This window comes from Acetobacterium wieringae, from assembly GCF_023700225.1.
In the GTDB taxonomy this organism is placed as follows: domain Bacteria; phylum Bacillota; class Clostridia; order Eubacteriales; family Eubacteriaceae; genus Acetobacterium; species Acetobacterium wieringae.
The window spans coordinates 1,555,230-1,608,955 of record NZ_CP097897.1; the positions used below are offsets into that span (position 1 = coordinate 1,555,230).

General features: G+C 43.0%; 80 protein-coding genes and 1 tRNA gene (2 of these 81 cut by a window edge). 70 read left to right on the plus strand and 11 right to left on the minus strand.

What is annotated here, in order from left to right; all coding sequences use genetic code 11:
• The 6 genes from CHL1_RS07475 to CHL1_RS07500 all read right to left on the minus strand — a co-directional run.
• Positions 1-1,399: the 5' portion of a recombinase family protein gene (locus tag CHL1_RS07475; protein WP_250935717.1), read on the minus strand. Its footprint begins 509 nt before the window's first position; 1,399 of the gene's 1,908 nt are visible here — the first part of the coding sequence; its start codon is at positions 1,397-1,399; the stop codon falls past the left edge of the window.
• A gap of 14 nt (positions 1,400-1,413) precedes the next feature.
• Positions 1,414-1,848 carry an ImmA/IrrE family metallo-endopeptidase gene (locus CHL1_RS07480; RefSeq protein ID WP_250936243.1) on the minus strand — a complete coding sequence of 145 codons (435 nt, stop codon included), beginning with the start codon at positions 1,846-1,848 and terminating at the stop codon, positions 1,414-1,416.
• 188 nt (positions 1,849-2,036) lie between these two features.
• Positions 2,037-2,585, minus strand: coding sequence for a hypothetical protein (locus CHL1_RS07485; RefSeq protein ID WP_250935718.1), 549 nt, complete (start codon positions 2,583-2,585; stop codon positions 2,037-2,039).
• Between the two features lie 163 nt (positions 2,586-2,748).
• A complete protein-coding gene (locus tag CHL1_RS07490; RefSeq protein ID WP_250935720.1) occupies positions 2,749-3,825 on the minus strand; it encodes a type I restriction endonuclease in 1,077 nt (358 codons plus the stop codon).
• Positions 3,826-3,871: 46 nt separating this feature from the next.
• Complete coding sequence (locus tag CHL1_RS07495) at positions 3,872-4,582, minus strand: hypothetical protein (RefSeq protein WP_250935722.1); 711 nt, start codon at positions 4,580-4,582, stop codon at positions 3,872-3,874.
• A gap of 85 nt (positions 4,583-4,667) precedes the next feature.
• Positions 4,668-5,063: a helix-turn-helix domain-containing protein gene (locus CHL1_RS07500; RefSeq protein ID WP_250935724.1), complete on the minus strand. Its 396-nt coding sequence runs from the start codon at positions 5,061-5,063 to the stop codon at positions 4,668-4,670.
• Between the two features lie 146 nt (positions 5,064-5,209).
• On the opposite strand from CHL1_RS07500, the gene CHL1_RS07505 reads away from it, so the two are divergent.
• The 43 genes from CHL1_RS07505 (at position 5,210) to CHL1_RS07710 (ending at position 32,603) form a co-directional block, all read left to right on the plus strand.
• On the plus strand, positions 5,210-5,455 hold the full coding sequence (locus CHL1_RS07505; protein ID WP_250935726.1) for a helix-turn-helix transcriptional regulator: 246 nt from the start codon (positions 5,210-5,212) through the stop codon (positions 5,453-5,455).
• 15 nt (positions 5,456-5,470) lie between these two features.
• Entirely contained in the window at positions 5,471-6,007 is a 537-nt protein-coding gene (locus tag CHL1_RS07510; protein WP_250935727.1) for a hypothetical protein, read from the plus strand.
• Positions 6,004-6,795, plus strand: coding sequence for a phage antirepressor KilAC domain-containing protein (locus CHL1_RS07515; RefSeq protein ID WP_250935729.1), 792 nt, complete (start codon positions 6,004-6,006; stop codon positions 6,793-6,795). The genes CHL1_RS07510 and CHL1_RS07515 overlap by 4 nt, the downstream gene beginning before the upstream one ends.
• Positions 6,796-6,806: 11 nt before the next feature.
• Positions 6,807-7,172 (plus strand): hypothetical protein, encoded by a 366-nt coding sequence (locus tag CHL1_RS07520; RefSeq protein WP_250935731.1) that lies wholly within the window; start codon positions 6,807-6,809, stop codon positions 7,170-7,172.
• A gap of 281 nt (positions 7,173-7,453) precedes the next feature.
• Positions 7,454-8,023, plus strand: coding sequence for a helix-turn-helix domain-containing protein (locus tag CHL1_RS07525; protein ID WP_250935732.1), 570 nt, complete (start codon positions 7,454-7,456; stop codon positions 8,021-8,023).
• Entirely contained in the window at positions 7,992-8,180 is a 189-nt protein-coding gene (locus CHL1_RS07530; protein WP_250935734.1) for a hypothetical protein, read from the plus strand. Before CHL1_RS07525 ends, CHL1_RS07530 begins: the two co-directional genes overlap by 32 nt.
• 152 nt (positions 8,181-8,332) lie before the next feature.
• On the plus strand, positions 8,333-8,563 hold the full coding sequence (locus CHL1_RS07535) for a hypothetical protein (protein ID WP_250935735.1): 231 nt from the start codon (positions 8,333-8,335) through the stop codon (positions 8,561-8,563).
• A 157-nt stretch (positions 8,564-8,720) separates the two neighbouring features.
• Positions 8,721-9,065: a hypothetical protein gene (locus CHL1_RS07540; protein ID WP_250935745.1), complete on the plus strand. Its 345-nt coding sequence runs from the start codon at positions 8,721-8,723 to the stop codon at positions 9,063-9,065.
• Entirely contained in the window at positions 9,052-9,207 is a 156-nt protein-coding gene (locus tag CHL1_RS07545; RefSeq protein WP_250935747.1) for a hypothetical protein, read from the plus strand. The genes CHL1_RS07540 and CHL1_RS07545 overlap by 14 nt, the downstream gene beginning before the upstream one ends.
• 11 nt (positions 9,208-9,218) lie before the next feature.
• Positions 9,219-9,377, plus strand: a complete 159-nt coding sequence (locus CHL1_RS07550; RefSeq protein WP_250935749.1) for a hypothetical protein — start codon at positions 9,219-9,221, stop codon at positions 9,375-9,377.
• Between the two features lie 9 nt (positions 9,378-9,386).
• Positions 9,387-11,360 carry a hypothetical protein gene (locus tag CHL1_RS07555; protein ID WP_250935750.1) on the plus strand — a complete coding sequence of 658 codons (1,974 nt, stop codon included), beginning with the start codon at positions 9,387-9,389 and terminating at the stop codon, positions 11,358-11,360.
• Positions 11,342-12,139 (plus strand): hypothetical protein, encoded by a 798-nt coding sequence (locus CHL1_RS07560; protein ID WP_250935752.1) that lies wholly within the window; start codon positions 11,342-11,344, stop codon positions 12,137-12,139. The genes CHL1_RS07555 and CHL1_RS07560 overlap by 19 nt, the downstream gene beginning before the upstream one ends.
• A 3-nt stretch (positions 12,140-12,142) precedes the next feature.
• Positions 12,143-12,847 carry an MBL fold metallo-hydrolase gene (locus tag CHL1_RS07565; protein ID WP_250935754.1) on the plus strand — a complete coding sequence of 235 codons (705 nt, stop codon included), beginning with the start codon at positions 12,143-12,145 and terminating at the stop codon, positions 12,845-12,847.
• A 16-nt stretch (positions 12,848-12,863) separates the two neighbouring features.
• Positions 12,864-13,607: a hypothetical protein gene (locus CHL1_RS07570; protein ID WP_250935756.1), complete on the plus strand. Its 744-nt coding sequence runs from the start codon at positions 12,864-12,866 to the stop codon at positions 13,605-13,607.
• Positions 13,600-14,031, plus strand: a complete 432-nt coding sequence (locus CHL1_RS07575) for a single-stranded DNA-binding protein (RefSeq protein ID WP_250935757.1) — start codon at positions 13,600-13,602, stop codon at positions 14,029-14,031. The genes CHL1_RS07570 and CHL1_RS07575 overlap by 8 nt, the downstream gene beginning before the upstream one ends.
• Positions 14,032-14,123: 92 nt before the next feature.
• Positions 14,124-14,951, plus strand: a complete 828-nt coding sequence (locus tag CHL1_RS07580) for a replisome organizer (RefSeq protein ID WP_250935759.1) — start codon at positions 14,124-14,126, stop codon at positions 14,949-14,951.
• On the plus strand, positions 14,948-15,775 hold the full coding sequence (locus tag CHL1_RS07585; protein ID WP_250935761.1) for an ATP-binding protein: 828 nt from the start codon (positions 14,948-14,950) through the stop codon (positions 15,773-15,775). The genes CHL1_RS07580 and CHL1_RS07585 overlap by 4 nt, the downstream gene beginning before the upstream one ends.
• 9 nt (positions 15,776-15,784) lie before the next feature.
• The gene (locus tag CHL1_RS07590) at positions 15,785-16,312 is read left to right on the plus strand and encodes a hypothetical protein (protein WP_250935762.1); all 528 of its coding nucleotides are present in this window, start codon (positions 15,785-15,787) and stop codon (positions 16,310-16,312) included.
• The gene (locus CHL1_RS07595; RefSeq protein ID WP_250935764.1) at positions 16,279-17,139 is read left to right on the plus strand and encodes a DNA adenine methylase; all 861 of its coding nucleotides are present in this window, start codon (positions 16,279-16,281) and stop codon (positions 17,137-17,139) included. The genes CHL1_RS07590 and CHL1_RS07595 overlap by 34 nt, the downstream gene beginning before the upstream one ends.
• 1 nt (position 17,140) lies before the next feature.
• Positions 17,141-17,320 carry a hypothetical protein gene (locus CHL1_RS07600; protein ID WP_250935766.1) on the plus strand — a complete coding sequence of 60 codons (180 nt, stop codon included), beginning with the start codon at positions 17,141-17,143 and terminating at the stop codon, positions 17,318-17,320.
• Entirely contained in the window at positions 17,317-17,778 is a 462-nt protein-coding gene (locus CHL1_RS07605) for a YopX family protein (protein WP_250935768.1), read from the plus strand. The genes CHL1_RS07600 and CHL1_RS07605 overlap by 4 nt, the downstream gene beginning before the upstream one ends.
• Positions 17,775-17,975, plus strand: coding sequence for a hypothetical protein (locus CHL1_RS07610; RefSeq protein WP_250935770.1), 201 nt, complete (start codon positions 17,775-17,777; stop codon positions 17,973-17,975). The genes CHL1_RS07605 and CHL1_RS07610 overlap by 4 nt, the downstream gene beginning before the upstream one ends.
• Positions 17,976-18,265: 290 nt before the next feature.
• A complete protein-coding gene (locus CHL1_RS07615) occupies positions 18,266-18,667 on the plus strand; it encodes a RusA family crossover junction endodeoxyribonuclease (protein ID WP_250935771.1) in 402 nt (133 codons plus the stop codon).
• Between the two features lie 184 nt (positions 18,668-18,851).
• Positions 18,852-19,355 (plus strand): helix-turn-helix domain-containing protein, encoded by a 504-nt coding sequence (locus tag CHL1_RS07620; RefSeq protein WP_250935773.1) that lies wholly within the window; start codon positions 18,852-18,854, stop codon positions 19,353-19,355.
• Positions 19,356-19,434: 79 nt separating this feature from the next.
• On the plus strand, positions 19,435-20,289 hold the full coding sequence (locus tag CHL1_RS07625) for a hypothetical protein (protein ID WP_250935775.1): 855 nt from the start codon (positions 19,435-19,437) through the stop codon (positions 20,287-20,289).
• A gap of 9 nt (positions 20,290-20,298) precedes the next feature.
• Complete coding sequence (locus tag CHL1_RS07630) at positions 20,299-21,843, plus strand: DNA cytosine methyltransferase (protein ID WP_250935777.1); 1,545 nt, start codon at positions 20,299-20,301, stop codon at positions 21,841-21,843.
• A gap of 146 nt (positions 21,844-21,989) precedes the next feature.
• Positions 21,990-22,121, plus strand: coding sequence for a hypothetical protein (locus CHL1_RS18325; protein WP_276520481.1), 132 nt, complete (start codon positions 21,990-21,992; stop codon positions 22,119-22,121).
• Positions 22,118-22,264, plus strand: a complete 147-nt coding sequence (locus tag CHL1_RS07635) for a hypothetical protein (protein ID WP_250935779.1) — start codon at positions 22,118-22,120, stop codon at positions 22,262-22,264. The genes CHL1_RS18325 and CHL1_RS07635 overlap by 4 nt, the downstream gene beginning before the upstream one ends.
• A 146-nt stretch (positions 22,265-22,410) precedes the next feature.
• Complete coding sequence (locus CHL1_RS07640; RefSeq protein WP_250935781.1) at positions 22,411-22,770, plus strand: hypothetical protein; 360 nt, start codon at positions 22,411-22,413, stop codon at positions 22,768-22,770.
• Positions 22,771-22,929, plus strand: coding sequence for a hypothetical protein (locus tag CHL1_RS07645; RefSeq protein WP_250935783.1), 159 nt, complete (start codon positions 22,771-22,773; stop codon positions 22,927-22,929).
• 67 nt (positions 22,930-22,996) lie between these two features.
• Positions 22,997-23,428 carry a DUF1492 domain-containing protein gene (locus CHL1_RS07650; RefSeq protein WP_250935784.1) on the plus strand — a complete coding sequence of 144 codons (432 nt, stop codon included), beginning with the start codon at positions 22,997-22,999 and terminating at the stop codon, positions 23,426-23,428.
• A 167-nt stretch (positions 23,429-23,595) separates the two neighbouring features.
• Positions 23,596-23,817: a hypothetical protein gene (locus CHL1_RS07655; RefSeq protein WP_250935786.1), complete on the plus strand. Its 222-nt coding sequence runs from the start codon at positions 23,596-23,598 to the stop codon at positions 23,815-23,817.
• Between the two features lie 5 nt (positions 23,818-23,822).
• Positions 23,823-23,909, plus strand: a tRNA-Ser gene (locus CHL1_RS07660).
• A gap of 100 nt (positions 23,910-24,009) precedes the next feature.
• Entirely contained in the window at positions 24,010-24,576 is a 567-nt protein-coding gene (locus CHL1_RS07665; RefSeq protein ID WP_250935788.1) for a hypothetical protein, read from the plus strand.
• 66 nt (positions 24,577-24,642) lie between these two features.
• On the plus strand, positions 24,643-24,780 hold the full coding sequence (locus CHL1_RS07670) for a hypothetical protein (RefSeq protein ID WP_250935790.1): 138 nt from the start codon (positions 24,643-24,645) through the stop codon (positions 24,778-24,780).
• Positions 24,781-24,941: 161 nt separating this feature from the next.
• The gene (locus CHL1_RS07675) at positions 24,942-25,211 is read left to right on the plus strand and encodes a hypothetical protein (RefSeq protein ID WP_250935791.1); all 270 of its coding nucleotides are present in this window, start codon (positions 24,942-24,944) and stop codon (positions 25,209-25,211) included.
• Between the two features lie 38 nt (positions 25,212-25,249).
• Positions 25,250-26,128 (plus strand): terminase small subunit, encoded by an 879-nt coding sequence (locus CHL1_RS07680; RefSeq protein ID WP_250935793.1) that lies wholly within the window; start codon positions 25,250-25,252, stop codon positions 26,126-26,128.
• Positions 26,112-27,398 carry a PBSX family phage terminase large subunit gene (locus CHL1_RS07685; RefSeq protein WP_250935795.1) on the plus strand — a complete coding sequence of 429 codons (1,287 nt, stop codon included), beginning with the start codon at positions 26,112-26,114 and terminating at the stop codon, positions 27,396-27,398. Before CHL1_RS07680 ends, CHL1_RS07685 begins: the two co-directional genes overlap by 17 nt.
• Positions 27,399-27,405: 7 nt before the next feature.
• Complete coding sequence (locus CHL1_RS07690; RefSeq protein ID WP_250935797.1) at positions 27,406-29,475, plus strand: phage portal protein; 2,070 nt, start codon at positions 27,406-27,408, stop codon at positions 29,473-29,475.
• Positions 29,476-29,523: 48 nt separating this feature from the next.
• Positions 29,524-30,618, plus strand: a complete 1,095-nt coding sequence (locus CHL1_RS07695) for an HK97 family phage prohead protease (protein ID WP_250935807.1) — start codon at positions 29,524-29,526, stop codon at positions 30,616-30,618.
• Between the two features lie 2 nt (positions 30,619-30,620).
• Complete coding sequence (locus CHL1_RS07700; RefSeq protein ID WP_250935809.1) at positions 30,621-31,754, plus strand: phage major capsid protein; 1,134 nt, start codon at positions 30,621-30,623, stop codon at positions 31,752-31,754.
• 14 nt (positions 31,755-31,768) lie between these two features.
• Positions 31,769-32,176 (plus strand): hypothetical protein, encoded by a 408-nt coding sequence (locus tag CHL1_RS07705; RefSeq protein ID WP_250935811.1) that lies wholly within the window; start codon positions 31,769-31,771, stop codon positions 32,174-32,176.
• A gap of 115 nt (positions 32,177-32,291) precedes the next feature.
• A complete protein-coding gene (locus CHL1_RS07710) occupies positions 32,292-32,603 on the plus strand; it encodes a Rho termination factor N-terminal domain-containing protein (protein ID WP_250935821.1) in 312 nt (103 codons plus the stop codon).
• Between the two features lie 125 nt (positions 32,604-32,728).
• Here CHL1_RS07710 and CHL1_RS07715 read toward each other — a convergent pair whose 3' ends face one another.
• A complete protein-coding gene (locus CHL1_RS07715) occupies positions 32,729-32,923 on the minus strand; it encodes a hypothetical protein (RefSeq protein WP_250935823.1) in 195 nt (64 codons plus the stop codon).
• A gap of 131 nt (positions 32,924-33,054) precedes the next feature.
• Here CHL1_RS07715 and CHL1_RS07720 point away from each other — a divergent pair, with 131 nt between their 5' ends.
• The 25 genes from CHL1_RS07720 (at position 33,055) to CHL1_RS07840 (ending at position 50,490) form a co-directional block, all read left to right on the plus strand.
• Entirely contained in the window at positions 33,055-33,672 is a 618-nt protein-coding gene (locus CHL1_RS07720; RefSeq protein WP_250935825.1) for a hypothetical protein, read from the plus strand.
• A 1-nt stretch (position 33,673) separates the two neighbouring features.
• Positions 33,674-34,189, plus strand: coding sequence for a hypothetical protein (locus CHL1_RS07725; protein ID WP_250935827.1), 516 nt, complete (start codon positions 33,674-33,676; stop codon positions 34,187-34,189).
• A complete protein-coding gene (locus CHL1_RS07730; RefSeq protein WP_250935829.1) occupies positions 34,186-34,530 on the plus strand; it encodes a hypothetical protein in 345 nt (114 codons plus the stop codon). Before CHL1_RS07725 ends, CHL1_RS07730 begins: the two co-directional genes overlap by 4 nt.
• The gene (locus CHL1_RS07735) at positions 34,527-35,000 is read left to right on the plus strand and encodes a phage neck terminator protein (RefSeq protein WP_250935831.1); all 474 of its coding nucleotides are present in this window, start codon (positions 34,527-34,529) and stop codon (positions 34,998-35,000) included. Before CHL1_RS07730 ends, CHL1_RS07735 begins: the two co-directional genes overlap by 4 nt.
• Positions 35,001-35,028: 28 nt before the next feature.
• Positions 35,029-35,313, plus strand: a complete 285-nt coding sequence (locus CHL1_RS07740; protein ID WP_070370063.1) for a transposase — start codon at positions 35,029-35,031, stop codon at positions 35,311-35,313.
• A gap of 20 nt (positions 35,314-35,333) precedes the next feature.
• Positions 35,334-36,224, plus strand: a complete 891-nt coding sequence (locus tag CHL1_RS07745) for an IS3 family transposase (RefSeq protein ID WP_242871573.1) — start codon at positions 35,334-35,336, stop codon at positions 36,222-36,224.
• A 161-nt stretch (positions 36,225-36,385) separates the two neighbouring features.
• Entirely contained in the window at positions 36,386-37,378 is a 993-nt protein-coding gene (locus CHL1_RS07750; protein WP_250935833.1) for a DUF3383 family protein, read from the plus strand.
• Positions 37,379-37,393: 15 nt separating this feature from the next.
• Positions 37,394-37,795, plus strand: a complete 402-nt coding sequence (locus CHL1_RS07755) for a phage structural protein (protein WP_250935835.1) — start codon at positions 37,394-37,396, stop codon at positions 37,793-37,795.
• A gap of 22 nt (positions 37,796-37,817) precedes the next feature.
• Entirely contained in the window at positions 37,818-38,090 is a 273-nt protein-coding gene (locus CHL1_RS07760) for a hypothetical protein (RefSeq protein WP_250935837.1), read from the plus strand.
• A 199-nt stretch (positions 38,091-38,289) separates the two neighbouring features.
• The gene (locus CHL1_RS07765) at positions 38,290-40,572 is read left to right on the plus strand and encodes a phage tail protein (RefSeq protein ID WP_250935838.1); all 2,283 of its coding nucleotides are present in this window, start codon (positions 38,290-38,292) and stop codon (positions 40,570-40,572) included.
• Between the two features lie 9 nt (positions 40,573-40,581).
• Complete coding sequence (locus CHL1_RS07770) at positions 40,582-41,436, plus strand: phage baseplate protein (protein ID WP_250935840.1); 855 nt, start codon at positions 40,582-40,584, stop codon at positions 41,434-41,436.
• On the plus strand, positions 41,433-41,747 hold the full coding sequence (locus tag CHL1_RS07775; protein ID WP_250935842.1) for a phage baseplate plug family protein: 315 nt from the start codon (positions 41,433-41,435) through the stop codon (positions 41,745-41,747). Before CHL1_RS07770 ends, CHL1_RS07775 begins: the two co-directional genes overlap by 4 nt.
• Positions 41,740-43,377 (plus strand): phage protein, encoded by a 1,638-nt coding sequence (locus CHL1_RS07780; RefSeq protein ID WP_250935853.1) that lies wholly within the window; start codon positions 41,740-41,742, stop codon positions 43,375-43,377. The genes CHL1_RS07775 and CHL1_RS07780 overlap by 8 nt, the downstream gene beginning before the upstream one ends.
• 9 nt (positions 43,378-43,386) lie before the next feature.
• Positions 43,387-43,686: a hypothetical protein gene (locus tag CHL1_RS07785; protein ID WP_250935855.1), complete on the plus strand. Its 300-nt coding sequence runs from the start codon at positions 43,387-43,389 to the stop codon at positions 43,684-43,686.
• Complete coding sequence (locus CHL1_RS07790; protein WP_250935857.1) at positions 43,683-44,036, plus strand: contractile injection system sheath initiator; 354 nt, start codon at positions 43,683-43,685, stop codon at positions 44,034-44,036. Before CHL1_RS07785 ends, CHL1_RS07790 begins: the two co-directional genes overlap by 4 nt.
• Entirely contained in the window at positions 44,033-45,211 is a 1,179-nt protein-coding gene (locus tag CHL1_RS07795; RefSeq protein ID WP_250935859.1) for a baseplate J/gp47 family protein, read from the plus strand. Before CHL1_RS07790 ends, CHL1_RS07795 begins: the two co-directional genes overlap by 4 nt.
• Positions 45,208-46,041, plus strand: a complete 834-nt coding sequence (locus tag CHL1_RS07800; protein ID WP_250935861.1) for a DUF2612 domain-containing protein — start codon at positions 45,208-45,210, stop codon at positions 46,039-46,041. The genes CHL1_RS07795 and CHL1_RS07800 overlap by 4 nt, the downstream gene beginning before the upstream one ends.
• 12 nt (positions 46,042-46,053) lie before the next feature.
• A complete protein-coding gene (locus tag CHL1_RS07805) occupies positions 46,054-46,443 on the plus strand; it encodes a phage tail-collar fiber domain-containing protein (protein WP_250935863.1) in 390 nt (129 codons plus the stop codon).
• Between the two features lie 14 nt (positions 46,444-46,457).
• Complete coding sequence (locus CHL1_RS07810) at positions 46,458-48,047, plus strand: hypothetical protein (protein WP_250935865.1); 1,590 nt, start codon at positions 46,458-46,460, stop codon at positions 48,045-48,047.
• 10 nt (positions 48,048-48,057) lie between these two features.
• Positions 48,058-48,378 (plus strand): hypothetical protein, encoded by a 321-nt coding sequence (locus tag CHL1_RS07815; RefSeq protein ID WP_250935867.1) that lies wholly within the window; start codon positions 48,058-48,060, stop codon positions 48,376-48,378.
• A 1-nt stretch (position 48,379) separates the two neighbouring features.
• Entirely contained in the window at positions 48,380-48,523 is a 144-nt protein-coding gene (locus tag CHL1_RS07820) for a hypothetical protein (protein WP_250935868.1), read from the plus strand.
• Positions 48,516-48,677, plus strand: coding sequence for a hypothetical protein (locus CHL1_RS07825; RefSeq protein ID WP_250935870.1), 162 nt, complete (start codon positions 48,516-48,518; stop codon positions 48,675-48,677). Before CHL1_RS07820 ends, CHL1_RS07825 begins: the two co-directional genes overlap by 8 nt.
• Before the next feature lie 57 nt (positions 48,678-48,734).
• Positions 48,735-49,106 carry a hypothetical protein gene (locus CHL1_RS07830; RefSeq protein WP_250935872.1) on the plus strand — a complete coding sequence of 124 codons (372 nt, stop codon included), beginning with the start codon at positions 48,735-48,737 and terminating at the stop codon, positions 49,104-49,106.
• Positions 49,107-49,120: 14 nt separating this feature from the next.
• Positions 49,121-49,453, plus strand: a complete 333-nt coding sequence (locus tag CHL1_RS07835) for a phage holin (RefSeq protein WP_250935874.1) — start codon at positions 49,121-49,123, stop codon at positions 49,451-49,453.
• Entirely contained in the window at positions 49,450-50,490 is a 1,041-nt protein-coding gene (locus tag CHL1_RS07840) for an N-acetylmuramoyl-L-alanine amidase (protein WP_250935876.1), read from the plus strand. The genes CHL1_RS07835 and CHL1_RS07840 overlap by 4 nt, the downstream gene beginning before the upstream one ends.
• 437 nt (positions 50,491-50,927) lie before the next feature.
• Here the strand turns inward: CHL1_RS07840 and CHL1_RS07845 are convergent, their stop codons facing one another.
• Genes CHL1_RS07845 through CHL1_RS07855 form a run of 3 tightly spaced genes read right to left on the minus strand, consistent with a single transcriptional unit; the run spans position 50,928 to position 52,055 of the window.
• Positions 50,928-51,134 (minus strand): DNA-binding protein, encoded by a 207-nt coding sequence (locus CHL1_RS07845; protein ID WP_250935878.1) that lies wholly within the window; start codon positions 51,132-51,134, stop codon positions 50,928-50,930.
• A gap of 1 nt (position 51,135) precedes the next feature.
• Complete coding sequence (locus tag CHL1_RS07850) at positions 51,136-51,801, minus strand: AP2 domain-containing protein (RefSeq protein WP_250935880.1); 666 nt, start codon at positions 51,799-51,801, stop codon at positions 51,136-51,138.
• 44 nt (positions 51,802-51,845) lie between these two features.
• Positions 51,846-52,055: a hypothetical protein gene (locus tag CHL1_RS07855; RefSeq protein WP_250935890.1), complete on the minus strand. Its 210-nt coding sequence runs from the start codon at positions 52,053-52,055 to the stop codon at positions 51,846-51,848.
• A gap of 164 nt (positions 52,056-52,219) precedes the next feature.
• Here CHL1_RS07855 and CHL1_RS07860 point away from each other — a divergent pair, with 164 nt between their 5' ends.
• The gene (locus CHL1_RS07860; RefSeq protein ID WP_250935892.1) at positions 52,220-52,465 is read left to right on the plus strand and encodes a hypothetical protein; all 246 of its coding nucleotides are present in this window, start codon (positions 52,220-52,222) and stop codon (positions 52,463-52,465) included.
• An 18-nt stretch (positions 52,466-52,483) separates the two neighbouring features.
• Here the strand turns inward: CHL1_RS07860 and CHL1_RS07865 are convergent, their stop codons facing one another.
• On the minus strand, positions 52,484-52,729 hold the full coding sequence (locus CHL1_RS07865) for a hypothetical protein (protein WP_250935894.1): 246 nt from the start codon (positions 52,727-52,729) through the stop codon (positions 52,484-52,486).
• Positions 52,730-52,879: 150 nt separating this feature from the next.
• On the opposite strand from CHL1_RS07865, the gene CHL1_RS07870 reads away from it, so the two are divergent.
• On the plus strand, positions 52,880-53,726 hold the 5' portion of the coding sequence (locus tag CHL1_RS07870; RefSeq protein WP_250935896.1) for a hypothetical protein. It continues 170 nt past the right edge of the window; the window shows 847 of its 1,017 coding nt (coding positions 1-847); its start codon is at positions 52,880-52,882; the stop codon falls past the right edge of the window.

The window sequence follows — 53,726 nt, forward strand, 5'->3', positions numbered from 1 at the left end:
CCAATTTTGATTCAAACTCTTTCTTTTTTAAAATATACTCTTTTTGGCTCATCGATTCTTCGGAAAATAAATACAGTTCATTAAGCCGATTTAAGGCGGTCTCGAATTTTTTTATTTCGTCCTGTACCTGGTTTTTCGGCGGCGTTATTCTTCTTGCAAAACATTCTGGGTTTTGGTAAATTTCAATATTCGGCCGATGGCAGAGGTATTCTTTAATCGCTTCAATGGTGGATGCTTCGATTGATTCTACATTGATAAAATAAGGACCGCTCAGTAGTATTTTTTCAATCGTGCTAAAGCGCATCTTTTCAGTGATCCTTTCAGTCAGGTTGCAATAATTGAGCAGGTAATTAAAAATAAATGGCACCAGCGTCACATCGCCGATTGTGCCTGTGCATTTGCCGCCTGACGCAACGCCGGTGCAATAGTATCGTGACGGCGTGATTCCATCTGCTCGCAATAATCCTGTATTTGACACATAGATTCTGCCGCAGTGTTCACAAAAAACGATTTTTGAAAAGATATGGGTTTTCCAGTTGTTACGATGCGACTGGCTATTTCCTTTAAAATTAGAATCAATGATGTTTTGGACTCTGCGAAACTGATCTTTATCAATGATGGCCGGATGGTTATCTTCAACCTCCACCCATTCATTTTCGTTTTTCTTTTTTCCCCGGGCAGACTCACGGTAATTATAGCGGTAGGTTCCGATATAAAAAGGGTTGTGAAGTATGTCAGTTACCACTTTAGAGCCCCAATTTCCGCCACGCTTGGTCTTATATCCGTGTTCTTGCAGATATCTTGATACTTTTGCCGAAGACCTTAAATCTTCGTATAAATCGAAAATAAAACGCACCAGGTCAGCTTCTTCTTCATTAACAACGGGATAATCGAGATCCGCCGACATATCAAATCCCAGCGGTGGCCGAGCGCCATTCCACATGCCTTTGGATGCCCGGTCAATCATGACAGACAAAACCCGCTCGCCAGTCAGCTTTCTTTCCAGCTCTGCAAATACCAGGATGATCTTCAACATGGCTTCGCCCATGGCGCTGCTGGTGTCAAACTGTTCATTTTTTGAGATAAAGGCGGTATCATATTTTTTGATTTCCTCATACATCTCGCAAAAGTCAATCAGATTCCGGCTGATCCGGTCAATCTTCCAGACAAGGATGTGAGAAAACTCACGGCTTCGGACCCGGGCCATCATTTCCTGGTATTTGGGCCTGTCCGTGTTTTTGGCAGAGAATCCAGCATCTTCAAAAATCTCATAATCATCAATATTCAGAACTAACTTAGCATAGTTGGCCAGATCGCTTCGCTGCAGGGGCAGACTGTCCCGATCGGCCTGCATTGCCGTGGAAACTCGGATGTATAGAGCTGCTTTTTTATTGGACATAAAAACACCTTCTTTTACTGATATTGGTAATGATCGCACAACTTCATGCGATTAATGACCTGCTCCACCGGCATGCCGTATTTTTCAGCTAAATCCCACTCATTCATTTGTTTTATATCTTTCTCAAATAAGTATGGGGGCATGGTAAAGTAGAGCGCAAAAGCATCCGCTATGGCTTCGTGCTTGCGGATAGTGTCAATCGTCGACTTTTCTCTGCCATGGACCGATATATGCCCGAGCTCATGGGCCAGCGCATAGCGGCAATCGCTGGTTGTTTTAAATTTTGGCAAAATCAGTTCAAATTGGTAGATGCAAGGTTTGCAAATGCCATCGCAGCAAGACAGTGAATAACCATTGTCGGCTATTATTTCTTCAATTGCGTGAATTGGTATCGGTAGAGAGTGGATAGGGTATTTGTTTAGCGTTTTGATAACATGTCTCTGTGTCATTTTGAACAATGTTGAACCTCCGTTTATCAATGCAATGAAAATAGAACACGTGTTCTTTTTATTGTAGCAGATAAGCGGTAAGATTTGGAGACGAATAAGAGTAAATTATTGCTGGAAAATATATGAAAGAAGATGGGGAGAGGGGTCTCCCCGGGTAAAAATTAGTTTTGTTTAGCAAATGTTAAAAATTACTTACTATTTTCTGAAAACTGCTCAGGTAATTCGCCATTTTGTAATGATATAAATGCCGCCTCGTATTGGGCCGCTTGATCTGGTGTTAATGCGCCATCAATTCTCAGGAATACATTCTCATACAGGTATAAATATTGTGAAAACATCGCATTTTCAGTTATTGGTTGAATATAGTCATACCTGGCCTGAGCATCTTCGGCATTATTGAATACTTCAATCGATCCTCCAGCCGTTCCTTCGGTTGCAGATCCGGCTGCTGGGCTATTTGACCGAGAGTCTTCAAATATCACTTTGCTTGTGTATTGATTTGGTCGACCTAACAATTCGCCCTTATCGGTTTCGGCTGTTAAAATTTGGACATTCTCGATCGGGTATCCAGCATCCTGGAATGTTTTGACAATTTCCTCGGCTGACATTTTAGTGACATCAACTTTCGGTTGTGATTCGGCTGCGGCAGACCCACTACCGCTGGCGCTACTACACCCAGCCAGCATAAGAGCCGCAATCAAGATCGACATCAAAATAAGTGATAAATTTCTTTTCATTTATTCCTCCTAATAGTATTTACTTAAAGTATATACCGGTTCCCCGATATCTGTAAATCGATAGATCGTGCTAAAATTAGAGAAGATCTTCATGATTTATTAAAGCGCATCGAAAGTATGGCGCACGTAAAATATCGAATACATAAAATTTACGGCGATTTGATCAACTGACCAGGTTGTTTAGTCGTGCGACCAGTTGGTCAGAGTAGGTATAGATATCATCCAAGTTTTCAATCATGATTTTTTCATTTGAATCGCAATTTGGAATAATGATATATTTTGTGTTCTCTTTTAAGAATATGCGGCATATCCATTTAGTCACTTTCCCATCAATAATGACTGAAAAATAACTGGCCGTGTCTTTGTAACCGATCCGGTTTAAATCAACAGCATTGTGTAAAATAGATTTTATAATGAAAAAACACTCGATTTCTTCGTCGGTAGTAATGATGTTTGAAACACTTGAGATCTGACTTGACTCATCAACTTCCTCGAACTGTTGAACGGTCTTTGGTTCAAATGATTCGTCGCTTTTTAATGCGTTCTGGATTTTGTCATTGACCAGCTCGTTGATATACTGGGAAATTGATTTCTTCACAGTGGGCCGGTACTTTTCAACAGTGTTTTGAGTCTTCATTCCGTCGTATACACCCTGGGATAAAATGAAGCGAATGAAATCATCAGATGGGTTTGCAAACTCATCTTTCAAAACCTTCTTAATCAAACCCAGGTACTTGAGTTCAGAAGCGGTGTCTAAGATCATACTGAGATCAAAGTTGTCTTTGCAGAATTTTTTAAGCTCAATTATTTCACTATCACTAATATCAAGTAAGTTAATTTCAAAGAACGGGGAACTGTCCATTTTATTTTGCTCATCCAGGTCGCTGTAAAAGCGATAAACCAGTCCGTTCGTTAATATGGCAAACTTTGCCGCTGTTGTCCCAAAGTAGCGGAATAATTGGGAATCGTGTTTTTCTAGCTGTTCATTGATCGATTTAGCTTCAATGAGCAAGGTGAGCTCTCCATTTAGCAGGATAGCATAGTCCACTTTTTCGCCTTTTTTTATGCCGACGTCAGCTGTGTATTCTGGTATAAATTCCGTCGGATTGAATACATCATAACCGAGAATTTGGAAGAAAGGCATCACTATAGAAGTCTTGGTGGCTTCCTCCGTTGCTATGCTGTCCTTCGTCTTTTTTACTCGCTCAATAAACTCTCTCAACTTCTCCTCAAAACTCATGTTTTCCTCCTGTAGATTTAATTATAAATTTATACAACACGCTCCTTTATTGGGGCGGATCGCAGTTTGAACACGGGGTATATCCTTGTGACTTCGCTTTATCTAGATCGATTTGGATCTTGCTTTTGCTTAATGAAGAACATCCATCCAGATGATATTTTTTGCCGCTTTCAGTAATATAAACAATAGTGCCGGTCGGCTCCGTTTCGGTAGCGGTTTGCGCTTGAGGTGCAGTTGATGTCTTAGTGGCATCCGTTGTCGATTGCCCAGACACTGCACTTTCGGCGACCGGCTGAGAATTTTCTACCGGTTTATTTTTCAAGTCGGCAATGGCATCTTCTGCCAAAATCAACACCTTTAAAGAATCGTACGAAACGTACCCTTTTTGCTCGCTTGTTAACTCAATATAAGTTGTTTTTGCAGCATTCACGACCGATCCCTTTTCTATGGTGATTAATTTTGGATCACCTATTTCCTTTATTTTACTTTCGGCTTCTTGTGCTGCCAGTTTATTATGATCTATGAATTTTTCAATATTGTTATCGTTCCCGCTTCCAGCGGCAGCTCCTATTCCCGCGCAACTGGGAACCCATATTAATACGAAAAATACAGCAAAGACTACAGACAATATTATTTTAATGTTTTCTTTCAGTTTCTGGTTGTATTTCCACATCAAAAATATTCCGACTGGCGCAAAGAAAAAAAGCGTCAACCACATGACCCACTCTTTTTTGTAGAACTCTAAATTTTCATCCAATACTATCGACCTCCATAAATTATTGACATATGTCAAACTTTTTGAAAAATTTGACAAAATAAAAAACAGACTCTAATAAAGCCTGTTAATTTTTCTCATTCTTCTCTCTTAATGCGCGGTTCGCTCTGATTGCAAAGAGAATATTTCTTTTTTCTTCGTCGGTCCAGTCTTCGAAATCCAGGAACTCGGTTCGGAATTCCTCGTCGTCAATGAGGGACTTCAATTCAGCGGTATAATCATGTTCGTCGTAAAGATCCTGATTGATATCACGGACTGGGGTTGGGTCGTCAGTACGGCCGTTCAAATAATCAAGCGAAACATGAAAAAAATCAGCAATCTTATTAAATGTTTCACTGTCTGGATCTCTTTTGTCTATTTCATATAACGAAAGAGAAGACCTTGATATTGATAACTTTTCAGCAAGATCATCTTGGGTATAACCCATATTTTTTCTTAAATTTTTCAAACGTTCACCAATCATAATAGCACCTCTTTCATGATTATACTCTACAAAATGTAGCTTTTCAAACGATGTTTCAAAATGTAGTAAAATATTTAAAACAACACTTGACTGCTACATAATGTAGCAGTATAATAATGTTACATTATGTAGCAAGGAGGTGTGAAATGAAACGAGAAAAGCTATACGAACTACGGAAGGAAGCGAAGCTTACCCAAAAACAAATGTCTGAGTTTGCAAATATAAACCGAAGCTACTATGGGCTGATTGAAAATGGTGAAAGAAACCCATCATTACCAATAGCAGAAGATATTTCGGAAGCGTTGGGTAAAAAAGTGGAAGAAGTTTTTGACAATGAAGTTTTTTTTGCAAACAAATGCTACGTAAAGAAGCAAAGCCCGAAAGCGAGCTAGAAAGGAGTGATTTACTTGGAACAACTGATATATGCAAAACAAGATGACTATATGGAGATCAGCAAAGATGAATACCTGAAAATGAAAAATAAATTAGTCGAATTGGAAAATAAGATTAATAAAATTGAAGATCGCGACTATTGTACTAAAAACATAAAATACATGGTCGCAGAGCTGCCAATAGACCATGTTCGCAATTCAGCTGATGACCGCCCGATTTTTGAGTATTCAACACTTGGTGGAGACGTTTGGACGATCTTTTTAAACTTGGCAAAGATAATTCATCGCGAAAACCGGAAATTTTATATGGACGACGCGGGGCCTACATATTACAGCAGACCATATATACGAACTACTGGTAAATGCCTATTGCCAAAAGTTGACAGCATGGACAGATACCAAAAGCGCATCTCGGTTGAAATGCTTAATGAGCTGATCCCGATTTACAACAAATATTACAAAATGATGCATCCTCAAGTTTTGTATAGAGAACGCGGTTCAGATGAATTCGCTTTTGTTGATGTGATTAATAGCGGAAAGGAAACAACATGAACAACTTAATGATTTTCGAAGGACGACAGGTGGAAGTATTTGAATTCAAAGGGCAGGTTTTGTTTAACCCATACCATGTAGCGGAGTGCCTTGATATTAAAAATGTCCGGGATAATATTGCAAAAATGAATGAAAAACAGGTAATGAAGCTGACAAATTTAGATGTCGGTAAAGCCGACATCCGAAAACTAAACAACGCCGGCGAGAACTTCCTCACTGAAAGCGGCGTCTATAAACTAATTTTCAAATCACACAAACCAGATGCTGAGAAATTCCAGGACTGGGTAGTGGACGAAGTCCTCCCAACCATCCGAAAACACGGTGCCTACATGACGCCTGCAAAAATTGAGGAAGTGCTTCTCAACCCGGACACAATCATCAATCTGGCGACCAGACTTAAAGAAGAGCAGGCGCTGGTAATGAAATTAGAAGCAAAAATGTTTGAGGATCGGCCCAAAGTAATATTTGCAGAATCTGTCACGGCAAGCGAAGATTCGATCCTTGTCGGGGAAATGGCGAAGCTGTTGAAACAGAACGGTTTCAATACCGGCCAAAACAGATTTTACGCTTTGCTCCGTGAACAAGGGTTTTTAATTAAGAGGAAAGGTTCGGACTACAATCTACCAACTCAGAAAAGCATTGAAATGGGGCTGTTTGAGATTAAGGAGACTGTCATTACCCATTCTGATGGGAGAATAAAGGTTGAAAAAACTGCGAAAATAACAGGAAAAGGCCAATTGTATTTTATGAATCGATTTAAGCCGAGCGCTGACATTGCGGCGGAGTAGAAAGGAGAACCATGAGCGAAGACCGCAAACAAAGAATAATCGAACTGATACAAATCAAAAGAATCTTTACAGGACGCATTTTTGCGGGGGTCTTAAATGATGCTTGGGTCAGAGGGTCTAAGGTGCTTTTTGTGATGTCGGGCAATTATCTTTTCCCGGATGGGTCCATTAAAGTTGTTTTCCCAGATGAGACCATTCAAGAACTTGATGCAATTAAAAGAAACGAGCCGATAAACGTATTTCGCGAAGTCTTTGAAGAGATGCAACTCCTTCTTGATGTTGCACATTATTACGGTCTTGAATTTACAAAAGTCGCAAATGATCCTGAAGGAGTTATCAGAGGATTGATTGGAGATGAACTTGAAAAACTTGAGTAGTCAAACCATCATCGAATTCCTCACAGAGCATACCGTGGTCGCAGACAAAGAGCTGCTGATGCGGTTCAGCTGCCCAAACACTTATGGCCATGACCACGGCTATGCCTGGTGGAGACCGACCTACTGCAACGGCGGCCGGTTGAGGAATGGAGAGAATGTCTGTAAGAAGTGTTGGGGGCGACCAATCGGGGAATTGGCCGGGAGTTAAGCGGGGAAATGATTGCCAAAGAAGGGGAAGCGGTTTACACCAAAATTATAACCTGAAAGGAGATAAAAATGACATGAATGAAAAGTGCAAAGGGGTATTAAAGACGTTCAGAGAACGTGCAGGATATACCCAGGAAGAGGCTGCTTGTGAATTGTGTTTGTCAGTCCATACGTTGTCAAATTATGAGTCTTATTCGCTTGAGGTACGGAAACACCTACCTCCGGAAGAAACGGTCCTAAAAATGGCAGAACTATATCAGAGCGATTATATGAAAATTCTATTTTTGAATGAGACGAACCTGATTTTCAGATCGATCTTTTCAAATGTAGAGCTGCTGGATCTACCCACCGCATTCATTAAATTTCAATCAGAAACAGAAGAAGTTCATGAGCTGGAAAACAGAATGCGAAAGGTGATCCTGGATAATCGGATTGATGATCATGAACTGGAAGTATCCGGGCTTTTTCTAAAAGAGTTGATGGAAAGTGCAATGTCGAGTTTGAGTCTAGCCTTTTCCACGATTGAAAAAACACCCGTAAAAAAACAACATAAAACAAAAAAACTGCATTTTAAAAGTGGAATGATTATGAACGAAAGGAGATCGGCAAGTTATGAAGGAGAAAGACTATACGCTCGGGGTTGATGTGGAGGTTCAAAACAAAATGCTGATTGCGTTGGGCTATGACACACCTGAAAAAATCCTAGCTGCATATAACAAGCCTTGGAATGTCGGCATGTTTACAACACCAGTCGAAAAGGTTTTGGGAAGTAAAAATGGCGACGACGAAAAAAGTGCATAGAAAAACACCTGCGGGAACAGGTGCTTTTCGAAAAAATCGATGAAATTGGTTTACAAGAATTCTACCACAACAGCTTGTGGAATGCAAGGGCGGGTTCTACCTCCGACCCGCCGTTGTTATTAAAATTTGGAGGATTTTTAAGGAGAAAAATCATGGATGCTCAAAATTTATTATGTAAACTGGCTGGCAAAAAGGAAGCCTACACGGCGATGAACGAAAAAACCAAGTTCTTTAATTTTATCCAAAAAGGAAGCATTGGGGTGGCTATCAAACTGATTGATGAAATGATAACCGATCTGGAAGAAGTCAGTGGCTTGCAGGCCCCGGTAAAAGGTACCAGCGACAAAGTGGTCCAGATCCAACACCGCCGTATTGCGAGGTAGACCATGGAGGGTAGAGAGAAATTTTCGCCGACATATTATGTCGGAAAGAAGCGGGATTATGCCGAACGGATTGGAAACCCGAACAAATTTCAGGAGGCAATCGACAAATTTAGAGCTGCCAATGGGTTAGAGCCAGAGTATAAGACAGGAGGAGCAAATGAGAAGTGATTTAGCATTTGCAAATGGCGCGGCAAACAGAGGAAAAGAAATGATGGTTTTCGACTGGGATAAAGCCGCCAGATTAATAAAAGAAATGAAGCCAGAAATAGCATCTGCTGGGCTTGCTGATGATTGGGAATGGACTGGTGGCATGATATATGACGGAAAACCGGTAATGGACGATTATACATACCTTTCATCAACGTGGGCAACACCTGAAATTAGCATCGACGATGAGGTGTTTGATTGCTACATCATGTCCGGCCAAACAGAATGGAATTGCGCAACAAAGTGGCCACAAAGCGCATTGGATATATTGGAGGGGAAAAATGAGAGTGTGTGAACTGGTTGAAAAACTATGCGAGTGCGATTTAAACGATGAAGTAACGCTTTGGGACGATTGTTCGCTGGAAGCTTTCCCAGTTGAGCAAGTAGACGCCAAAAACAGTCGAAAAGGGCAGGTCTTATTGACCTTTAATAATTAGGAGGGTTTGAAATGATTGAAAGACAATGCAATGCTTGCGGTTGGGTTTATGAAATTCACTATAATGTTGACCATGGGACGTTCATTTGCCACCATTGCCAGCCCAAGAGCCCAAACCGGGCCATGCGCTCACTGATGCGGGTCAAGGCCCGGTTGTATGTAGGAAATTAGGAGGAAGAAATGAAATTACTATCATTGAACTTAGAAAACTTTCAAGGCATCAAGTCGCTGGATATCACGTCGGATGGCTCTGATATCGAAGTCCGTGGAGACAACGCTACGGGCAAAACCACGATCGGCAATGCCATTACCTGGCTCTTGTATGATAAACCGCTCGATGGTGGAAAGAACTTTTCGCCAAAAACTTTAAACGGCAACGGTCAAGAAGTCCATAACCTGACCCATGGTGTAACGGCCATCTTTACAGATGGCGCCCAGCAGCTGAAGCTTAAAAAAGAGTTTATGGAGATCTGGACAAAGAAAAGAGGGTCATCGAAAAGTACCTTCTCAGGCCATACGACAGAATATTACTTAAATGATATCCCGGTCAAAGCTGGCGAGTACGCCAAACGGATTGAGCAGATCTGCACCCCGGAAATGGCCAAGGTATTAACCAATCCCTTTTACTTTCCAGTAGATATGAAATGGACTGATCGCCGAGAACTGCTGCTATCGGTATGTGGGGATATCACTGATGAACAGGTCATAGCATCCAGTGATGAACTGGCCCCGCTGATGGGCATCATCAACAGCGAAAACGGACGGATCACCATTGATGATTATCTGAAGATTTCAAAATCATCCATGACCAAGATTAATGAGGAGCTCAAAAGCATCCCTTCCCGGATTGATGAAGCGACCAAGGCCAAGCCTGACGTTGCTGGTATTTTCCCGAATACTTTCGAAAAAGAAATCGCCGAGCATGAAGCGGTTATTGCTGAACTGGAAAAGCAAAAGCTAAATCTTGAAAACGGCAAAGTTGATGACGCCTTAATCGAAAAGAAAAAAGAGATCAACAACCGCCTCATTCAGAAATCGACGGAATATGCCCAGCTTCAGAATAAAGAAGCGTCTGAACAGGCTGACGCGCTTATGAAAAGTGCTGAATTGGTGCGGAATGCTGAAATTGCTTTAACCAATCAAAGAAAAAAAGTGCTCGAAATTGAATCGACTATCGCTTATAAACGAGGACAGCAAGTTAAATTATCGGAAAAATATCGGACTATCGCAGTACAACAATGGGACGGTGAAAGGGTTTGCCCGACATGCGGACAGGAATTACAACCCGAAAAGATCGAAGAAGCGAAAGCAGCTTTTAATCTCAGTAAGTCAAAACAGCTTGATGCAATTAATAAAGAAGGATCTGAAAATTGCAGCAAGGCCATTCTGGAAAAGCTGGTCGATGATCTTAAACTGGAAGAAGCAAATCTTATTAAAGCTGGCGACGGACTCAAAGAGTTGCAACAAGCCCATCAAGCAGCCCTTGGATTAGTCAAAGATCCGATCCCATTTGCAAACACAACCATGGGCAAAGCTCTACAAGCTGAACTTGAAGAAATAACCAATAAGATCAATACCCCAAATGCTGATATCGCCCCACAGATTGCCAAATTAAACAGCGAAATCGATGATGTCAATGCAAAAGTATCCAGCCTGAAAGATAAGCTCCTAAACTACAAAATAGCCGAAAAACAAGAGCTACGGATCGCAGAGCTGAAGCTTCAAGAGGAAAGCTTGGCCGCCGAATATGAAAAGATAGAAGCCAATGTTTTCCTGTGCGAGCAGTTTATCAAGGCCAAGGTGTCCATGTTGACAGATTCGATCAATAACCGGTTTAAAAATGTCCGGTTCAAGTTATTTGAAGATCAGATCAACGGCGGTTTAAAGGAATGCTGCGAGGTTCTGGTGCCATGTGCCGAGGGACTGATCCCATTTGGCACAGCCAATAACGCAGGCAAGATTAATGCCGGGATTGAAATCATTGATGCTCTGTCAAAACATTGGGGCGTGGAGATGCCGCTGATCGTGGACAACGCCGAAAGCGTCACCCAGTTGTTAGAAACTGAGTTGCAAGTGATTAAATTAGTAGTTGATGAAAAATACAAAGAATTACAAATAAATGGAGGTAAAGAAGAATGGCAGAAAACAGCGTAGAAAAGAAACAAGGCAGAGAGTTAAAGGATATAAGTATGGCATCTGGTGTATTCGCAGGGAGTGATCAGTTTGCACTGGCTTGGAAAATGGCGGGTGCTTTGGCCAATAGCACAATCGTTCCGAAAGACTATCAGGGCAATGTTGGAAACTGCTTGATTGCACTTGAAATGGCAAATCGACTAGGGACTGGACCGATCATGGTAATGCAAAACTTATATGTCGTTAATGGGCGGCCGTCATGGTCTTCTCAGTATATCGTCGCAATGATTAACAGTAGCAAGAAGTATAAGACAGAGCTTCAGTACCATATGGAAGGAAAGGGCGATAATCTGAGTTGCTATGCATATGCCGAAGACTACTCTGGGCATGAAGTCAAGGGTCCTACCGTAACTATTGAAATGGCTAAAAAAGAAGGATGGTATGGGAAAAATGGGTCGAAGTGGCCGAATATGCCCGAGGTTATGATCCGCTACCGTGCTGCTTCGTTCTTTGGCCGGTTGAATTGCCCGGACATGATCATGGGGATTTATTCCACTGAAGAAGTGGTTGACGGCATTGTGGATTATCAGATTTTAGATCCAGAGGAAGCTGTTAAACAAGAAATTAAAGAAAATGCCAATGTTCAGGCGCTTGACTTTACGGCACCCGATCCCGAACCACAGGAAGAAATAAAAAAAGAACCAGCCACCAATGAACCATCCGAAGAAGAAAAACAACAGATCTTAGCAGCCGAGCAAGCCGAAGCTGAAGCAGACTATGGCCAGCCGAGTTTCCTATAAGTCATGGATATACTGATTATTGCCAGCAGCAGCCGGGGAAACGCCTATCGCATCAGCGATGGGCAAACCTCCCTGATGCTGGAATGCGGAGCACCTGTTCGGGAGATTCAGAAAGCGCTGCAATTTCAGCTACACGAAATTGATGGGTGCCTGATAACTCATGAGCACATGGATCATGCCAAAGCGGCCAAGGATCTGATAAAAAAAGGTGTGGAGATTTACAGCAGTAAAGGAACATTGGAAATGCTGGGATTATCCCAGCAGCATCGAGCGAATGCTTTATATATCGGAGCCACTAAAAGAATTGGCACTTTCAATATATTGCCGTTCGATGTTCAGCACGATGCAGCGGAGCCGCTGGGGTTTCTGATCGAAAGTATATTAACCGGAGAACGACTGTTATTCTTCACCGACACCTATTATTTGAAATACACCTTTGATCGGTTATCCATCATTATGGCTGAATGCAATTATTCGACGGAAATCATCAAAGAAAACGTGAATAACGGAAGTATTCCCGAGGCTCATAAAAATCGGGTTATACGGTCGCATATGAGCATTGAGACATTACTGGAATTTATAAATGCGAATGATACCAGTCGGTTAAAAAAGATTTACCTGTTGCATATGAGCGATGGCAATTCGAATGAGGAAGAGTTTAAACGGCGGGTGCAGGAAGCGACTGGGGTTGAGGTAGAAGTATGTTAAAGAAAGAAGGAAAGAAATGAATATTGAAAATGCGATAAAAAATGTTATTGGCGAAAGCTTGGAATCAGGAATGGTTGAACGATTGGTGGCTGAAAACCTTGAAAAAGGCATAAATAAGTCCCTTGAGAACCTATTAGGAAGCTACGGCGATATCACAAAAGTCATTGAGAAAAAGATCAAAGACGTTATGGTGAAACAGTTGGAAGGTTACGACTTTTCGGAATACTTGGTTAAATTAGATTGTGTATTGACGGAGATTCTTAAAGAGACTTCTTTCGACAATAAAAAGATTCTTGGTAATTTCAAAGAGCTGATGGCTGAAAACGAGATTCCTAAAGTCGTCAAGTTGTCTGATATCTTCAAAGAATTTAAGAAGTTTGTTGCAGAGAAAGTTGACACAAGCGGGTTGGAAGTTGAATACGATGACGGCCCTTCCTATCAGTGGGTTAATGTCGAAATGACGGTAAACTACGACGAAAAACCTTCCTGGTCAAGTTCAAGTTTTCAGTATGCAAATGTTGTTTTCGAATGCAAGGAAGATGAAAACCTTAATTTTGAGATTCGTATTTCGAAGTTTATGGATTACCCATGGACCTTATCGACAGAGATTGACAGCTCAATCAGTTCGTTGCGATATCTCGATGATTTAAAGATCTATTTGCTGAAACTTATGCAGAGCGGTGCAAAGATAGAAATTGATTCGGAATACCTGGAAGACGAAGTGAGGCCTGAACAAGAACCGGAGGCAACATATGAATAAGGCCATCCTCGTCGGCCGCCTAACTCGCGATCTCGACGTTAAAAACACAACAATCGGAAAGGCTGTAGCAACCTTTACCCTGGCCGTCGACCGTCGTTTCAAAAACAAAGACGGTCAGAAGGAATCGGACTTTGTCCCCATTGTGGTATGGGGAAAACAGGCAGAAACTGCGGGGCAATATCTGTCAAAGGGTAGTCAGATCGGAGTATCCGGGAGATTGCAAGTCAGGAGCTATGATGCCCAGGACGGCCAGCGCCGGTATGTGACGGAGGTTGTTGCGGATGAGATCACATTTTTAAGCAGCAAGAAGGACGGTGGCAATAGTGCCAACACCCAGCATCAAAGCAACAGCGAACCTATGTCAGTTATGGGCCTGGACGAAGACTTCCACCTGATGGCGGATGACGACGACTGCCCATTTTAATCGCTTTTTATAAATTTATATATAGAAAGACCAGTATTCTAAATCCAGCGGAAGGGCGGGGTCGCAAGGCCCCGTAAGGGTTCTAAATTTGAATGGCTGATAGAAGAATGTTTGCAAAAACAATAATTGACAGTGACGCATTCCTGGATATGCCAGTCAGTACGCAAGTTTTATACTTTCACTTATCAATGAGGGCCGACGACGAAGGCTTTATTAATAGCCCCAAGAAGATCCAGAGGATGATCGGTTGTAGCGATGACGATATGAAATTGCTGATTGCGAAAAGTTTTGTGATCTTATTTGAAACAGGGATCATCGTTATCAAACATTGGAAAATACATAACTACATTCGAAAAGACAGAATCAACGAAACGATTTATAAAGAAGAACGATCTTCGTTATTTGAGAAAAGTAATGGTGCTTATACACTGAAAAACCCTGATGAAAATGGGATTGCCGCACCTTGTCAACCAATTGACAACCATATGTCAGTCACTTGTCAGCCAAATGGCAGCATAGGTAAGGTTAGGTTAGGTAAGGATAGTATAGGTAAGGTTAGGTTAGATATACTGCCCGGAGCTGAAACCTCAGCTGCCGAGCCGGAGACTGAGCAGGTGATAGTTATTGCATTGCCTTTACTCGACAAAACAGAACATCCCATTACCGAAAGCCAAATTAAAGGTTGGTGCGAGTTATACCCAGCCGTTGATGTAATGCAAGAGATTCGAAAAATGCGGGGATGGCTTGAAGCAAATCCGAAACGTGGCAAAACAAAAGCTGGTATATTGCGATTTATAACGGGTTGGTTGGCAAAAGAACAGGACAAAGGCGGAAGATACAGAAATGGTAAACCAGAAAGCAATCAACCCCAATACGGAGACCCGGACTATTACAAATGCGATCCAGGTGACTCATTATGACAGATTTGATTAATATCGCTGAAATCAGCCAATCATGTAATATCGTCGATCCGAATGATTATGTCAAGGACGGCCTGATTCACTGCCATAAGTGCAATACGCCAAAACAGGTGACGTTGAGATTTGCCGACATCACCAGAACGGTTTATTGCATCTGCGAGTGTGAAAAAGCGATCCGGGACAACAAGGTGTATGAATTTTCAGTACAGCAGGAAAAAGAAAACATCAGCCGGCTGCAAACCGTTGGCATCCAGGATGATGCCTACAGGAAATGGACCTTTGCCATGGATGACGGCCAACAGCCAAACATGGAAATAGCACATATCTATGCCGATTGCTTCATGGATGACTTTTTCAAAACCGGATCAGGTTTTCTTTTCTGGGGTGATGTTGGCCGGGGGAAAACCTTCGCGGCGGCCTGTATTGCCAATCAATTGATTGAGAATAGCATTCCGGTGATGATGACCAGTTTTGCAAAAATTGTGGATGAAGTGTTTTCGATCAAAGATAAAGCCGAGTATTTCCGGGAGTTTAGCCGATACAAGCTCTTGGTTATCGATGATCTGGGGGCTGAACGTGATACAGACTACGCTATGGAGCAGGTTTATAAAGTGATCGATGACCGGTATAAAAACAATCTGCCGATGATTGTCACAACAAACTTGGGCGTATCTGAACTAAAAAACCCGAAAGAGATTAAATATTCCCGGATCTACGACCGGATTCTTGAGAAATGCACCCCCATCGAGTTCAGGGGGAAAAATTACCGGGAAGAAAAACGCAACGATCAAATGGAATGGGCAAAAGAAAAATTCAGAAAGTGAGGCTAGAAAATGAAACCATACCTTAACGGCGAGATCCGAACCCGGTTGGCATACCTGCTCGATATTAACATCTTGTACGAAAGTCTAATCAACAGCAATTCGCTGACCAAAGACGAAAAAACAGAACTGAAACATGCGTGTACCCGCCACCAGAAAGGCATTGCGCTGATTAAAAAGCGGATGCCGAAGGAATTTGAAAAGATCGAACGGATGCTAAAGGACAATCTGATCGTTATGAAGCCGAAAACCCAGGAGCTGATTGACCGTCGGGCGATCTACATGGAAGATGACCGGTTGCGGGATATTTTGGAGGTCATGATCAACGATCATTGCATCGGCTGCAAAATCGAAAACTACTTAGACTGCATCATCTATCAATACAACGATGATTTGGACGTCAGCAGCATGTATAACGAACCAAAAGGCGTGTGTCCTTATGCATACATGGGTGAAAAAGAAAAAGCTTTAAATCCGACATATGGGACTATTTTTAAACCGAGAGCATGCAAGAAGCAAAAGAAGAGGAAAGGGGCTTGAAATTATTGAGATGCGTTTTGAAATACCCTGGTGCAAAATGGCGAATTGCAGAGTGGATATCTTATAATTTTTGCGAACATAATACATATCTTGAGCCGTTTTTCGGAAGTGGGGCTGTATTTTTCTCAAAAAAGCCAAGTGAACGAGAAACGATCAACGATATCGACGGGCATGTTGTTAATTTCTTTGAAGTACTGCGCGATTACCCTGAAGAACTGGCAAGAAAAATAAATTTAACACCATATTCAAGACAAGAATTCCAAAATGTCGAAGAGCAATTTGCGGGCGGCCCGTTGCAACTGACGGATTGCAAAATAGAAAATGCGCGCAGATTTGCCGTTAGGTGTTTTCAAGGGTTTGGGTCAAAACAATCAGATAAAGTGGGTTGGAAAAACTCAAAAAAAGCTGCTGGACCCGATAATCCATCTGTGTGGAGCAGGGTACCGGAGACGCTATTAGAAGCAGCCAAACGGTTAAAAATGGTGCAAATTGAAAAGATGGAGGCTGTTGATTTAATTAAACAGTATAACCACGGCGATTGTTTGATATATGCTGATCCACCATATCTTAAAAGCGTAAGAAATTCTCGTATATATCGCCATGAAATGATGGGCGACGGATCCCACATTGAATTAATTGAGACGTTATTAAAACATCGTGGTCCGGCAATTGTCAGTGGTTACGATAGCGATATTTACAATGAATTGCTTAGAGATTGGAGTAAAAAAGAAATTGAGCAGACAACCAATTCAGCCACGACAAAGACAGAAGTCATCTGGATGAATTACAAATTAGTTGATCAAATAAGTTTTTTAGGAGGGATTTGAAATGAACAGTGGACTAAAAATATCGTCAAAATCAAAAACAATCGGTGTGGCCGAAGCCAGAGACCTATTGCAAATGACAAAGACCATGGCGCTGGGCCTAACGATGGAAGAATATGTGATGATCGCCACTGTCTTTGGGGCAGCGTGTGACCGGATTTTGAAAGAGAATGGGTTGGAATGATGAGAAAAATACTTTTCCGCGGGAAGTGCTACGACGTTGGAGCGTGGATATTTGGAAGCTTGCTTGATGATGACATTATCATAACAAAAGGAGCTGTTGAGGTAGACGATGACTACATCAATATCGTTGACGAATGGAGCTCTGTATTGCCCGAAACCGTCGGACAGTACACTGGCCTGAAAGATTCAACTGGAAAGCGGATTTTTGAGGGGGATATCTTAGAATTTGAAGATTTAGGCGAAGAAGGTTATGAATACAAAGAAGGATTTGATTTCATAAATACTGCAAGCGTAGTTTTTAATAACGGTAGATTCGAGCTTGAAAATTTTGGGTCTGATAACAGCGGCGTTTTAGAAGAAATGAATGACGACCACGAAGATTTTATTAGCATATTCACTTACTCAAAAATCATCGGCAACATCCACGACAACCCAGAATTGTTGGAGGTGCAGGGATGATAGATATCGAAGAAGTTGTATCAAAATTAGAGTCAGAAATTGAAAAAGCAGATAAAATTGACGACCGTTACGCTGAAATGGAAGAAAAAGAAGAATTTATGGACGGTGAGCAGGTTTGGGATTCTGGCTATGCTAGAGGTAAATTAAAAGGGCTTCAGATCGCTTTGAGCATCATTGAGGATGGTGATCTTTCATGAAAAACACGTGTTTCAATTGTAGATATTCAGGGCGTGATTCGCTTCATAATCCTTGTTTGTTTTGCCTGCGATATAAAAACTGGGAGCCTATTCCAGCTCAAAAAACATATTATTCAAATAAAACTCAAATTGTTATTCCAAAGAAGGTGAAAGAATGAGTGAAAAAATATTAATGAGAAACTGCCACAACTGCGAAAACCACACTGAAAACGGCGGTATGTGCTATGGAGTGAGCATAAACGCCGAGGTGATTATGTGTACGGATTTTTATTTGAAGGAGGAATTGCGGGATGAGCATCACTATTGTCGTGCCGGACACGCCCCCGTCCAATAATAAATTCATGGGCCGGGAGAATCGCTGGAATTATCAAAAATATAAAAAAGAGTGGGCAATGCTGATGCGATCAGGGATGGTAATGATCCCCGAAAGGCCGATGCTAAAAGCAAAAGTCCATATCCACTATATATTTCCAACAAAAACACGCCGGGATCCGGATAATTATTCCGGGAAAATGATTCTTGACCCACTGGTACAGTTCGGGGTGATCTCGGATGACAGTTTCGGAAACATTGACCTGGTTTTATCGGCTGAATATAAAAAAGGCGTCAAAGAGACAAGGGTGACGATTGTGGAGGTGGACAATGATCAAGGGGTTGCGAAAGATCCACAACAAGAAGTTTTACAAGAATGATAGAGCCGAAGGGCTACCAATCGAGTCAAAGGAGTTCGAAGGTATTGCGAGATATATCATATTTGAGGACTCAATGGCCATCACGACGAAAAATAACGGAGTTTTGACCGGGAATATGGGTCAGCTGGAAAAACTCTTTAAAGAGGCTTTAAACGTGATAGAAATTTACAGGAGGGATGAATAAATGACTTTGCAGGAAAAATTGGTTGAAGAAATCGATAAACGACAAGTAACTCGTGCTGAATTTGCCAAAATTGTTGGGGTTGATCCGACGGTAATCAGCAGTGTTATTAAGCACAATCGGAGTATTGGGAATGGAACGGTTAAGCGGCTTGTCGATGCCATTGGGAAAGAATTCGAGCAATTTTATGTATATAAAATTTGTGAGATCTGCGGGGAAAAGTTTTTGCCCCGGAGCAATAAAATCAGAACATGTTCGGATGAATGCGCCAGATTGCTGAAAAATCAAATAACAGTTCAATGGACTCGAACGAGCAACGGGCATAGCATCGCCCGGGAAACGGACGCCCAGCGTTTTGGTAGAAAGGCGAAAGTCGCAAAGCCAAAAGTCGGGATTGCTGAATACAACAGTGTCGCCCGGGAAGAATTTGGAAGTTATGGCCAACGTGCTGCGGCCGAACGCCTGGCCAGAAGCGGGACGATGCGGGAAAGTATGGGGCTGGGATGAAATTGAAATGCGATGGTTGTTGGAATTATGGTGGCATTAATATTTACTTTTGCATGTTTGTTTGCGGGAAGGGGAGGCAATGAAAATTCTAAGGGTTTTTCCAAAGAGGACAAGCTACACTCCAATCGATCAGCTCGTTTATTATCCCAATGGAATAAAACAATCACCGATGTGGGGGCTATTTCCGGAATTTGAAGAAATACATATTTCTTGCTCATTTACCTGGGATAAATTTTTCTGTGAAGAATTGGCTTATCAATTTCGATCCACGCAGGATAAGCTAGTGAAGCTTGGAGGGCCAGCGTTTGAAAGTGAAGCGTTGGATTTCGAACAAGGTCTTTACCTGAAATCGAATATCACATTTACAAGCAGGGGATGTAATAACCAATGCCCATGGTGCATCGTCCCAAAGATCGAGGGAAAATTAAAAGAAATACCGATTTGTCAGGGAAATATGATTCAGGACAATAATTTTCTCCAAACATCGAGGCATCATAAAGATCAGGTGTTTGAAATGCTGAAAACTCAAAAGCAAATTCAATTTAAAGGTGGATTGGAAGCAGATCTCATCGACGACCATTTTACAGAGAATGTGCGAGGGTTGAAAATTGATGAATTATGGTTGGCATGCGATACAGATGGTTCATTGAAAAATCTGGAAATAGCTGCAACGAAATTAGCAAAAGCCGGATTCAGCAGAGAAAAATTAAAATGCTATGCCCTAATCGATGGCGACTTGAGTAAAAACGAGGAACGGCTTCAAAAGATCTGGCACGCCGGGGCTATGCCGTTTGCACAGCTATACCGAGACTTTACGGATAAAAAAACGAAATATTCAAAAGAAGTGGAAAAGTTTGCGAGATCATGGCAGCGGCCGGCTTGCATCAATATGCACATGAAAAACGGAACTGATTTTAGGAATTATGGGGTGTGAGAGGGATGTATGGGATTAATAATTGACAACTTTGCAGGAGGCGGCGGAGCCTCCGAAGGTATTGAACAAGCCATGGGTCGCCCGGTTGACATTGCAATCAATCATGATCCCGGGGCAATTGCGATGCATAAGGTAAATCATCCGCATACAAAGCATTATTGCGAAAGTGTGTGGGATGTAGACCCAATAAAAGCCTGCGAAGGACAGCCGGTGGATCTGGCGTGGTTTAGCCCCGATTGTACGCATTTTTCAAAAGCCAAAGGCGGTAAACCAAAAGATAAAAACATCCGGGGGCTGGCATGGGTAGCTGTCAAATGGGCGATGCAGGTACGGCCAACAGTCATTATCTTGGAAAATGTTGAGGAATTTAAAACCTGGGGGCCACTGGGAGACGACAACCAGCCGGATAAAAACAAAACTGGGGAGACTTTCAAAAGTTTTGTGGAGCAGTTGAAGATTATCGGGTACCAGGTGGAGTTCAGAGAATTGATTGCAGCGGATTATGGAGCACCTACCAAGCGGAAACGGTTCTTTATGGTTTCCCGGTGCGATGGATTGCCAATCTCATGGCCAGAAAAAACTCATGGGCCACGGAACAGCAAAGAAGTGGCGATGGGTATTTTAAAACCTTATACGCCAGTTTCAGATGTGTTGGATTTTAGCAAACCGTGTCCATCAATTTTTGATACAAAGGAAGAGATTATGGAGAAACATGGGTTGCGAACAGTACGTCCGCTGGCAAACAAAACTATGGAGCGGATCGCAAGGGGCCTTGAAAAGTTTGTAATAAATAATGCAGATCCCTTTTTAATCCAAGTTAATTACAGTGGTGCAAAATGGCATTATTGCAATAACCTTGACGATCCACTGCCTACGATCACAGGAAAACATGGATTTGGGATAGTGGCACCGTCGATTATTCAGTACCATTCAGAGACTTTGAAAAACGAAGTTCGTGGGCAAACCATTGATGATCCGATCATGACAATAGATGGGAGTCCTAGATATGGATTAATTCAAGCTTTCATTTGTAAACATTATGGCGGTAATTATACGGGTGCCGGAACGGATGTTGACGATCCACTTTCTACTGTCACAGCAATTGATCATAATGCTTTGGTTACTTCACACATTATCCAGATGAACAACCATATGATCGGCACTGAATCCAGAGACCCAGTAAATACCATTGTCGCTGGTCCCGGGCATCTGGGAGAAGTAAGGGCATTCTTAATAAAATACTACGGGCAGGGGATCGGTCAAGATCTCAAAGAGCCTTGTGGAACAGTGGTAAGCCATGATCGCTTTGGGTTGGTGACGGTTTGTGGGACTGATTATCAAATCATTGATATTGGCATGCGGATGCTTGATCCCAGGGAGTTATTCACGGCAAATGGGTTCCGGCCTGATTACATAATTGATTATGATTCGGACGGGAAACAGATTACGAAAACCGAACAGGTTAAGCGGTGTGGCAATGCAGTTCCGCCAGTGTTCGCTAGAGAACTGGTGTTGGCGAATGTTGTGGAAGTCGAGAGAACTATGGCTTCATAAATTTTAGGAGGAATCATGAATTGTTATAAATACCCGGAACGTATCGGGAACATATGTAAGCCGCTAGATGTGCGGTTGGAGCTGGAAAGCGTGGAGCGGAATGAGTTGGTGTTTTATAAGCCGAAGGAGTGTGAGGAGGGTAAGGGGTGACCGATTTAGCATTAGGAGCATTTACAATCATCGCCATGGGATCGGTAGTTACAACCGTTATTGCCGGAGTCGCGTTAGCTGGGCTTGGGCTGGTAGAGTGGTTTAAGTATGGGAGGAAGTTTAAATGATTGGGTTGCTAAAAAAATTTGGTGATTTGATGGAAGAAGCTGAAAAGGAGCTTGATTCTGGTGAGTTTTATCGGTTCATGGAGGAAATAACCGATTACCTAAATGAGAAGATGGAAGAAGGGACTGCTGATGACGAAATCTGAGAAAATTAAACAAATGACCGATGCGGAGCTTGCATCTGAAATAGACAACCTGATGTCAGAAATGTGCCGGAGGTACTGCAAGGGGTGCCCAGAGACGAAATACCGATGCGATGAAGCGATTTTGAATTATTTGAGGTGTGAAGTGAATGTGTAAGACATTGTGGTTCCGAGTACACGTTGAGGGTGTCGGTTGGTCTGATTGGATCGTGGAAGAAGTTGACGCGTCGGCAATAAGTGAAGCATTTAAAAAATTAGGCAACAATTTCAAAGAAGCGGGAGAAGCGATTGCCAAAGCATGGGAAAGCGTTTCAAAAGCGCTATATCCAACGATTGAGTTTGTGAATAAAATAGCTTTCGAATACTTCAACGATCAAATTTCAGAGAAAAAGAAAATATACGAGGCTGAATGCCGGATGAAAAGCAATGTGAAGAAATACGGTTATAATCAGAACTACCGGAAAAGGATGTTTTGCGTTGGAGGATATGGGAATTTTAGGAGGTTTTAAATGACAGAGTACAAAGAAGCGCAAATCATAAAACATGCGCTGCGGCATTATATTAATCGCCCAGATGCGGACGAAAAAGATGTTGATACCGAAAAAATATTGTTGAACAAATACGAAGAAAAGGTTGAAAGGCTTAAATGCAGAAACCGGATAAAATGACATAAAAAAAGGAGCTTTCGCCCCTGGTAGATAACTCGCAAATTCATTTTATCAGAGGGGGAAGCGGATGTCAAATAAAGCGGTTTGTCGACCGAAGGATAAGCGGAAAGATGAAATACTCAGGGGATATGAGTATCAGATGGAGTTGACCCACAGCTTGGAAAATGAGCTGGAAACATTGATTGCAGGGGCCACCAAAGTGACCAGCATCATTACAGACATGCCACGGGGAGGCGACGGTTTGGATTCTGGCGACTGGATAGCGAAATGGGAACCCCTACAATTGCAAATTAAAGCGGAAATCGAAGAATCTGTCAAGGTTCGGGCTGAAATTATGGGATATCTGGATCAGGTGAAAACACCGAAATTGCGGACGGTATTGCAGCTAACTTATATCGAGTGCATAACCCAGGAAGAAATCATGGATCGGATGCACTATAGCTCGACTCAGTGGGTGCGGGAATTACTGAATCGGGCATTAGAACAAATTATTATTTAAAGACTTGCTGTTAATATAGTAAAATGCATTTTATAATTTATAATGCGGAGGTTACTAATTAAGCCGCATTTAACTGAAACTTTAAACCGAACGCCGCTAAAAAGCAATGCGACATAGCATGTAGCCTCAAACGGCGTTCATAATTAAAATTAACGAGGTGTTGATGGATGAAAGTGTTTTTAGTAACAGCAGATAATCACGATAAGGATGAACATGATTCAGTCGTAATAATAGCAAAAACAGAGGAAAAAGTATTGGAAATCATCGCTCAAGAAAATAAAAAAGATAAGCACTTCCCTTTGTTTTATAACCATCAACTTCCGTTAACAATTAAAGAAGTTGACTTAAGCGAAGAGTGCATATTGCTAAAAAGTTTTAACGAAGGATAAATAATGGAAATTTGCCGGAACGGTAACGGGCTTGGTTGCTAACCAAAGGCAGGGTAACACCTAAGAAGGTTCGACTCCTTCAATTTCCGCCAAATTAAATCAAACAGGTGCCCGAAAGGGTGCTTTGCGTATTGAAAGTTTGTTTTAAAAGTAGTATCATAGAGTTGTTCTTATGGAAAGAGGGTAACTAAAATGAGTGATATTACAATTTATTTATGTACTGGCTTAATTTTGGCAGGTATATCTGGGGCTTCGATATTCATCAAAAAAACTATCGGGGATTTACCAGATAGAATTCATCAAAAAAATATGGAACAAATAAAACATATTAACTCAAAAGAGCTGCAGATTGATAACTACTTTCGTCAAATAAGCGGGAAGGAAATTGAAACTCTGCTTTTTAGTTGGACAGATTATATTTCAAAAGTGTGGAGTGAAGATTTGACCGGTGTTGATGTTCCTAAAATGACATCGGATGTTTTAAGGTTTGGATCAGGCGAAGCCATAAGAAGGCTAGCTGTTATGTTACAATTTGAATTTTCAATTAAAAAGAAAGAAGATCCTACCAAAGCATTAGATAATTTTGTTTGGTATTATTTAATTGCATATGTTGTAGTACAATTGAAAAATGATTTTACTGGACACGATATAGATCCTACAGATATCATCAAATTAAGGCTTGAAGATTATGAAAATAAAGAAACTAAAAATAAGTTTAAAGAAGCTCAAAAGGAAGCGAAAAAACTATTAGGAATTTAATAATATCGATTATATAGGCGTCCGAAAGGGCGTCTTTTTTATACCCAAAAATCAAAGGAGAATCAAATGCCAGATAACAAATGCGATAAAAAAGAATGCCAATATTGCCGGGATGGTGAATGTTTAGATAAGCAGACCTTAAAAGACCCCGGGGAACAAACCGGGTGCCTGATCTGCAAATGGTGTACGCATGACGACCCATAAGACGGAGGTTATGACGCTCTGCAACCGGTGTGCTGATGTGATCCAAGAGGATGAAGGGCAGACGATCAGGCGAGTTGATGAACGACAGAAGATCCAAGAACCCTGTTTTATTTGCGGACATAAAGGCTGGGACTATGAGGTGAAAACCAAGGAGGTAAACCATGGCTAGTTATGCGAGAAAACCACAAACGATTGAAGCGTATCAATGGAATGGCGACATAACCGAGAGAATGCCGGAGTGGTTGTACGATGCGATTATGGATGGCGAGCGGTTTGTTATGAAGGGTCGAGGGCTTTTCTTGAGAACAGGAGAAGAAGCCGAGGGCGATTATCTCGTTGACGATGGTGATTACATTGTCAAGGAAGCTGATGGGGATATTTCAACCAGGAACCGTTATATTTTTGAGAGTGAGTGGTATTTGTTGAAGTAGGAAGCTGTATACAAAACGACGAATGAGAGGTGGTGAGATTGCCCAGAGCACCGAACGAAAATATTGAAAAAGCAAAAGAATTATTTGATCAAGGGAAAAAAATGGTTGAAATCTCAACCGCTCTCAATGTGCCAGAAGGGACGATTCGCAGCTGGAAAAAGAGATACAATTGGGATTGCAACGTTGCAAATAAAAAACGCAACGTTGCAAACAAAAACAATGAGAAACGTGTCAAACAAAAAGCAACAGCACCTGAGGTTGAATCGGTTATTGAGAACCCAGATTTAACCAACGAACAACGGCTTTTTTGTCTGTACTACAGCAAGTCGTTTAATGCAACAAGGAGTTATCAGAAAGCTTATGGGTGCGATTACGAATCGGCTAACGCAAATGGTGCCAGGTTGCTAGTAAATGATAGTATAAAAGACGAAATCATGAAGCTAAAGAAAGAGCGCTACGTTCGGTCGTTCATCAGCGAAGAAGACATCTTCCAGAAGTATTGGGACATTGCATTTGCCGATATAACTGATTTCTTGTCATTCGGTCGCCGTGAAGTTCAAGTCATGGGAGCCTTTGGCCCTGTTGAGGTTGACGATGGATATGGCAATAAAGTCCCGCTCATGAAAGAAATTAACGTTGTTGAGTTCAGAGAGTCGTCTGAAGTGGACGGATCAATCCTTGCCGAAGTTAAGCAGGGGAAAGATGGCGCCAGCATTAAACTGGCTGACCGAATGAAAGCCCTCCAATGGCTGTCGGATCATATGGACCTCGCCACAAATGAGCAACAAACCCGTATCGACAAAATGAAACTGGAAATGACCAAGCTAAACAACGACTCGGAAACCTACGAAGATGACGGATTCATCGAAGCGTTAAAAGCTGGCATTAGCGAGGTGTGGGATGAGTCCGACGATTAGAAAAGCGGCGTTTAAGTTTAAACCATTTTCAAAAAAGCAATATAAAGTTATGAATTGGTGGATGGCTGGCAGCCCCGCCCACGACAAGGATGGGATTATTGCTGATGGAGCGATCCGGTCAGGCAAAACCTTATCTATGTCATTATCCTTTGTGATGTGGGCAGTGGAGACCTTCAACGGCCAGAACTTCGGGATGTGCGGGAAAACCATTGGGTCATTCCGGCGGAATGTTTTGTTCTGGTTGAAGTTGATGCTAAAGAGCCGGGGTTACAAAGTCCATGATAACCGGGCGGACAACCTGGTCACAGTCACCAGAAAAGACATCACTAATTACTTTTATGTTTTTGGTGGGAAAGATGAACGATCTCAGGATTTAATCCAAGGGATCACACTGGCCGGCTGCTTCTTCGATGAAGTCGCCTTAATGCCTGAATCATTTGTAAATCAGGCCACTGGGCGTTGTTCGGTTGATGGGTCGAAGTTCTGGTTTAACTGCAACCCGGACGGACCCTTTCACTGGTTTAAGGTCAATTGGATTGATCGACAAGACGAAAAGAATCTGCTTTATCTGCATTTCACCATGGATGATAATTTGTCCTTATCTGAAAAGATAAAGGCTCGATATCGGTCCATGTATACCGGCGTATTTTACAAGCGGTACATCTTGGGGCTGTGGACCATTGCGCAGGGGATTATCTACGATATGTTTGATCCAGATCTGCATGTGATCGATGAAATCCCGGAGGAATTGACCAATGAACGCTATATATCCATTGACTACGGTACGCAAAATGCGACCGTTTTTTTATTTTGGGAACGTGGTGTTTCGGGGACATGGTATTGCACGAAGGAATATTACTACTCTGGACGGGATAGTGCGAAGCAGAAGACGGATAGCCAGTTCGCTGATGATTTAGTCGAGTTTGTAGATGGCAAGCCAGTTGAGCAAATCGTCATTGACCCTTCGGCAGCTTCTTTCATAGCCGAACTTCAAACGCGGGGGTTCTCGATCAGAAAAGCGAAAAATGAGGTTATTGATGGTATTCGTGTTACTGGGGCCGCTATTGATCTGGGGAAAATAAAGATCCTAAATAATTGCATCAATACAATTAAAGAATTTGGTAATTACATCTGGGATAAAAAAGCAGCTGACCGAGGCGAGGATAAGCCGATCAAGGATCATGATCATGCGATGGATGCGTTAAGATATTTCTGCTACACAATCTTAAACAACGAATCAGCATTCAGAATCACACGTATAGGGAGGTGAGAAAGTATTGAACAAATTTCAAAAATGGGCAGTAAAAGCATTTTCCTTAAGTGAAGAATCTGTATTTACGAAGATATTGCGGATAAACGGCGGCATCCAAAAACACACAGAAGTTAATTACATTAACATGTGCAAAGAGGGGTACCAGAACTTTGTCGTTTATGCGTGCCTGGACAAGATTGTTAAGGCGGCAACGGCCATCAATTGGGAAGTGGCTACCTACAGCAAGGATGGCGCACTTGAGAAGATCCCCAACCACCCGATGAAGCTGCTGATTGAGAATCCGAACCCGATGCAAGGGCAATCAAAGTTCTTGGAACGGGCGATTAAGTTCTTTTATCTGGGAGGGGAAACCTTCATACATAAGGCTAATGCTAGTGGCAAAGCAAAAGAATTATATTGTTATAGGCCTGATCGATGCGTTATTGAGTTTGGAAGGGATGCAGATCAACCAATTGCATCGTTTCAATACCATGCTGGCAGCGTTAAGTCAATCGAACCAGAAAATATACTCCACTGGAAATCATTTAATCCCATGGACGAATACGACGGCCTTGGTCGAGGCATGAGCCTTTTAGGGCCAGCGGCACGAGTGATTGACCAGAACAATGCCATCAAGCAATGGAACTACAGCCTCATGAAGAATGGGGCAAAGAAAGATGGTGCTTTTGTTATTGCAGAGACATTAGGAGACATTGCTAGGCAAAGAACAAAAGACGAAATAAGATCTGAGTATAACGGCGACAACCCAGGCGGATACATGTTGCTTGAAGGCGGGGCAACGTTCGTGGATTTCGGCAACAACCCGAAAGACACCGACTGGCTGGAAGGTTCCAAACAAACCATCGTCGAGATATGCGCTTCTTTGGGCGTTGATCCCATCTTAATTGGATTCAACGAATTCAGCTCATACAACAACAAATCAGAGGCTAAAAAGTCACTGTATACCGAAACCGTTATCCCACTCTTACGTGAGCTGGCGGACGAATTGGGGCAATTCCTGGGACTCGCTGATAGTGAGTTCTTTTATTTTGACCTGAGTGACATTGCTGAGATGCAGGAGAACATCAAAGAGAAGTTCGACATGGTGAGTGGTGTTACCTTCATGACCGAGAACGACAAGCGGGAATATGTGGGGCTGGATGCCAAAGACGGTTTGAATGTCTACCGGATCCCGATGTCCTATATTGACATTCCGGAGGGGCAACCGATCCAGCCGCCACAGCCGACCGGCGATGACGGAAACGATGATGTAAATTTTAAGGCGTTGTCGGGGGGAGGTGAACAGAAAAGCGTTAAGCAGATAAAAGCCTTACAGATCTTTAACACGGCCATAGATCAGGGCGTTAAGAAGCAGCAGCCGATCATTGGCAAATACTTCATAGACCAGGCAAAACGGATTAAGAAGGGGTTTAAAAGTGCTGATCCGATTGAGATTAAGGCCGATGATCAGCAAGAATTAACTGAGGACCAGCTAAAGACATTACTCGATAGCCTCCTTGATTGGGATGCTGAAAATGAACTGTTTGGCAATACCATAGTGCAGCTTTATCTTGAAAGCATGGGTGTTGGGTACAGTATCGCTGATGAAATCTTCGCTCTGAACCTAGAAGAAACCGGGATTGAAGCCATCATGAATGAAGACCTGCTTAAATGGGCCAGAGAATCGGCGGCTCAGCAGGTGACCTATGTTAATCAGACTACCAAGGATCAGATTAAGCGGATCATTTCGGATGGCATGGAAAAAGGGTTGAGTAATTCCGAAATCGCTCAGAACATCTTTGATCAGTCGGAGATTAATTCAATTGGCAGAGCAAAGCGGATCGCAAGTACAGAGGTCCACAACTCAATTATCAAGGGCAATCATGAGGCCATGGTCGACTCTGGTGTAAAGAAAAGGAAATGGGTATCCGCCGGGGATGAGGCGGTAAGAGATTCGCATTCTAAAATTAATGGACAAATACGAGATATTGATAAGCCATTTAGCAACGGGCTAATGCATCCGGGAGATCCGGACGGACCACCGTCCGAAATCGTGTGGTGCCGGTGCATAGAAGCACCGGCTGATTTCAAATAATGGAAGGAGTGATCAAATGTCTAATCCAAAACGAAAGGTGGTGGTGAATTGAGTCTGGAATATAAAGAATTTGCGGTTACTGTTTCCGATGTCCATACCGATGGGGATAAGGGGAAAGCGGTCATTTTATTGTCGCCCTACGATAATGTCGACCTGGGCAATGACCGGGTAAAGCCGAGTGTCGCAACCAGGAATGAGGGCAAGAAGTTGCCACTGTTAAGCCAGCATCAGGTTGGCACTGAGCATGGCCACATGGATCTATTTTCGACGCAGGAAGGGATCAAAGCCAATATCACCCTTTACCTCGAAAAGGACGAGGGAGCGATTATTTTCCCGGAGGCGCACAAACACTACGCCCTGTTAAAAAGGGCGGAAACAGACGGCGTGGCGGTGAAATATTCAATAGGATACAACACCTTGGCCTATAAATATGTGATTGAAGGAAAGACAACCATCCGGGATCTACTGGATATCGACATCATGGAAGGTTCACGGGTGACGTTCCCCATGAACCCGATGGCACAGAATGTGCAGGGGAGCGTCAAATCCGTAGAAGGAGGGAAAGAATTGGAATTTACGATTGGAACAAAGGCCATTACATTCGACGAAGCGATGGAATATGAACAGCTCGACCGGTTGCGATGGCAAACAAACGATGCATTGCGAACCAGTATCTCGACCATCACCAGTGATCCTGGGATGAATGCGGTTCAGAAGATCGCCATGATCGACACAACCCTGACCCAGTACCACCAAACGATGATTGAATTATATACCAGATTAATCAACGCCAATGAAAAAATGCAGAAACAACTCGATGCGACCGAACTGGTTGAGAAAGCATCGAGTATTTTTATGCACGAAATTAAGGCAGGGGCTAGTGTATCAGCGGCTAACAGAGATAAGTTAAGCGGCATTATGAAAGCCGTGTCCGAGGTAATGGGATGCAATTGGGACAAGATCCAAAAGGCCATGGCGGCTGATGTTTTGGAGGATCACGACCCGGAAGACGGTGAAGGAGATCCGGCGGCAGCAGAACCCCCAAAAGTACCAAAGAAAGAAGATGATGGCGAACTGGAATTGAAAGCCCTGTTCGACGGGATGAAAGAATACTCTAATAAATTAAAGAAAGAAGAGGAATAAATATGGGATTAGATAAAAAACAGATCGATGAAATGAACGTTGTTTTTGCTGAGTTTAAAAAGTCAAATGACGAATTACAGGCAGAGGTTAAAAGCTATGGCGAAGCAAATGGATTGCTAAAAAGCAAAGTTGAAAAGATTCAAGAGAAATTGGACGAATTCGAAATCAAGGCACAGCGGGTTAATACGGCACCGAGGGCTGGTTCTCATGAAACGAAAACAGCCGAGACAGAAGCGGTTCTTGATTATATGCGCACCGGTGATCCGACGAATTTCAAAGCTCTATCAATGGACAATAACCCTGATGGGTCTTATCTTATTTCAGATCAAATGGCAACTACAATCATTGAAAGAATTCGAGACTTTTCCCCTGTTCGCCAGGTGGCTAGCAAAGAGACCATTTCAACTGGCGATACAATGCTAATGCCAAGAGAAGGAAACAATGATTATGAAGCAGGCTGGGCTGGAGAGAGACAAAAAAGAGAAAAAACTGGAACTGGTGATTTTGAAATGATTGCGATCAAAGTACATGAAATGTACGCTCAACCAGCAATTACACAATCATTAGTCGATGATCCAGCGTTTGACTTCGAAAGCTACATTAACAGAAGACTTGCTAAATTGTTCAATCGAAAAGAAGGTAACGCTTTTATTAGTGGCAACGGGGTTAATCAGCCAGAAGGATTACTTATCAGTAATCAGGTTGCGATCGTTAATGGGACACTTGACTTTGATTCATTGATTGATATGCAGGCTGAATTAAGACAGGAATATGCTGTGAATGCGAACTTCATGTTCAATAGATTCACTTTGGCAGATATCCGGAAATTAAAAGATAACAATGGGCAGTATTTATGGCAGCCGTCGGCGCAAGTTGGAAAGCCAAATACTGTTTTAGGGGATTCGTACGTTATTGCTGATGATATGCCAAATGCGTCATCTGCTGGTTCACTGGTAACAGGTGCAACACCGGTGCTGTATGGAGACTTTTCTGCATATTGCGTAGTTGATAAATCAGGAATCGGAACTTTACGAGATCCATTCACTGAAAAACCGTTCGTGCTTTTCTATACAACTAAAAAAGTAGGCGGCATGGTGATCAACGATCAGGCAATTAAGAAACTGAAATTGTCTTAATAGGAGGGATTAATATGAAAGATTTATATAACAACATCAAAGTAATGAATGCTCTTGACACAAAAGCAATTGCATCAAACACTACTACAGCAGGCGAGATTATCGATCTGAAAGGATTTGACAGTCTCGCTTTTATATTTCAGACAGGCACCATTACCGATGGTGATTACACCTTACTGATTCAAGAAGGTGACGAAAGCGATCTGTCAGATGCTGGCGCCGTTGCTGATGATGATCTGTTAGGAACTGAAGCTGCTGCATCATTCACAGCTGACACCGATGATAATGCTGTTTCTAAAATTGGGTACCGTGGCAATAAGCGTTATGTACGCATTTCTGTTATATCAACTAATGTGACCACTGGCGGGACGGTTGGGGCCATTGCAGTGCTAGGACATCCATCCATCGCTCCTGTAGCGTAAGCGGATGTTAAGCGGGAAAACGTCCCTGTTTGATGGATTGACCGAAAGCAGTCGGATCGACATTCAAACGGGGGCGATAACCCCAATTGAGAGAAAAGAAAGGGTGGTTAACACCATGAAAATAAAGATGTTAAAGAAAGTCCTTGGCAGTATTGATGGAATTCGAGTCAATACTTACGAGGAAGGCCAAATATATAATGTGCCATTGTTTATGGCTGATTCCTTTATCTTAAAAGGTTATGCTGAAAATCTGGAAGCTGGACCAATGGAACAAAAAGTGATTGAGCAGGAGGAAACAAAGTATGATGAATTGTCTGGCCGGACGGTTGATGAACTGAAAGAGATTGCTAAATCAATGGGAGTCGCTGGATATTCGAAATTGAATAAAAATGATCTGGTGCAGGCGATTCATGATGCTGTAAGTTAGAAGCAAGGAATAAAATTGATGCTCCGGCGATAGGTTGAACAATTAGCGAAGCATCAATCTCTCGCGAGTAAGATTGTCAATTTTCACTAGATACTTTCTACGAAATGTTTAAATATTGGATAGGCTCAAGTATTTACAGTTACGGCGCCAATTTGCGGTTTATCTTTGCGGTCGTGGTCTTTCATTTTTTTGTAGACTTCTTCATACTTATCCAGTAATTCTTCTGGACTTGAAGATTTAACGCCGTGATGCTCAAGGTACAACATTGTAAGCGCTTCGCACTTATCCGCAGGGAAAGTTCTAAAAGGTTCATTAGCCATCTCTTTTCTCCTTTCAATTTATTTCAGCGGGGTGTTTCTGATAATAAAAGTATAGGAGTAAGTACAGGAGGAAACAAGAGTAAAAATAAACAAACTATAATAATTATTTTTGTGAAAGAAGGGAGGGACTCATGGCACTTGCAGATAACGCACTAACCACTTTGGTACGGTTGAAACAATTCAATGGCATTGATGAAGCGGATACCAGCCAGGATTTCAAGCTGGGATTCCTCATCGACAGCGCCAGTCAGGAAATCGAAAACGTCCTGGGGCGAAAGCTTAAGAAGTCCCAATATACCGAAAAGGTTAAGGGGAACAATCGGTTGACTATTCAGGTAAAGAATTACCCGCTGTGGGAGGTCGATTCAATTAAGATCAATGGTTCGCTGGTTAACGAAAGTGACTATGCCTATGACGAGTCTGGCATCATCGAGGGAATCCGACCATGGGGCGCATCGGGATTACATTATGGAATCTCAAACTTCATGGTGCAGCAATCTAAAAACATTGAGATTGCTTATACAGCTGGCTATGTACTGCCAAAGGATGAAACCGAGGAAGAACCCCGGACACTGCCTTATGACATTGAAGCGGCGCTGTTCTCCATGATCAATGGAGCCATGGCCCTAACTGATGGTGCTGCCGGGCTTAAATCCTTCGCTATATCCGATGTGCGATGGGAATGGGATAAGGATTATATGCGGTCCATATTGCCGTCACTTATGCAGCATCGGGCGCCGAGGTTCTGACATGGCTGATTATGTAAAAGATGTGAGCAATGTCGGCTTGTTACTGGATGTGATGAAGGAGATTACCAGCTTTGAAATTCATGTCGGGATACAGGCGGATGAAGATTCTAAAATCCTGATGATCGCACATGTAAATGAGTTTGGGTTCCAAATTAAAGTTACCGACAAAATGCGGGGCTATCTTGGGGCGACGGGGCTTCATTTAAAACCAGAAACAACCCACATCAATATCCCGGAAAGAAGCTATATCCGTGGGGGATATGATGCGAATAAGGCCAAAATGGAGCGCATTATTGAGGAGTTGTTGGAACAGGTTGTTTTAATGAAAATAAGCGTTTCGCAATTTCAAAATAGGATCGGAATCGAGTGTGTAAGGTTTATCCAGGAGTTTATGACGGACCTTAGCAGTCCAGAGAAACACCCATATACAGTCGATAAGAACGGCGGCAAAACCAACCCTTTAATTGACACTGGCGAACTTAGAGAAAAGATCACGTATAAGGTGGTGAAGAAATGATAACGCCCAAAATACCAGGGCTTGTAATGACAACCTTGAATCATATCAGCTACAGCGACGGCCATTATGACTACGAAAATGGCGGCGTCTGGGTTGACGGGACAATGGTTACAACGCCATTTCAGGGCACCTTGTTGCCGCTGTCATACGAGGACTTGAAGTACGACAAAGGTGGGACCTACACATCTGAGGATCAGAAGCTCTACACCTATACCGCTTTTCAGAAAGGTGAAAAGATCGTGGATAACGGGATCGAATATGCCGTGGCTCAGGACAAAAACCATAGTAGACATGGTGGCGGCTTGCACATCTACATCCTGAAACGGGGTGATAACCAATGAGCATGGAAACCGTCACAAAGCTAATCGTCAAGCGGCTTCACGAAATTCTAAATCTCCCAGTGGTGCCAACGGACAATGTCGGCAAAAAACCGGACTACCCCTATGTCAGTTATAAAAACACCACCGCCCGGGGGAAAACAGAAGGCCAGCCGATCGTTGAGAGTGAACTGGTGGCTAGTACAAACCCGCTATTTGAGTTTGATATCAAAGAAACGGCGATTGAACAGCCAACTTTCACAATCAGTTTTATGGCTTATGCGGCTGCGGCTTTTGATGCCAGTGGACTGGCGCAGATGGCGCATGACGCACTTAAACACAGTCTTTATTACGAACTCGAAGATATTAATGCTGTAGTTGTTGATACGACGGACGTTGTCGACCGCACCATCTTAATCGTTGGTGGTGCTAGAATAAAAATAGTACAAATCGAAATGAGAAAATCCAAAATTAATAAAAACATGGTACGATAAAAGAATCGTACTGAAGGAGGATCTCATTATGGCAAAACAACATGATAAACAATTCAAACTGGATGCAGTCCGGTACTATGAAGAACACAAGGAACTCGGTCTGCGTGGATGCGCTGAAAATCTCGGCGTTGGTTACAGCACGCTGGGAAAATGGAGCAAGGAACTTCAGGACAGCGGCAGTATTGAATGTCGTGGTTCAGGTAATTATGCATCGGATGAAAGTAAAGAAATCGCGCGTTTAAAACGCGAGTTGCGTGATACCCAAGATGCATTGGATGTCCTAAAAAAGGCCATCGGCATTCTGGGAAAATAACCGAAGCGATTTATGTTGAGATTGCTAAAAAGGCGGAAGCTGCTCATCACGAGAAGCGCCGGGTTTCCGTCTCCGGAATGCTGCAAAAACTGGGTGTATCACGAACCGGGTATCGATCATGGATTAACAGAAAACCATCGAATACCCAAAAACGACAGGAAGTTCTTAAAACCAAAATTGAGACCATTTATAACGACTCAAAGCAAAATTATGGAGCTCCGAAAATCACCGAAAAATTGAAACAGAGCGGTGAAATAATTGCTGAGCGGACTGTCGGCAAATACATGAAACAAATGGGTATCAAAGCTCAATGGATCAAACCTTATACGATCACGACTAAAGATTCTGACTTCAGTAAAAAACTCAGAAATATTCTTGACGAACAATTTAATCCCGAACGCCCCAATGCTGTCTGGTGCAGCGATATTACCTATATTTGGACAATGGACGGATTTTTTTATCTAACCAGTATCATGGATTTGTATTCTCGAAAAATCATTGCCTGGACGCTGTCAAAAACAATGGAAGTTTCCTGTGTAATCGACACTGTTAATAAAGCTAAAAGCCGTCGAAATCTCGATGCGCCATTGATCATTCACAGTGACCGCGGCAGTCAGTTCGTTTCAAAAGAATACCAGAAGGCAACGGCAAAAATGCAGCGAAGTTATTCTAAAAAGGCATATCCCTGGGATAATGCCTGCATTGAATCCTTTCATGCCATTATTAAACGTGAATGGCTCAATCGCTTTAAAATCCTTGATTATAACCATGCTTACCGGCTGATCTTTGAGTATCTGGAAACCTTTTATAATACAACTCGAATCCACAGTCATTGTAATTATATGTCGCCGAATAATTTTGAAAAACTTTTTACTAAAACACAAAATGAAAATTTACAAATAGCAGGTTAAAATGTGGGTGTCAAATTCTCATTTTAATTTGTACTAAATCTTGACATAGGACCATGGCAACTATGAGCAACGATATGGATTTGATGCGATTATCCGGATCACGACGGAGGCGTCTCGAATTATTGAGACGATTGAAGAAATAAATATAACAGGAGGAATAAATGAGTAGATTAAACGACTTTAAATCGACCATTAAGCTCAGCACAGCGGTAGAGGTGCGGCAAGAGTTTGGTGGAATTTTATTGTTTGAAACAGATACGGATCATCCGTATACAACCTACAAAGATTTACCGGCAGTGCTGGAAGATTTCGCAAACACAACGGACACCTATAAAATGGCTGCCCGTATCTTTAACCAGGAATTAAGCCCATCTGGCATTTCGATTGTTGGCGATGCTTCGGCAACACCAGCCGAGATCACTGCAAAATTGGACACATTGATCAATAAAAACTGGTACGGTTTGGTCTGTACCGATAATGCAACCGCGACCATCACGGCGCTGGATGCCTGGGTTGATGATCAGGAAAAAATTTATGTGGTGACGACTCAGTTATTGACTGATATCGGCGTACCGACTTCAAAACGAACATTTATTGGATTCCACCATGCGGCGGACGCCTATGTAATGGAGGGTCTATTATCAATTATGTTAACCAATCCGATTGGCAGCGCGACAGCTAAATTTAAAAAGGTCCTGGGCGTTACCGAGGCGGTTCTTACCGACCCCGAATTAACAACATTGAGAGCCGCACACGGCGTAACCTATATTGAAGAAATGGGAAATCTGGAAACAACCGGGTCACAAACGGCGTCAGGTGAGTATTTTGACGTTGTTTTAGGCGAGGACTGGATCAATTATAACATGGAAAAAGAGATGCATGATTTGGCTGTTAAGGTTCCGAAAATCGGTTACTCTGGAGATGGGATTGCTTCGCTAGTTGGTGTGGCAACGAACGTACTCAGCAAAGCCGCTTTGCAGGGGATCATTCTAATCGAAAATAACGTCCCTCAATTTAGCATCACATCTATAGACCGGGCTGATGTCTCTCAAGCTGATCGTGCGGTGCGAAAATACAACGGGATCAAATGGAGTGCTTATTTGGCTGGTGCAATAGAAGGAGCCGACCCGATTAGCGGCGAGTTAATTGTTTAGAAAGGATAATGAGAAATGGCAGAAGCAAAAACTTACAACGGGAAAAATACACATTTTGTTGCCGACGGCCGGATAGCGACTGGACTCGCAGAAGGTGACGCCATCGAATGTGGGCCTAACGCAGACGCATTTACCGAAACAGTCGGAATGCAGGGAGATGTGGAGTGGTCGGACACGAATAACAACACTGGCTATTTTAAGATAAAACTGCAACAGACATCGCCGACGTGTGCTATTTATGAAAAATGGGCCAGAGAAGGGACGATCGTTCCGGTTCAATTAGTTGATTTAAACACAGGTGGCATTAATGCGAGCTGTACCCAGGCGAGGGTTAAGAAGACAGCAGTTAAAAAATACGGCCCCAAGTCAACGGAACGTGAATATGAATTTGCGGCAGCAGATTATGCAACACAATAACAAGAATTAAGGAGAGACGAAAATGGCATTAACAATGAAAGAAACAATAAACGGTCAGGAATACACATTTCAAAAGGTTCCGCCCCGAGAGTGGCTTAAGATTCAGTACAGAACAACTGACAAGAATGGAAAACGAATTCCGCATGACTTCTACGATGAAATTTTCAAGCATATCGTCGTAAGCCCGCAAGTTAGCATGGACGAGTTCGACGAATATGAGGAGGTAGAAGCGGTGATGGACGCCGCCATCAACTTTCAACAGTTCGCAAACGGCAAGTCACCCTCAATACTATGAGGATTTAGCTAAAGAGGGGTGGTTTACCTGGCGTCTTATCTTTGAAGGCGGCATGTCTTATGGGGATGTTTCGGGCATGGACGTTGAAGATCTCTTGGAAGCGAATGCAGCCTTGGATTACTATCAGCAACTTCTGGAAGAAAGCAAAAATGGTGGCGCTGATTAAAGGTGCCGCCATGGCGGAAAGGAGGTTTAATAGATGGATTTACGGAATATGGCGTTTAGTATCGGCTTTAAAGGAGACACGTCAGGCATAAAAGCCATGGACAGCGCAGCCGACAAAATGAAAGCCAATGTAGCATCATCGTATAAAGAAATGGAATCAGCGGCAGACAACAGCGCCAAAAGCCAGAGATCACAAGTTGCGAGTTTAGCTGCCGCTTATCGCAAGGCTGGCATGGATCAATCGGACGCAATGAAGAAGGCGTGGTCAGAGATTGACCGGACAAGCAGTTCCGGGGCAGCTAAGGCGAAAAAATCAATAAACGATATCAACGGCGTCAGTTTTGACTCATTGGTAGGAAAAGCTAAAGCTGCTGGGGCGGCGATAGTCGCCACGTTTGCAATAGATAAAATAATCGAATTTGGGACGGCTGCGTTGGAATCGGCTGGTTCGGCTAAGGCCATTTCCTCACAATTCACTCAAACATTTGGCGATTTAGAGCCAGCGGCCCAAAAAGCGGTCGATAGTATGTCGGGTCAATTCGGAATGGTACCAAACAGATTAAAACCATCCATGTCTCAGATGACGTCAATGTTTAAGGGCTTAGGCCTTGATACTGAATCATCCATGGCAAAAGCAACCGATGCGGTAACGGCCAGCGCAGATGCAGCGGCCTTTTATGATAAGTCTTATGCAGACGCAAATAGCGCCTTAACAAGCTTTATCAAGGGGAATTATGAAGGTGGCGAGTCTATTGGACTTTTTGCAAATGATACTCAAATGGCCCAATATGCGATTCAGAAAGGTCTTGTCAGCTCAACTGGCGCATGGTCTGAGCTGGATGAAGCGACGAAGCAGGCGACCCGTCTAGAATATGCTCAAAATATGCAGAAACTAGCTGGAGCCACTGGACAAGCGTCAAGGGAAGCGGATGGATGGGAAAATCAAGTCGGCAATGTGAAACAAGCCTGGTCTGACTTTCTTGCTGTCATTGGGAAACCGGCCCTCGGCATGGCCGTTGGAGTTATGAAGAACCTGACTGATGGGCTGAAAACAGCAGGCGAAAAAGTAACATTTTTGACAGATGGGTTTCAAGGCATCGGCGACCCCGCAGCACTGAGCGGGCTGGACTCGGTCATTTATATGGTTGGGGATGGATTTCGAACCGCCTGTGATGGTTTTAATGCGGCTTACGATGGGATAAAGAAAAAAGTCGAAGAAAACACACCGAACATTCAAGCGAGCTTTTCCTCATTAAAAACATCTTGGGACTTATTCTTTGATACTGTAAATAGAAATAACGAAGAATTTAATCCCGGGCAACTAGGCGAATGGGCCGGGAACCTCCTGAATCTTTGGATTCAAGTCGAGAGTGCTGGTGCTGGGGTTGTTCTAAGTGTAGCATCCTGGGTTCAAAACATTGCCAACTTCTGGACGTCATTAGCTACCGGAAATTGGGGCGGGGTTGCTGATAGCGTAAAAGGCGTTGGGTCATCAATAGTTGGGGTCGTTGAGAATTTAACGGCTTTTTTTGTTGGGGCGGAAAATGCCAAAAACGCATGGGGTAGTGTAGGATCGTTTTTCGGACAAGTAGGAACAAATATACAAACAGGACTTTCGTCTGCCGGAAACTCTATAGGGGTTATATTCACTGGGGCATATGACGGCGTTACAAACACTTGGAATGGCGCAGTAGTATTTTTTTCTAGCTTGTCAAATGACATTGGCAACTCATTTAACGGTGTTTCTGAGTCAATAAACGGTGCTTTTGAAGGAGCTGTGTCTTACGTGGCTGCCTTGCCTGGGAGGTTTCTTGAATGGGGTTCTGACATGGTCCAGGGGCTCGTTGACGGGATCATGGGTGCCACAGATTCGGTTGGCAGCGCAGTTCAGGCTGTTGCCGATAAAATCACGGCGTTTTTACACTTCTCAAGGCCTGATGAAGGCCCGCTACATTATTACGAGGAATGGATGCCGGATATGATGCGTGGACTAGCGGGAGGAATCACAAGCAACGCTTACTTGGTAAATAACGCATTATCGGGATTGAGCACTGATATGAGCATTGGAATAAATGGAGGGGGTGCGGGTATTGGCGAATCCGATAACCCAGTCTCTGCAAAATCGGGAGCAAGAATGGCTAGTCGTTCTGGTTCAGGAAGCAGCGCCCCGATCACTTTCAAAACAGAAATTCACGTCAATGTCGGAGCCGGGGCTGATGCAAAAGAAGTTGTTTCCAACATCGAAAAAGAATGGCTTGCATGCATGGAACGTTATGAAAAGAAAATGGCTTTACGAAATCCGCCAGTAACGGCATAGGAGGGCGATATGATAGAAGGACAAGCCCATGTGCAAGACATTGGATGGACAGAGTTTAAGAGTGACGGCGAGACAATCGGCACCACGGGCCTTGGCTTGAGGCTGGAAGCCTTGATTATCAATTCCGATTACCGGTTACGCTATAAAGCCCACGTCCAGAATGTTGGCTGGCAAGACTGGGTGAACCGTGGCGAAATCGCTGGAACGGTGGGCCAATCTTTAAGAATGGAAGCTTTTAGAATCGAGCTTCTGGACGATACCAGCAAGCACGTTTGGTACCGGGTGCATCTGGAGGGTATTGGCTGGACCGACTGGGCCATTGATGGTGCCATTGTTGGATCGGTCGGGGAATCCCGTCGACTGGAAGCGGTCGAGATTCAGATTGTCGATAAGGCCAGCAATGAAGCGTTTAAAAAATGGTATGAGGATAGCTTAAAGTGTAAGTTGGGCGATGTGATTTTTACATCAACCACCGGCGAAAGCACGAACATGAGTAACAATGTGACCAATAAAGCCATTGAAGGCGGAACGGTAAGTGACCATGTGGAAAACAAGCCGCTGACGATGAATATTACCGGCATTATTGTGGGGGATGATTGCCAGGAAAAGCTGGAAACCATCCGGGGCTATACCGATGATGGAGATTTGCTGCGGTATGTCGGCTGCGACACGGCCAATAACATGGTTATCACTTCATTCGGCACAGATAGAAGCGTTTCTTTAAAAGGAGGCGTTTCTTTTACGTTGGCCCTACAGGAAATACCCATGGCAACGGGTGTGGTGACGGTGATCGATGAAGCGTATATCTATACCCAAATGAACAACCTGAAAAATGGTGGATTGCAGCCGGTGTTACGAGAATGAGTAGTTATATTAGCATTGATAAAAGAAATATACCGATCAAATTTGATGTTCGGTTAAACAAGGTCACTTTCACATTTGAAGTACATTACAATGCGTCGTTCGATTTCTTCACCGTGGCGGTCTCTGATAGCTCTGGAACGGTATGGACAACGGGCGAAAAGTTGGTTCTCAACAAACCAATCTTAAGCACCCAATCATACCTTGGTTTTCCTTCGGTTACGCCTATGGATCCAACCGGGAAAGAAACAGAGATCACTTGGAGTAACTTCAATGTGACGGTGTTCTTATATGTGGGGGTGGCCGGTGAGTAATTTATTTAGACGAAAGAAACAACTAATCATAAATAATGTGGTGATGCCAGATCTGGAAATTGATTTTAATATTGCATTCAACGCCGATGATGAACAGCCGGTTAATGATGTATCGATTGTCAATCTGACCCCGGAAACCATCCGGGGTATTGGCAATGGTCAAACGGTTATTTTGAATGCTGGTTATGGGGATAACATGGGCAATGTGCTGGTGGGGAAGATATCCGACATTGAGGTCGCCAGCGATGCAGTTGACCGTACCCTAAAGTTGATGGTGACGCCGGACATAAATGTGATTTTATCGCAGACGATATCAAAATCCTATGCCCCCGGAACCATGGCGAGTTTTGCTGTTAAAGATATTTTAAACAGCGTGGACATGGAAGTGGGGAACATCCAATTAAATGCGGATATTGCCTATGCCGATGGCAAGGTGTTCAGTGGCACCGTTGATGCTGCCATGAAAGATATTGTAAAAACAACCAACAGCTTTATGTTTGTGCGCTGCAACATTATCTACATCGTGAGTGCCGTTTATGAAATTGATACTGGCGTTCTTTTAAATCGCAGCACCGGATTGATTGGAAGTCCTGAACAGTTTACAGACTCCAACGGGGCGACGGGCTATAAGATTAAATCCTTGCTTAACCCGATGCTGACATTAGGGTCTGTTTTTAGATTAGAGAGCAAATACCTGAGCGGGCTGTTTCGTGTGAATGATGGCACCCACAGCGGATCTGATTTTACCACGACCGTTAATTGCTATCCGACAGACGAAGTTTCCCGGTACGTGCCACCAGTTAAAAACAGCGGTGGAAGTGGAGAGAATACCCCAAAGGGAAAGATCTGGACGTTCCTGATTAATAAAGGATTCAGTAAGGCGGCGACTGCCGGGGTGATGGGCAACATGGAACTGGAAAGCGGTTATGACCCAAATGCGGAAAATGCATCCGGTGCCTACGGGTTATTCCAATGGCTTGGTGGCAGGCGTGAAGGGCTTGAAGCTTATGCCACAGCGAAAAGCTGTGCGGCTAACGACATGCAATTGCAGTTAGAGTATTTTTATGAAGAAATTACGACTGGCGCCGAAGCTAATTGTTTCCCGACTTACACGGATTTACCGAGCTTAGATGCCTTTAAGTCATTGACAGATCCGGAACAGGCAGCCATCTTGTTTGAACAAGCATTTGAGCGGTCTGGCGGTGCTGGGATGAGCCAGCGTATCGAGTATGCCCTCGCTGTTTATGCTTGGGACGGCGGCAAATCGGCCGGTAGCGGTGCCGGTGACGGCAGTGATGGCAATTTCCCGGCTGGCGCTTTTAAGTGCGCTTGTGGCTGCGGGCTTGATGCTATACCTGAACTGAAAAACAAGATGAACCAGGTATGGGTTAATATTGGCGGCAATATTAAAATTACGTCAGGAGCCCGGTGTGAATACCAGAACAATATTGATGGCGGTGTTCCCGATAGCCTGCATATGACCGGCGAGGCTTGTGATTGCTATATCCCGGGTGCTGGCGTTGATTATCTCTATAATGCAGCTCAGGCTGCTGGTTTAGGAACGCTACGTTATTACGGCATGGGGTTTGTGCATTGCCAGACATGGCCAGCTGATGCCGTGATGGATTGAGGTGAAACTATGCTTGATGATTTAATCAAAACAATTATAAAAAATACGCTTGCTGAATTAAACACAACGATGCGATGCACAGTCATTACAGTCTCCCCCCTGGTGATCCAACCCATTCCAAAGAAGAACTACCTGACCGGCGAAGAGGATTATCCTTTAATCGGTAGCGCAAAGAAATTAAAACAATGGGCTTTGGTGAATGGAACGCCAACGCCTTTTATTTTGCCACTGAACATCGGCGATGTGGTCCTGGTAGCTTTTGGCAAGAAAGATCTATCCGATGCAGTGATTCTGGGGGTGGTTGAATGAGAACTTTTAAGTTAATCGATGGCGATATCGTTTTTGACAATAATGGCGAGCTTGTCATGGTGGAAGGAAAAGAGGAGGAAGCCCAAAGTCTTGAGCGGATATTCTCGGCAAATGTTAGGGAATTCTTTCTGGACCCGGACCATGGGTTTGACTTTGATCTGTTAAAAACCAAACGTCCGGACAAAAACTTGATCCGACTTGGATTAATTGCAGCAGCCACCCAGGATGACCGGGTAAAGACAGTGACGGCCACGACGATCGAATTTGATAACTCAGCCAGGTCTTTGGCCATTGGATTTAAGATCATCACTAAAACCGGGAATACCATTGAAAGTGAGGTGAGGTTATGAGTGAATTCGGCTTAACAGAAAAAGGGTTTAAGCGGAAACGGTACATCGACATATTGGAAAGTATGCAGTCCAACGCCAAAAGTATATTTGGCCGGGATATCAACGTGAACACGAACAGCCCCCTCGGGATGCAGTTAAAAGTGATTGCGTTCGAACTAGCCGATGAATGGCAGCAGCTGGAGAATGTCTATTATTCCGCATTCAAAGACACCGCCACGGGATACCAGGTTGATGCGGTCGGCCAGTATATTAATGTGAAGAGAAAAGGTGCTACTTATGCGACTGGTATTGCGACCTTTGCCGGTACGCCGGGGACTGTTATTCCGGCCAATTATGTGATCGCTTTTGGCAACATTAATTTCTGGACATTGCAACAGGCCATTATCGGCGGCACCGGCACCATCGATGTCAATATTCAATGTATTGAGGTTGGCAGTATCGGGAATGTGGCAGCCGGAAAAATTACAAAGATAGTAAGTGCCTTGTCTGGGGTTACATCAGTTACCAACGATTTGGAGACATCCGGCGGAAAGGAGGTCGAGGACACCACGACATTTAAAGCCCGTTACGATGATTCGATTGCCAGCGGCGGTAGTTCAACTGCTGCAAGTGTCGAGGCGGCGTTATTGGCAATACCAACCGTTACTGATGCCAAAGTGACTGAAAATGATACGGTAGCAACAGTGGACGGTATCCCGCCTAAATGCTTATCCTCATTCGTTTATGGGGGATCAGATACAGAAGTGGCCAATGCCATCTATAAATCGAAGGGTGGCGGCATTCAGGCTTTTGGGGCGACATATGTGGGCGTTACTGACAACAAAGGCGTCACGCATCAAATCGGGTTTACCCGGGCAACTGAGGTGCCGGTTTACATTCATATTACGTTGGAAAAAGATACTGAATTGTATCCAGCCAATGGCGATGCATCGATTAAAACGGTGATTATTCAGTATATCGGCGGTTTAGATGCTGATTCGACAGAATACAACGGTATGGGCCTTGGAGCTGATGTTATCTATACCAAATTGATTGGGTTGTGTCACAAGGTTTCCGGGGTTACGGATGTCACGGTGACGGTATCGACGGACAATATCACCTTTACCAGCACCAACATCGTCATCGATGCAAACTCTGTGGCGATGACTGATTATAACAAGGTGGTGATTGCGTGAAACTGGCAAAACGGCTGACAAGTAATTATAAGCGTGATCCTACCAGCAATATTGGTCGCCTTATGGCAGTGATTGAGCTGGAAATGCAGGAGATCAGGGACACGCTCAAAACGATTGAGCTTTACCGCTTGATCGATAATGCGACTGGTGTGACCTTGGATAACATCGGAAAGAACGTCCTTCAGGAGCGAGGCGCTATGGATGATGTCCGATACCGGATGTTTTTAAAAGTTAAGATCCGGGCGAATCGATCCGGGGGGCAGATTGACACAATCAACGAAATCATTGATTCCTTGCTGGATGATCATTTCCTTGGCGTCCGGGAGGTTTGGGGCGATACATCATACGGAAATGAACCGGCGGCGTTGGAAGTCCGGTATATCAATTATTTTGATAAGATCAAAAGCCAGTATCAGGATATCGAGAATGATCCATGGTATTTGGACGGCAAGTATAAGCTGGATGGCAGCCGGAAACTGGACGGTGGCTTCACCTTTAGTTATGAGGATTATGAGGACAAGATCCTTGAAGCCATGACCCAGGTTAAGCAGATGGCCAATTTCATTAAAACCGGCGGGGTAAAGGTTTGGTGGTGCGAGCCACTGACCGTTAATAACCCGATTGGTATCACACATAGCACAAGTCTGGTGATCAAAAGTACCACAAACAACGACATTGATATAAGTTGTTCAACAGGCCTGTTAAACAGTTTAGAGGTAACAAACACACCTGATTTTATCTTGGATGGAACGGTGCTTTTGGACGGGTCGCTGTTGCTTAACGGCGAGCGACCGATCATTATCCACTCAACATCCATGGAAATAATTTAGAAAGGGGAAACAATGGCAGATTCGATTATTATTACAACGAATAAAGGCCGGGAGAAACTGGCTAAGGCTTCGGTGGGCGCAATTACCCTACCGGTGATCGCCCAGATAGGGTTTGGAACCGGTGGTCATGATATTGGTACCGGTGAGCCGACTCAACCCGATCCGGCGGCAACAGCGGTACCCGGGGAAGTTCTGAAAAAAGACATTGAAAGTTACGCGTTCCCAATTGCAACCACGGTTGCAATATTGGGGATATTGGATCAGAGCGAAGGGAATGGTCATAGCATTTCGGCTTATGGCCTGTATGATTCAGCCGGTGATTTAATCGTGCTGATGCATACGGTACCCAGTCCCAAAACGGCCGAAACCCGGTTTGAAAGGACGATCAACAATGCATTTTAGAAAGGAGGCTCTACATGGAGAATAGATTTGGAACATTTGGAGACAATGACAGTGCAAAAGGTCTGCTTTTTAACCAAAGGATTTCAGAGATTGGCAATGAGTTGATTGAGGAACATAATAACCATATCGCCGACACCGACATCCACGTCACGGCTGAGAAGCAAGAGGCGTGGGATGCGCTAAAAACATTTCAAACAGCCGGAGGAACAGCAACTGTAATCACGCTCACGGGCGTTGAGCTGGTTGATGGATTCCAGACGACGTTCGTCATTGCGTCAAGTAATTCAGGTGCAGCAACAACGATTAATGCGAAACCCTTGTATAAGCCGGGGACAACCACAGCACCGAAACTGGTTGCTGGCAAGGCGGCAACGGTTTGGTACAACGCAATAGGTGATTGTTTTTTTATCAAGGCTAGTGCGGAAGGGACGGCAACGGCCGGAGACGTACTAGCGGGACAAACATTTAGTAATGATGATGATATAGGACTGATAGGAACATTAGCATTAACTGGTGATGCAGTGGCTGCTGATGTTGTTGCTGGGAAGATGTTTTACAGCGATGATGCAAAAAATAAATTGACAGGGACGAATCCATATAAAAGTGGCATGAAAATATCATATGACAATCTTATTCCTGAGATGCCACTTGTTCCGTATAAAGATTTAATTCCACAATGGATAACCAGTTTAGAATCAATGTATTTTGATAAATATTCAAATAAGCTTATGATCGAGGTTATAACAAGTGGAGAAAGAAGAATATACGTTTTTGATTCCGATGGTAATTGGTTGAATAATTTTATAATTTCACCTGCAAGTAGTGTTTACAGGGTTATTTTATACGAGAACAATTATTTTATTTTTTACAATGGTGGATGGGCTAAGCACAACCCTACTGGAACTTTAATAACTTCTGGTACAGATTTTTCGCTCAGAACTGGTGATACTGACTTAAGGGTAGAACGAGTTAGCGAACACCAGATTAAGGCTTTTCAAGCCGATGGATCGGTAAAACGATTCAACATGGCGACAATGACAGTTGATCAAACGATATCATTGCCAAATCTCTATAGTGGTACTATTCCATTTTTCGATGATGCAGGTAATTGGTATTATCACGCAGCATCAGCGCTAATAACTAAATTTAATGCAAATGGAGATGTTGTTTTTTCAGGTGCGGCGCACAATTTTGAAAATTTGTCTACTCCTACATATAAAGTATTTGACGTTGGTGCAAAAGTGATTGCTTCAAGAGTTTACAACGGTTATTTTAGAACAAAAATTGTTTCTACAAGTGATTGGAGCCTAATTAACAGTCAAGTCAGTCAGGTATCAACTGACACTGGGTTACAATGTGGGTATCCCAATTTAGCTAGCTCGAAGAAGCTGCTGTTTTTAAAAAGTACATCAACGTATTACCTTTACGCTATAAAGCTCGATGATCAGGCTCAGGGAATACAAAGCACATTTGGTCAAATACTCAGTACATCAAATATGGTTAATGGTTTATACGCCAATTCTGATGATGAGGTGTTTACTTCTTATTTAATTTCAGGATATCCCGCTGTTAAGAAACTGAAATTTAATTATCAATTATCGTAAGGAGGAAAAAATGATTTATTTTAGAACGAACAAAGATTCAAATTTAGTTGAGCTGATCCATTATAAACCGTTTGATAAAAATTATGGATTAGGCAAGACAGAAGAAGAACTCGGACTAGAAGGTTTTCTGGTTGAATCAATCCCGGAACCAGAAGAGATTGAAGGGAAAATAGCAGTTATGTATTATACAGAAGCTGACGGATTTATCTTTCAGTACGAGGATATTCCCAAAACCGCAGAGCAGATTCAGGCGGAAGCAATCGAATCACTTAGAAACGATTTAAATAGTGCCATCATTGAGTTATCAATGGCGATTGTGGGAGGTATGTAAAATGTTTACTGAAAATAGTATAGTTGTAAAAGTATGGGCTGACGCAGTTCTGAAAGGAGACAAGAAATTAAGTGATGTACCTAATCTGTCTAATCTTATCGCTGTTGTTACTGCTATTGTGGAAGGAGGTGCAAGCAATGTTTAATGCAAATAGTATGTTAGTACGCGTTTGGTTTGGGGCTGTTTTGGCTGGAACCTACAAATACGGTCAAGTGCCAAATTTGTCAAATCTAAGAGATGAAGTTGGCAAAAAATTGATTGAAATCGGATACGACATCGAGAACGAACCGACAGCTTAACGGCTGTTTTTTATTTACGAAAAAACGACATTGAAAAAGAATCACAGGAGGGCGGAGTTGGGAGCGGAAGCGGTGTTTGATCTGGCAGTAAAGGTAGTTGGTGGGATTATAGTATTCATAACATTTAAAGCAAAGGTATGGCCTCCGGTCATCGGTTGTTTAAGAAAAAAGTTTATCAAGCCTCACGATGATTTAAACAGTCGTTGTGATGATTTCGAAAAAGCGCAGGAGTCCCTTGAAATTGGGGTTCTTGCGCTTTTGCATGATCGGGTTTATCAGGCGTGTAAGTATCACATTGATCAGGATGAAATTTCTATTGAGGATATGAAAAACCTTGAGCATTTATACCGGGCTTATTCTGGAATGGGTGGAAATGGTACCTGTAAAGAGCTATTTGAGCGTGTTTGTGATTTGAAAATAAAAAACTAAAGGAGAAATAGAAAATGAATGTAAAAGGTGTATCAAAAGACGTATGGATCAGATTGGTTGTTTTGGCGATGGCTCTGGTGAATGGGATTCTGACCGCTTCAGGGATGAACCCGGTTGCGGTTTCCGAAACAGAGTTATATGTATTTTTATCGAATGCTGCGATGATTGGGGCATCACTCTGGAATGCTTGGAAAAATAATAGTATCACAGCATCGGCCCAGCAATCGGATATTATTATGAAAAATCTAAAAGATGCAGCGGTTAAAGTTATATTAGATCAATCCAATCGACTGTTAGCTGAACAGGAAGAAGCGGTCAATGCAGCCGCTGAAAAGGCGGTGCAATGATGGTTGTTTTAAAATATTCAGGACATCAACAGGACTTTGGCGATATCGGTCCGGTTACCAGCGGCGAGACGTTGGGAGTCACCGGCCAGTCAAAGCGGCTTGAAGGGCTAAAGGTCTGGCTGGATGAACTGAACGGTCAGGATATCAATGTATTTTTGCGGGGCCACCAGCAAGACACGGGCTGGCTTGAGCCGGTTTATAACGGTGCTTTGTGTGGATCAATCGGCCAGGGCAAACGTTTGGAAGCAGTTCAGATCCAGTTAACCGGTGCGGATGCCGAAAAGTACGATATCCACTATCAGGTTCACGCTGAAAAAATCGGTTGGACGAACTGGGCGAAAAACGGGGAGCTGTGCGGATCAGAGGGTGGCGGACTGAGAATTGAAGCAATCCGGATTGTGCTGACTCCGAAGGGGATCGACCTTAATGTGGACAACCCAAACAAATATATCAAGTTTGAACCGAAACCAGTGGAACCGGTCACTCCTGCAGCTCCAATCGGAAACCTGTCCGGAAAGATTATCTGTATTAATCCAGGCCATGGCGGTAGTGATCCGGGGGCATGTGGAGATTTGCGAGAATCTGACATGAATTTGACTGTGGCGCTGATTCTGGGGCCTATGTTGACAGAACGTGGAGCCCAGGTAGTTTATACCCGAACTACAGATGATCATGTTTACCTATCAGATCGTCCGGTGATTGCCAATAATGCGGGAGCGGATCTGTTTATCAGCATCCACCACAACGGATCGAGTGATCCGGGTTCGTCAGGAACTTGTGCGATCTGCTACCCGGGAAGTGATGCCGGGATTCGGCTGGCCACGCTTTGCCTGAATGGATTGTATGACCGATTGGGTTTACGACAGCGGGGATTGATCCAGCGGGATGATTCAGATGTTACTTACTCCGACATGCCAGCTGTTATCACTGAGGCTTCATTTGCCAGCTCACCGGCTGATTGTGCGCTGTTCAATAACGGCGGGGCTGAATTGGAAGCGCTGGGAATATTGGACGGGATTTTGGCGTATTTTGGGTAATTCGGACTGACCGGACAATTTCGGGCAGTTTCGGACGGGTAACAGAATTGTGATCCGTCCTACTGTTAACCGTGTGCGATTCGAGGCGGTTAGATTTAAACCCGTCGAATTCGATAGGCTTGGATGTCTTGCCATAACGCAAAATATCCAAAACAATGACTTAATTTAACTTGCTGGTAATTTGATTATCGGTGGATAAAACAACAAAAACTGTATATTGCAGCCGTTTGTTTATTTGCCGGTTGTTTGCAGACTAAGTAAATGATTGAGTTAATTAAGTAAAACAACATCTTGTTGACGTCAACAAATTGTTCGATAATCTAACGTTTTGCCGACGTCGGCAAATCATTAAACGATAAGCTGCCGGTGCCTTTTGGTCTTTCCGGGGCGGGGCCACCTTCGGGTGGTCTTTTTTTATTGCAAAGAAAAAGCCCCGATCAAGGGGCTGAATTTTTCGGTTTGCGCCAGTTTTTAAATTCTCCGGATTTTACCCGACGATCGGGGTACGGTTCGTCCTCGTCAATCGCCCAATTGCGACCGATTTTCATAGCTGTTTCAAAACCGCCATTTTTACACATTTGCGAAACGGTGCGTCTGGCTTTCCCGTGTTTGTCTGCATATTCTGCTGCTGATATTAGTGCCATTTTATTTTTCTCCTTTGTATTTTTCCAGAATCGGTTTGAAGTATTTATTTTCGGCTTCCGCACGAGCCTTTGAAGCTTCTTTGATGTCATCATACCGACCAAGATTGATGTTTTTACCTTTGAAAGTAATTTGAGCAATCCATTTTTGTCTTGATTTGTCCCATACCACACCCTTAATTCCGCTTGTATTAGATTTTGGCAGCTTATCGCTTGATATCTTCGTTAAATCAGTTCCCTCAACAAGTGATTCGTTTATTTTTTCACGCGCTTTGCCAAGGTTTTTCGATCTTGATTTAACATAAGAGCAGCCACAAGATTCAGTAGCCCCGTTTTTTAGATTGCCTGTCGAAACAAATGTCATATTTCCGCAGTCGCATTGACACTTCCACATTTGTTTTCGCCCTTCGATATGCGACTTTTCAAGAACGACGAGGGAGCCGAACCTGTCTCCAATTGTTATGCTTTGTTTTGATTTGCGCAATTCTTTATCAAGGCATCCGCAAGATTTAGTTCTTTCTGATATCAGCGAAGTTGCCGGGATAACTTTAGTGTTTCCGCATTTACATTGACATAACCAAAGTGCGTTGCCTGATTTGTCCGATCCCGAACGCTCAATGACAGTAAGATTTCCAAATCTCATATTTTTCAAATCTCTTATTTTACCCATCTTACCACCTAAAAAGTGGCAGTTTAGGATGCCAGCCCTTTAAATTATTTCAATAATCCGTGTTTGTCAGCGTATTCGCTAGCTGCCTTGATTGTTTTGAATGTTTCAATTGCTCTGCCGTATGTTCCAGGAACTTGAAAACCATCTTCGATCATTTTATACAGTGTGTAGTTTCCGCTGTATCTTGCGTCAGGAACGCCTTTTCTTAATCTGTAATCACCATTTAATACTTCATTCATTGCTTCAAGTTTCATTTCCGATCTCCTTTGTTTTTTTTATTAGTTTGTTTCTATAGTCTTATTATACGCCTGTATAGGCGTAATGTCAATAGGTTTATGAAAGTTTTTTAAATAATTTAAATATTGACTTTACGATAGAACGGATGTACTATAAAACAAACGTTCCATGAGGTGGTAAAATGAAATTAGTAAAGAAATTCGTCGAAGTGATTGCAAAATTTGATGAAGATGGTATAACCCCACTATCGATACAGTGGCCAGACGGCCGGGTCTTTGAAATTGACAGCATCCTGGATGCCCGGCCAGCTGCATCAATTGCTGTCGGCGGTTTGGGCGTCCGGTATAAGTGCAAGATAGCCGGGAAGGAACGGCTTCTGTTTTATGAGGAGCCGCGATGGTTTGTGGAAGCGAAAAGCCCAGGATAAACACCTGGGCGGGAGATTTTATCGTCTTGAATCTAAAGCTTTTTCCTTTAACAAATCACGCCACTTGATCCCATATTCTAAATTAATCTTATCAACAAGTAAATTACGATCTTGATCAGTGATGATCTCGGCACGAAAACAAAACAAGAGAGCGCCAAGCGCCATGTCACGGATCATTTTCAGAGATTCGGCATCTTTGGCAATGTCCATTTCTTTGTAAGTATTGCTCAGATATTGCTCAAGAACAGTTTTTGAATTTTCCATAATTCCCCCAATTATATTACTCGAAATCAACAAGTTAGTTAGATTATATCGGCAACTCAGTTATTTGTAAATTAATCTTTTTTATTTATTGAATTTCAATTAATGTAAGCGTATACTTGAATTATTGAGAAATACAGGGAGGACGAATTTGTGAGGAAGAGTATTCAAAAGTTGTCGGGATTATTATTGTCGATGCTGCTGATGATCGGGATTATCCCGGCCAGTGTCACGGCTTCCACTTATCCCACTGTCAGTTACTGCACCCATGTCCAGAATGTGGGTTGGCAGGATTATGTTGGCGCTGGAAAGATGAGTGGAACTGAGGGGAAATCTTACCGGTTGGAAGGAATCAAGATAAAACTGGATAACCAGGGCTATGACTTAGGCATTAGCTACCAGACACACATCCAGAATATTGGTTGGGAAGCAGATACAAACCGTGGGTGGAAGTCTGATGATACCATGAGTGGCACCGAGGGCTTGGGATACAGACTCGAAGCGATCCAGATCAAGCTGACCGGAGCAGATGCCGATAAATTTAATATCTATTATAAAGTTCATGCCCAAAATATCGGCTGGATGGGATGGGCTAAAAATGGCGAGCCTGCCGGTACGGCCGGTTATGGATACCGCTTAGAAGGGATTAAGATTGTTATTTCGCCAGCCAACGAAGATCCGCCAGAGCTTGGATCGGGAGCAGCTTTTAAAGATGCTACTATCCCTCAATTCAAAGAGGCGTATAAAAAAGTCGTTTATCAGTTATTTGTGCAAAATGGGAAAACTTATGGATACTCCCAATATGCTTGCCCATACAGCCTATTTGATATGGACAGTAATGGAATCCCCGAGTTGTTTGTAAAAACTGGTATTAGCGAAGCAAATTATGAGTATCAAATTTATACTTTTGAAAACGATCAGGCTAAATTTATAGGAACGACAAATGGTGGTCATTCAACACTGTTTGGAAAAACAAACGCCACAAGCGGCGAATTGATTT

Bases quoted from the DNA above. Each gene is read 5' to 3' on its own strand.
- CHL1_RS07485 (WP_250935718.1), bottom strand. From the start codon at position 2,585: ATGAAAAGAAATTTATCACTTATTTTGATGTCGATCTTGATTGCGGCT.
- CHL1_RS07595 (WP_250935764.1), top strand. From the start codon at position 16,279: ATGCAAGAAGCAAAAGAAGAGGAAAGGGGCTTGAAATTATTGAGATGC.
- CHL1_RS07550 (WP_250935749.1), top strand. From the start codon at position 9,219: ATGATTGAAAGACAATGCAATGCTTGCGGTTGGGTTTATGAAATTCAC.
- CHL1_RS07520 (WP_250935731.1), top strand. From the start codon at position 6,807: ATGAGCGAAGACCGCAAACAAAGAATAATCGAACTGATACAAATCAAA.
- CHL1_RS07650 (WP_250935784.1), top strand. From the start codon at position 22,997: ATGTCAAATAAAGCGGTTTGTCGACCGAAGGATAAGCGGAAAGATGAA.
- CHL1_RS07735 (WP_250935831.1), top strand. From the start codon at position 34,527: ATGAGCATGGAAACCGTCACAAAGCTAATCGTCAAGCGGCTTCACGAA.
- CHL1_RS07605 (WP_250935768.1), top strand. From the start codon at position 17,317: ATGATGAGAAAAATACTTTTCCGCGGGAAGTGCTACGACGTTGGAGCG.
- CHL1_RS07755 (WP_250935835.1), top strand. From the start codon at position 37,394: ATGGCAGAAGCAAAAACTTACAACGGGAAAAATACACATTTTGTTGCC.
- CHL1_RS07530 (WP_250935734.1), top strand. From the start codon at position 7,992: ATGAAGGAGAAAGACTATACGCTCGGGGTTGATGTGGAGGTTCAAAAC.
- CHL1_RS07670 (WP_250935790.1), top strand. From the start codon at position 24,643: ATGCCAGATAACAAATGCGATAAAAAAGAATGCCAATATTGCCGGGAT.
- CHL1_RS07515 (WP_250935729.1), top strand. From the start codon at position 6,004: ATGAACAACTTAATGATTTTCGAAGGACGACAGGTGGAAGTATTTGAA.
- CHL1_RS07615 (WP_250935771.1), top strand. From the start codon at position 18,266: ATGAGCATCACTATTGTCGTGCCGGACACGCCCCCGTCCAATAATAAA.
- CHL1_RS07855 (WP_250935890.1), bottom strand. From the start codon at position 52,055: ATGAAACTTGAAGCAATGAATGAAGTATTAAATGGTGATTACAGATTA.
- CHL1_RS07535 (WP_250935735.1), top strand. From the start codon at position 8,333: ATGGATGCTCAAAATTTATTATGTAAACTGGCTGGCAAAAAGGAAGCC.
- CHL1_RS07770 (WP_250935840.1), top strand. From the start codon at position 40,582: ATGATAGAAGGACAAGCCCATGTGCAAGACATTGGATGGACAGAGTTT.
- CHL1_RS07645 (WP_250935783.1), top strand. From the start codon at position 22,771: ATGACAGAGTACAAAGAAGCGCAAATCATAAAACATGCGCTGCGGCAT.
- CHL1_RS07810 (WP_250935865.1), top strand. From the start codon at position 46,458: ATGGAGAATAGATTTGGAACATTTGGAGACAATGACAGTGCAAAAGGT.
- CHL1_RS07640 (WP_250935781.1), top strand. From the start codon at position 22,411: ATGTGTAAGACATTGTGGTTCCGAGTACACGTTGAGGGTGTCGGTTGG.
- CHL1_RS07500 (WP_250935724.1), bottom strand. From the start codon at position 5,063: ATGATTGGTGAACGTTTGAAAAATTTAAGAAAAAATATGGGTTATACC.
- CHL1_RS07620 (WP_250935773.1), top strand. From the start codon at position 18,852: ATGACTTTGCAGGAAAAATTGGTTGAAGAAATCGATAAACGACAAGTA.
- CHL1_RS07710 (WP_250935821.1), top strand. From the start codon at position 32,292: ATGAAAATAAAGATGTTAAAGAAAGTCCTTGGCAGTATTGATGGAATT.
- CHL1_RS07860 (WP_250935892.1), top strand. From the start codon at position 52,220: ATGAAATTAGTAAAGAAATTCGTCGAAGTGATTGCAAAATTTGATGAA.
- CHL1_RS07720 (WP_250935825.1), top strand. From the start codon at position 33,055: ATGGCACTTGCAGATAACGCACTAACCACTTTGGTACGGTTGAAACAA.
- CHL1_RS07750 (WP_250935833.1), top strand. From the start codon at position 36,386: ATGAGTAGATTAAACGACTTTAAATCGACCATTAAGCTCAGCACAGCG.
- CHL1_RS07820 (WP_250935868.1), top strand. From the start codon at position 48,380: ATGTTTACTGAAAATAGTATAGTTGTAAAAGTATGGGCTGACGCAGTT.
- CHL1_RS07730 (WP_250935829.1), top strand. From the start codon at position 34,186: ATGATAACGCCCAAAATACCAGGGCTTGTAATGACAACCTTGAATCAT.
- CHL1_RS07865 (WP_250935894.1), bottom strand. From the start codon at position 52,729: ATGGAAAATTCAAAAACTGTTCTTGAGCAATATCTGAGCAATACTTAC.
- CHL1_RS07580 (WP_250935759.1), top strand. From the start codon at position 14,124: ATGGCTGATAGAAGAATGTTTGCAAAAACAATAATTGACAGTGACGCA.
- CHL1_RS07490 (WP_250935720.1), bottom strand. From the start codon at position 3,825: ATGAGTTTTGAGGAGAAGTTGAGAGAGTTTATTGAGCGAGTAAAAAAG.
- CHL1_RS07675 (WP_250935791.1), top strand. From the start codon at position 24,942: ATGGCTAGTTATGCGAGAAAACCACAAACGATTGAAGCGTATCAATGG.
- CHL1_RS07685 (WP_250935795.1), top strand. From the start codon at position 26,112: ATGAGTCCGACGATTAGAAAAGCGGCGTTTAAGTTTAAACCATTTTCA.
- CHL1_RS07805 (WP_250935863.1), top strand. From the start codon at position 46,054: ATGGCAGATTCGATTATTATTACAACGAATAAAGGCCGGGAGAAACTG.
- CHL1_RS07585 (WP_250935761.1), top strand. From the start codon at position 14,948: ATGACAGATTTGATTAATATCGCTGAAATCAGCCAATCATGTAATATC.
- CHL1_RS07725 (WP_250935827.1), top strand. From the start codon at position 33,674: ATGGCTGATTATGTAAAAGATGTGAGCAATGTCGGCTTGTTACTGGAT.
- CHL1_RS07760 (WP_250935837.1), top strand. From the start codon at position 37,818: ATGGCATTAACAATGAAAGAAACAATAAACGGTCAGGAATACACATTT.
- CHL1_RS07625 (WP_250935775.1), top strand. From the start codon at position 19,435: ATGAAAATTCTAAGGGTTTTTCCAAAGAGGACAAGCTACACTCCAATC.
- CHL1_RS07570 (WP_250935756.1), top strand. From the start codon at position 12,864: ATGAATATTGAAAATGCGATAAAAAATGTTATTGGCGAAAGCTTGGAA.
- CHL1_RS07785 (WP_250935855.1), top strand. From the start codon at position 43,387: ATGCTTGATGATTTAATCAAAACAATTATAAAAAATACGCTTGCTGAA.
- CHL1_RS07560 (WP_250935752.1), top strand. From the start codon at position 11,342: ATGGCAGAAAACAGCGTAGAAAAGAAACAAGGCAGAGAGTTAAAGGAT.
- CHL1_RS07505 (WP_250935726.1), top strand. From the start codon at position 5,210: ATGAAACGAGAAAAGCTATACGAACTACGGAAGGAAGCGAAGCTTACC.
- CHL1_RS07700 (WP_250935809.1), top strand. From the start codon at position 30,621: ATGGGATTAGATAAAAAACAGATCGATGAAATGAACGTTGTTTTTGCT.
- CHL1_RS07665 (WP_250935788.1), top strand. From the start codon at position 24,010: ATGAGTGATATTACAATTTATTTATGTACTGGCTTAATTTTGGCAGGT.
- CHL1_RS07705 (WP_250935811.1), top strand. From the start codon at position 31,769: ATGAAAGATTTATATAACAACATCAAAGTAATGAATGCTCTTGACACA.
- CHL1_RS07825 (WP_250935870.1), top strand. From the start codon at position 48,516: ATGTTTAATGCAAATAGTATGTTAGTACGCGTTTGGTTTGGGGCTGTT.
- CHL1_RS07840 (WP_250935876.1), top strand. From the start codon at position 49,450: ATGATGGTTGTTTTAAAATATTCAGGACATCAACAGGACTTTGGCGAT.
- CHL1_RS07655 (WP_250935786.1), top strand. From the start codon at position 23,596: ATGAAAGTGTTTTTAGTAACAGCAGATAATCACGATAAGGATGAACAT.
- CHL1_RS07610 (WP_250935770.1), top strand. From the start codon at position 17,775: ATGATAGATATCGAAGAAGTTGTATCAAAATTAGAGTCAGAAATTGAA.
- CHL1_RS07480 (WP_250936243.1), bottom strand. From the start codon at position 1,848: ATGACACAGAGACATGTTATCAAAACGCTAAACAAATACCCTATCCAC.
- CHL1_RS07715 (WP_250935823.1), bottom strand. From the start codon at position 32,923: ATGGCTAATGAACCTTTTAGAACTTTCCCTGCGGATAAGTGCGAAGCG.
- CHL1_RS07555 (WP_250935750.1), top strand. From the start codon at position 9,387: ATGAAATTACTATCATTGAACTTAGAAAACTTTCAAGGCATCAAGTCG.
- CHL1_RS07600 (WP_250935766.1), top strand. From the start codon at position 17,141: ATGAACAGTGGACTAAAAATATCGTCAAAATCAAAAACAATCGGTGTG.
- CHL1_RS07740 (WP_070370063.1), top strand. From the start codon at position 35,029: ATGGCAAAACAACATGATAAACAATTCAAACTGGATGCAGTCCGGTAC.
- CHL1_RS07795 (WP_250935859.1), top strand. From the start codon at position 44,033: ATGAGTGAATTCGGCTTAACAGAAAAAGGGTTTAAGCGGAAACGGTAC.
- CHL1_RS07575 (WP_250935757.1), top strand. From the start codon at position 13,600: ATGAATAAGGCCATCCTCGTCGGCCGCCTAACTCGCGATCTCGACGTT.
- CHL1_RS07630 (WP_250935777.1), top strand. From the start codon at position 20,299: ATGGGATTAATAATTGACAACTTTGCAGGAGGCGGCGGAGCCTCCGAA.
- CHL1_RS07850 (WP_250935880.1), bottom strand. From the start codon at position 51,801: ATGGGTAAAATAAGAGATTTGAAAAATATGAGATTTGGAAATCTTACT.
- CHL1_RS07775 (WP_250935842.1), top strand. From the start codon at position 41,433: ATGAGTAGTTATATTAGCATTGATAAAAGAAATATACCGATCAAATTT.
- CHL1_RS07540 (WP_250935745.1), top strand. From the start codon at position 8,721: ATGAGAAGTGATTTAGCATTTGCAAATGGCGCGGCAAACAGAGGAAAA.
- CHL1_RS07815 (WP_250935867.1), top strand. From the start codon at position 48,058: ATGATTTATTTTAGAACGAACAAAGATTCAAATTTAGTTGAGCTGATC.
- CHL1_RS07835 (WP_250935874.1), top strand. From the start codon at position 49,121: ATGAATGTAAAAGGTGTATCAAAAGACGTATGGATCAGATTGGTTGTT.
- CHL1_RS07545 (WP_250935747.1), top strand. From the start codon at position 9,052: ATGAGAGTGTGTGAACTGGTTGAAAAACTATGCGAGTGCGATTTAAAC.
- CHL1_RS07845 (WP_250935878.1), bottom strand. From the start codon at position 51,134: ATGGCACTAATATCAGCAGCAGAATATGCAGACAAACACGGGAAAGCC.
- CHL1_RS07765 (WP_250935838.1), top strand. From the start codon at position 38,290: ATGGATTTACGGAATATGGCGTTTAGTATCGGCTTTAAAGGAGACACG.
- CHL1_RS07590 (WP_250935762.1), top strand. From the start codon at position 15,785: ATGAAACCATACCTTAACGGCGAGATCCGAACCCGGTTGGCATACCTG.
- CHL1_RS07635 (WP_250935779.1), top strand. From the start codon at position 22,118: ATGATTGGGTTGCTAAAAAAATTTGGTGATTTGATGGAAGAAGCTGAA.
- CHL1_RS07790 (WP_250935857.1), top strand. From the start codon at position 43,683: ATGAGAACTTTTAAGTTAATCGATGGCGATATCGTTTTTGACAATAAT.
- CHL1_RS07525 (WP_250935732.1), top strand. From the start codon at position 7,454: ATGAATGAAAAGTGCAAAGGGGTATTAAAGACGTTCAGAGAACGTGCA.
- CHL1_RS07565 (WP_250935754.1), top strand. From the start codon at position 12,143: ATGGATATACTGATTATTGCCAGCAGCAGCCGGGGAAACGCCTATCGC.